This window comes from Actinoplanes regularis, from assembly GCF_900188005.1.
GTDB lineage: Bacteria > Actinomycetota > Actinomycetes > Mycobacteriales > Micromonosporaceae > Actinoplanes > Actinoplanes regularis.
This window is the reverse complement of sequence record NZ_FZNR01000036.1, coordinates 1-54,018: the sequence shown is the minus strand read 5'-3', so window position 1 is coordinate 54,018 and position 54,018 is coordinate 1. Positions and strand designations below refer to the sequence as shown.

At 70.3% G+C, this 54,018-nt stretch carries 62 protein-coding genes, 5 pseudogenes and 1 riboswitch (1 of these 68 only partly in view); of the genes and pseudogenes, 29 read left to right on the top strand and 38 right to left on the bottom strand.

Annotation, left to right across the window (positions count from 1 at the left end; all coding sequences use genetic code 11):
- Positions 1–741, top strand: the 3' portion of a protein-coding gene (locus tag CHC09_RS42950; protein WP_089299032.1) for a zinc-dependent alcohol dehydrogenase family protein. Its footprint begins 294 nt before the window's first position; the window shows 741 of its 1,035 coding nt (coding positions 295–1,035); its start codon lies beyond the left edge, outside the window; the stop codon is at positions 739–741.
- A gap of 56 nt (positions 742–797) precedes the next feature.
- Positions 798–1,604 (top strand): class I SAM-dependent methyltransferase, encoded by an 807-nt coding sequence (locus CHC09_RS42945; protein ID WP_089299031.1) that lies wholly within the window; start codon positions 798–800, stop codon positions 1,602–1,604.
- Here CHC09_RS42945 and CHC09_RS42940 read toward each other — a convergent pair.
- The gene (locus CHC09_RS42940) at positions 1,583–3,277 is read right to left on the bottom strand and encodes an SDR family NAD(P)-dependent oxidoreductase (RefSeq protein ID WP_089299030.1); all 1,695 of its coding nucleotides are present in this window, start codon (positions 3,275–3,277) and stop codon (positions 1,583–1,585) included. The genes CHC09_RS42945 and CHC09_RS42940 overlap by 22 nt on opposite strands.
- Before the next feature lie 122 nt (positions 3,278–3,399).
- Between CHC09_RS42940 and CHC09_RS42935 the strand changes: the two genes are divergently transcribed.
- Positions 3,400–4,386: a hypothetical protein gene (locus CHC09_RS42935; protein WP_143232912.1), complete on the top strand. Its 987-nt coding sequence runs from the start codon at positions 3,400–3,402 to the stop codon at positions 4,384–4,386.
- 4 nt (positions 4,387–4,390) lie between these two features.
- Here the strand turns inward: CHC09_RS42935 and CHC09_RS42930 are convergent, their stop codons facing one another.
- Positions 4,391–5,149, bottom strand: a complete 759-nt coding sequence (locus CHC09_RS42930; protein WP_179277539.1) for an HAD family hydrolase — start codon at positions 5,147–5,149, stop codon at positions 4,391–4,393.
- A gap of 681 nt (positions 5,150–5,830) precedes the next feature.
- Between CHC09_RS42930 and CHC09_RS42925 the strand changes: the two genes are divergently transcribed.
- Positions 5,831–6,436, top strand: coding sequence for a hypothetical protein (locus CHC09_RS42925; RefSeq protein ID WP_143232911.1), 606 nt, complete (start codon positions 5,831–5,833; stop codon positions 6,434–6,436).
- Positions 6,437–6,532: 96 nt separating this feature from the next.
- Here the strand turns inward: CHC09_RS42925 and CHC09_RS42920 are convergent.
- Positions 6,533–7,216, bottom strand: a pseudogene (locus CHC09_RS42920) (IS5 family transposase); the annotation flags it as partial.
- Between the two features lie 71 nt (positions 7,217–7,287).
- Complete coding sequence (locus tag CHC09_RS42915) at positions 7,288–7,698, bottom strand: hypothetical protein (RefSeq protein ID WP_089299025.1); 411 nt, start codon at positions 7,696–7,698, stop codon at positions 7,288–7,290.
- A gap of 289 nt (positions 7,699–7,987) precedes the next feature.
- Here CHC09_RS42915 and CHC09_RS42910 point away from each other — a divergent pair, with 289 nt between their 5' ends.
- The gene (locus CHC09_RS42910) at positions 7,988–8,662 is read left to right on the top strand and encodes a hypothetical protein (RefSeq protein ID WP_089299024.1); all 675 of its coding nucleotides are present in this window, start codon (positions 7,988–7,990) and stop codon (positions 8,660–8,662) included.
- Positions 8,663–8,887: 225 nt separating this feature from the next.
- Here CHC09_RS42910 and CHC09_RS45935 read toward each other — a convergent pair whose 3' ends face one another.
- The 3 genes from CHC09_RS45935 to CHC09_RS46995 form a co-directional block, all read right to left on the bottom strand.
- The gene (locus CHC09_RS45935) at positions 8,888–9,148 is read right to left on the bottom strand and encodes a hypothetical protein (protein WP_143232910.1); all 261 of its coding nucleotides are present in this window, start codon (positions 9,146–9,148) and stop codon (positions 8,888–8,890) included.
- A 785-nt stretch (positions 9,149–9,933) separates the two neighbouring features.
- Positions 9,934–10,068, bottom strand: coding sequence for a hypothetical protein (locus CHC09_RS48650; RefSeq protein WP_275407980.1), 135 nt, complete (start codon positions 10,066–10,068; stop codon positions 9,934–9,936).
- Complete coding sequence (locus CHC09_RS46995) at positions 10,068–10,208, bottom strand: hypothetical protein (RefSeq protein WP_179277538.1); 141 nt, start codon at positions 10,206–10,208, stop codon at positions 10,068–10,070. The genes CHC09_RS48650 and CHC09_RS46995 overlap by 1 nt, the downstream gene beginning before the upstream one ends.
- A gap of 171 nt (positions 10,209–10,379) precedes the next feature.
- Here CHC09_RS46995 and CHC09_RS42905 point away from each other — a divergent pair, with 171 nt between their 5' ends.
- Positions 10,380–10,607 (top strand): hypothetical protein, encoded by a 228-nt coding sequence (locus CHC09_RS42905; RefSeq protein ID WP_089299023.1) that lies wholly within the window; start codon positions 10,380–10,382, stop codon positions 10,605–10,607.
- Positions 10,608–10,621: 14 nt separating this feature from the next.
- Here the strand turns inward: CHC09_RS42905 and CHC09_RS42900 are convergent, their stop codons facing one another.
- The 4 genes from CHC09_RS42900 to CHC09_RS42885 all read right to left on the bottom strand — a co-directional run bounded on the left by CHC09_RS42900 (position 10,622) and on the right by CHC09_RS42885 (position 14,320).
- Positions 10,622–11,728 (bottom strand): acyltransferase family protein, encoded by a 1,107-nt coding sequence (locus CHC09_RS42900; protein WP_089299022.1) that lies wholly within the window; start codon positions 11,726–11,728, stop codon positions 10,622–10,624.
- 92 nt (positions 11,729–11,820) lie between these two features.
- A complete protein-coding gene (locus CHC09_RS42895; RefSeq protein WP_089299021.1) occupies positions 11,821–13,125 on the bottom strand; it encodes a sialidase family protein in 1,305 nt (434 codons plus the stop codon).
- Positions 13,118–13,639 (bottom strand): sigma-70 family RNA polymerase sigma factor, encoded by a 522-nt coding sequence (locus tag CHC09_RS42890; RefSeq protein ID WP_089299020.1) that lies wholly within the window; start codon positions 13,637–13,639, stop codon positions 13,118–13,120. The genes CHC09_RS42895 and CHC09_RS42890 overlap by 8 nt, the downstream gene beginning before the upstream one ends.
- Positions 13,640–13,738: 99 nt before the next feature.
- Positions 13,739–14,320 carry a TetR/AcrR family transcriptional regulator gene (locus tag CHC09_RS42885; protein WP_089299019.1) on the bottom strand — a complete coding sequence of 194 codons (582 nt, stop codon included), beginning with the start codon at positions 14,318–14,320 and terminating at the stop codon, positions 13,739–13,741.
- Positions 14,321–14,411: 91 nt separating this feature from the next.
- On the opposite strand from CHC09_RS42885, the gene CHC09_RS42880 reads away from it, so the two are divergent.
- Positions 14,412–14,858, top strand: a complete 447-nt coding sequence (locus CHC09_RS42880; protein WP_089299018.1) for an anthrone oxygenase family protein — start codon at positions 14,412–14,414, stop codon at positions 14,856–14,858.
- A 71-nt stretch (positions 14,859–14,929) separates the two neighbouring features.
- On the opposite strand, the gene lepB is transcribed toward CHC09_RS42880, so the two are convergent.
- A complete protein-coding gene (gene lepB / locus CHC09_RS42875; protein WP_089299017.1) occupies positions 14,930–15,637 on the bottom strand; it encodes a signal peptidase I in 708 nt (235 codons plus the stop codon).
- The gene (locus CHC09_RS42870) at positions 15,634–15,954 is read right to left on the bottom strand and encodes a PadR family transcriptional regulator (RefSeq protein WP_089299016.1); all 321 of its coding nucleotides are present in this window, start codon (positions 15,952–15,954) and stop codon (positions 15,634–15,636) included. Before CHC09_RS42870 ends, lepB begins: the two co-directional genes overlap by 4 nt.
- A gap of 64 nt (positions 15,955–16,018) precedes the next feature.
- Between CHC09_RS42870 and CHC09_RS42865 the strand changes: the two genes are divergently transcribed.
- Complete coding sequence (locus tag CHC09_RS42865) at positions 16,019–16,573, top strand: GNAT family N-acetyltransferase (protein WP_089299015.1); 555 nt, start codon at positions 16,019–16,021, stop codon at positions 16,571–16,573.
- A gap of 9 nt (positions 16,574–16,582) precedes the next feature.
- Here CHC09_RS42865 and CHC09_RS42860 read toward each other — a convergent pair whose 3' ends face one another.
- Positions 16,583–17,911 (bottom strand): serine hydrolase domain-containing protein, encoded by a 1,329-nt coding sequence (locus CHC09_RS42860; protein ID WP_089299014.1) that lies wholly within the window; start codon positions 17,909–17,911, stop codon positions 16,583–16,585.
- 53 nt (positions 17,912–17,964) lie between these two features.
- Here CHC09_RS42860 and CHC09_RS42855 point away from each other — a divergent pair, with 53 nt between their 5' ends.
- The 4 genes from CHC09_RS42855 (at position 17,965) to rox (ending at position 22,304) form a co-directional block, all read left to right on the top strand.
- Positions 17,965–18,381 carry a hypothetical protein gene (locus CHC09_RS42855; protein WP_089299013.1) on the top strand — a complete coding sequence of 139 codons (417 nt, stop codon included), beginning with the start codon at positions 17,965–17,967 and terminating at the stop codon, positions 18,379–18,381.
- A 66-nt stretch (positions 18,382–18,447) separates the two neighbouring features.
- On the top strand, positions 18,448–19,068 hold the full coding sequence (locus tag CHC09_RS42850) for a TetR/AcrR family transcriptional regulator (protein ID WP_089299012.1): 621 nt from the start codon (positions 18,448–18,450) through the stop codon (positions 19,066–19,068).
- 99 nt (positions 19,069–19,167) lie between these two features.
- Positions 19,168–20,685: an FAD-dependent monooxygenase gene (locus CHC09_RS42845; RefSeq protein WP_089299011.1), complete on the top strand. Its 1,518-nt coding sequence runs from the start codon at positions 19,168–19,170 to the stop codon at positions 20,683–20,685.
- Between the two features lie 197 nt (positions 20,686–20,882).
- Positions 20,883–22,304 carry a rifampin monooxygenase gene (gene rox / locus CHC09_RS42840; RefSeq protein ID WP_089299010.1) on the top strand — a complete coding sequence of 474 codons (1,422 nt, stop codon included), beginning with the start codon at positions 20,883–20,885 and terminating at the stop codon, positions 22,302–22,304.
- A gap of 194 nt (positions 22,305–22,498) precedes the next feature.
- Here rox and CHC09_RS42835 read toward each other — a convergent pair whose 3' ends face one another.
- Both CHC09_RS42835 and CHC09_RS42830 read right to left on the bottom strand, forming a co-directional pair.
- On the bottom strand, positions 22,499–22,798 hold the full coding sequence (locus tag CHC09_RS42835) for a hypothetical protein (protein ID WP_143232909.1): 300 nt from the start codon (positions 22,796–22,798) through the stop codon (positions 22,499–22,501).
- Positions 22,799–22,992: 194 nt separating this feature from the next.
- Positions 22,993–24,191: pseudogene (locus CHC09_RS42830) on the bottom strand (helix-turn-helix domain-containing protein).
- 409 nt (positions 24,192–24,600) lie between these two features.
- On the opposite strand from CHC09_RS42830, the gene uppS reads away from it, so the two are divergent.
- The 6 genes from uppS to CHC09_RS42800 all read left to right on the top strand — a co-directional run bounded on the left by uppS (position 24,601) and on the right by CHC09_RS42800 (position 29,231).
- Positions 24,601–25,383: a polyprenyl diphosphate synthase gene (gene uppS, locus CHC09_RS42825; RefSeq protein WP_089299008.1), complete on the top strand. Its 783-nt coding sequence runs from the start codon at positions 24,601–24,603 to the stop codon at positions 25,381–25,383.
- 122 nt (positions 25,384–25,505) lie between these two features.
- A complete protein-coding gene (locus CHC09_RS42820) occupies positions 25,506–26,192 on the top strand; it encodes a DUF998 domain-containing protein (protein WP_089299007.1) in 687 nt (228 codons plus the stop codon).
- Positions 26,193–26,199: 7 nt separating this feature from the next.
- Positions 26,200–27,381: a sensor histidine kinase gene (locus CHC09_RS42815; protein WP_239138900.1), complete on the top strand. Its 1,182-nt coding sequence runs from the start codon at positions 26,200–26,202 to the stop codon at positions 27,379–27,381.
- Positions 27,382–27,383: 2 nt separating this feature from the next.
- A complete protein-coding gene (locus CHC09_RS42810; protein WP_089299037.1) occupies positions 27,384–28,058 on the top strand; it encodes a response regulator in 675 nt (224 codons plus the stop codon).
- A gap of 49 nt (positions 28,059–28,107) precedes the next feature.
- Positions 28,108–28,665, top strand: a complete 558-nt coding sequence (locus CHC09_RS42805) for a dihydrofolate reductase family protein (protein WP_089299005.1) — start codon at positions 28,108–28,110, stop codon at positions 28,663–28,665.
- Positions 28,666–28,760: 95 nt separating this feature from the next.
- Positions 28,761–29,231 carry a hypothetical protein gene (locus CHC09_RS42800; RefSeq protein WP_089299004.1) on the top strand — a complete coding sequence of 157 codons (471 nt, stop codon included), beginning with the start codon at positions 28,761–28,763 and terminating at the stop codon, positions 29,229–29,231.
- A 7-nt stretch (positions 29,232–29,238) separates the two neighbouring features.
- Here the strand turns inward: CHC09_RS42800 and CHC09_RS42795 are convergent, their stop codons facing one another.
- Positions 29,239–30,252: an aldo/keto reductase gene (locus tag CHC09_RS42795; protein WP_089299003.1), complete on the bottom strand. Its 1,014-nt coding sequence runs from the start codon at positions 30,250–30,252 to the stop codon at positions 29,239–29,241.
- A 90-nt stretch (positions 30,253–30,342) separates the two neighbouring features.
- On the opposite strand from CHC09_RS42795, the gene CHC09_RS42790 reads away from it, so the two are divergent.
- The 3 genes from CHC09_RS42790 (at position 30,343) to CHC09_RS42780 (ending at position 32,700) form a co-directional block, all read left to right on the top strand.
- Complete coding sequence (locus tag CHC09_RS42790) at positions 30,343–30,927, top strand: TetR/AcrR family transcriptional regulator (protein WP_089299002.1); 585 nt, start codon at positions 30,343–30,345, stop codon at positions 30,925–30,927.
- 119 nt (positions 30,928–31,046) lie between these two features.
- On the top strand, positions 31,047–31,403 hold the full coding sequence (locus CHC09_RS42785) for a DoxX family protein (protein WP_089299001.1): 357 nt from the start codon (positions 31,047–31,049) through the stop codon (positions 31,401–31,403).
- Between the two features lie 13 nt (positions 31,404–31,416).
- The gene (locus CHC09_RS42780) at positions 31,417–32,700 is read left to right on the top strand and encodes an MFS transporter (protein ID WP_203833442.1); all 1,284 of its coding nucleotides are present in this window, start codon (positions 31,417–31,419) and stop codon (positions 32,698–32,700) included.
- Between the two features lie 44 nt (positions 32,701–32,744).
- On the opposite strand, the gene CHC09_RS42775 is transcribed toward CHC09_RS42780, so the two are convergent.
- From CHC09_RS42775 to CHC09_RS47305, 3 genes and pseudogenes are all read right to left on the bottom strand, one after another.
- Positions 32,745–33,278, bottom strand: coding sequence for a hypothetical protein (locus CHC09_RS42775; protein ID WP_089298999.1), 534 nt, complete (start codon positions 33,276–33,278; stop codon positions 32,745–32,747).
- A gap of 305 nt (positions 33,279–33,583) precedes the next feature.
- Positions 33,584–34,618, bottom strand: coding sequence for an anthranilate phosphoribosyltransferase (trpD, locus tag CHC09_RS42770; protein ID WP_089298998.1), 1,035 nt, complete (start codon positions 34,616–34,618; stop codon positions 33,584–33,586).
- Between the two features lie 276 nt (positions 34,619–34,894).
- Positions 34,895–35,092: pseudogene (locus CHC09_RS47305) on the bottom strand (ATP-binding protein); the annotation flags it as partial.
- 145 nt (positions 35,093–35,237) lie between these two features.
- Between CHC09_RS47305 and CHC09_RS42760 the strand changes: the two are divergent.
- Positions 35,238–35,867, top strand: a complete 630-nt coding sequence (locus CHC09_RS42760) for a class I SAM-dependent DNA methyltransferase (RefSeq protein ID WP_089298997.1) — start codon at positions 35,238–35,240, stop codon at positions 35,865–35,867.
- A 352-nt stretch (positions 35,868–36,219) separates the two neighbouring features.
- Here CHC09_RS42760 and CHC09_RS42755 read toward each other — a convergent pair whose 3' ends face one another.
- The 9 genes from CHC09_RS42755 to pnuC all read right to left on the bottom strand — a co-directional run bounded on the left by CHC09_RS42755 (position 36,220) and on the right by pnuC (position 43,613).
- Positions 36,220–36,996: a sulfite exporter TauE/SafE family protein gene (locus CHC09_RS42755; RefSeq protein ID WP_089298996.1), complete on the bottom strand. Its 777-nt coding sequence runs from the start codon at positions 36,994–36,996 to the stop codon at positions 36,220–36,222.
- Positions 36,993–37,208 (bottom strand): hypothetical protein, encoded by a 216-nt coding sequence (locus tag CHC09_RS45930; protein ID WP_143232908.1) that lies wholly within the window; start codon positions 37,206–37,208, stop codon positions 36,993–36,995. The genes CHC09_RS42755 and CHC09_RS45930 overlap by 4 nt, the downstream gene beginning before the upstream one ends.
- Positions 37,209–37,212: 4 nt before the next feature.
- Entirely contained in the window at positions 37,213–37,788 is a 576-nt protein-coding gene (locus CHC09_RS42750) for a rhodanese-like domain-containing protein (RefSeq protein WP_089298995.1), read from the bottom strand.
- Between the two features lie 19 nt (positions 37,789–37,807).
- Positions 37,808–39,202: an MBL fold metallo-hydrolase gene (locus tag CHC09_RS42745; protein ID WP_089298994.1), complete on the bottom strand. Its 1,395-nt coding sequence runs from the start codon at positions 39,200–39,202 to the stop codon at positions 37,808–37,810.
- 90 nt (positions 39,203–39,292) lie between these two features.
- Positions 39,293–39,556 (bottom strand): metal-sensitive transcriptional regulator, encoded by a 264-nt coding sequence (locus tag CHC09_RS42740; protein ID WP_373872026.1) that lies wholly within the window; start codon positions 39,554–39,556, stop codon positions 39,293–39,295.
- Positions 39,557–39,616: 60 nt separating this feature from the next.
- A complete protein-coding gene (locus CHC09_RS42735) occupies positions 39,617–41,146 on the bottom strand; it encodes a cation:proton antiporter (RefSeq protein WP_089298992.1) in 1,530 nt (509 codons plus the stop codon).
- Between the two features lie 79 nt (positions 41,147–41,225).
- Complete coding sequence (locus tag CHC09_RS42730) at positions 41,226–41,795, bottom strand: TIGR03086 family metal-binding protein (protein WP_089298991.1); 570 nt, start codon at positions 41,793–41,795, stop codon at positions 41,226–41,228.
- A gap of 91 nt (positions 41,796–41,886) precedes the next feature.
- Entirely contained in the window at positions 41,887–42,981 is a 1,095-nt protein-coding gene (locus CHC09_RS42725) for an AAA family ATPase (RefSeq protein WP_089299036.1), read from the bottom strand.
- The gene (gene pnuC / locus CHC09_RS42720) at positions 42,978–43,613 is read right to left on the bottom strand and encodes a nicotinamide riboside transporter PnuC (protein WP_089298990.1); all 636 of its coding nucleotides are present in this window, start codon (positions 43,611–43,613) and stop codon (positions 42,978–42,980) included. Before pnuC ends, CHC09_RS42725 begins: the two co-directional genes overlap by 4 nt.
- Positions 43,614–43,757: 144 nt before the next feature.
- Here pnuC and CHC09_RS42715 point away from each other — a divergent pair, with 144 nt between their 5' ends.
- The 3 genes from CHC09_RS42715 to CHC09_RS42705 are packed head-to-tail and all read left to right on the top strand — an operon-like array spanning position 43,758 to position 45,858.
- Complete coding sequence (locus CHC09_RS42715; protein ID WP_089298989.1) at positions 43,758–44,153, top strand: hypothetical protein; 396 nt, start codon at positions 43,758–43,760, stop codon at positions 44,151–44,153.
- Entirely contained in the window at positions 44,150–45,289 is a 1,140-nt protein-coding gene (locus CHC09_RS42710; protein ID WP_089298988.1) for a PEP/pyruvate-binding domain-containing protein, read from the top strand. The genes CHC09_RS42715 and CHC09_RS42710 overlap by 4 nt, the downstream gene beginning before the upstream one ends.
- Positions 45,286–45,858, top strand: coding sequence for a hypothetical protein (locus CHC09_RS42705; RefSeq protein ID WP_089298987.1), 573 nt, complete (start codon positions 45,286–45,288; stop codon positions 45,856–45,858). Before CHC09_RS42710 ends, CHC09_RS42705 begins: the two co-directional genes overlap by 4 nt.
- 15 nt (positions 45,859–45,873) lie before the next feature.
- Here CHC09_RS42705 and CHC09_RS42700 read toward each other — a convergent pair whose 3' ends face one another.
- Positions 45,874–46,839 (bottom strand): S8 family serine peptidase, encoded by a 966-nt coding sequence (locus CHC09_RS42700; RefSeq protein WP_179277537.1) that lies wholly within the window; start codon positions 46,837–46,839, stop codon positions 45,874–45,876.
- A 73-nt stretch (positions 46,840–46,912) separates the two neighbouring features.
- Positions 46,913–47,052, top strand: a riboswitch (cobalamin riboswitch).
- A gap of 35 nt (positions 47,053–47,087) precedes the next feature.
- Here CHC09_RS42700 and CHC09_RS42695 point away from each other — a divergent pair.
- Together CHC09_RS42695 and CHC09_RS42690 are read left to right on the top strand one after the other, a co-directional pair.
- On the top strand, positions 47,088–47,291 hold the full coding sequence (locus tag CHC09_RS42695) for a CbtB domain-containing protein (protein ID WP_089298985.1): 204 nt from the start codon (positions 47,088–47,090) through the stop codon (positions 47,289–47,291).
- Positions 47,282–48,028, top strand: a complete 747-nt coding sequence (locus tag CHC09_RS42690) for a CbtA family protein (RefSeq protein ID WP_089298984.1) — start codon at positions 47,282–47,284, stop codon at positions 48,026–48,028. The genes CHC09_RS42695 and CHC09_RS42690 overlap by 10 nt, the downstream gene beginning before the upstream one ends.
- A 50-nt stretch (positions 48,029–48,078) precedes the next feature.
- On the opposite strand, the gene CHC09_RS42685 is transcribed toward CHC09_RS42690, so the two are convergent.
- Genes CHC09_RS42685 through CHC09_RS42675 form a run of 3 tightly spaced genes read right to left on the bottom strand, consistent with a single transcriptional unit; the run spans position 48,079 to position 49,086 of the window.
- Positions 48,079–48,405, bottom strand: coding sequence for a DUF1048 domain-containing protein (locus CHC09_RS42685; RefSeq protein WP_089298983.1), 327 nt, complete (start codon positions 48,403–48,405; stop codon positions 48,079–48,081).
- A gap of 1 nt (position 48,406) precedes the next feature.
- Positions 48,407–48,763 carry a DUF1048 domain-containing protein gene (locus CHC09_RS42680; protein ID WP_089298982.1) on the bottom strand — a complete coding sequence of 119 codons (357 nt, stop codon included), beginning with the start codon at positions 48,761–48,763 and terminating at the stop codon, positions 48,407–48,409.
- Positions 48,760–49,086: a PadR family transcriptional regulator gene (locus CHC09_RS42675; RefSeq protein ID WP_089298981.1), complete on the bottom strand. Its 327-nt coding sequence runs from the start codon at positions 49,084–49,086 to the stop codon at positions 48,760–48,762. Before CHC09_RS42675 ends, CHC09_RS42680 begins: the two co-directional genes overlap by 4 nt.
- A 297-nt stretch (positions 49,087–49,383) precedes the next feature.
- Between CHC09_RS42675 and CHC09_RS42670 the strand changes: the two genes are divergently transcribed.
- Entirely contained in the window at positions 49,384–49,962 is a 579-nt protein-coding gene (locus CHC09_RS42670) for a suppressor of fused domain protein (RefSeq protein WP_089298980.1), read from the top strand.
- A 3-nt stretch (positions 49,963–49,965) separates the two neighbouring features.
- Here the strand turns inward: CHC09_RS42670 and CHC09_RS48645 are convergent, their stop codons facing one another.
- From CHC09_RS48645 to CHC09_RS48220, 3 genes and pseudogenes are all read right to left on the bottom strand, one after another.
- A complete protein-coding gene (locus tag CHC09_RS48645) occupies positions 49,966–50,178 on the bottom strand; it encodes an ATP-binding protein (protein WP_307833959.1) in 213 nt (70 codons plus the stop codon).
- 79 nt (positions 50,179–50,257) lie between these two features.
- Positions 50,258–50,755, bottom strand: a pseudogene (locus tag CHC09_RS48640) (ATP-binding protein); the annotation flags it as partial.
- A gap of 10 nt (positions 50,756–50,765) precedes the next feature.
- Positions 50,766–51,434 carry a Mu transposase domain-containing protein gene (locus CHC09_RS48220; protein ID WP_373872025.1) on the bottom strand — a complete coding sequence of 223 codons (669 nt, stop codon included), beginning with the start codon at positions 51,432–51,434 and terminating at the stop codon, positions 50,766–50,768.
- 206 nt (positions 51,435–51,640) lie between these two features.
- On the opposite strand from CHC09_RS48220, the gene CHC09_RS42655 reads away from it, so the two are divergent.
- The gene (locus tag CHC09_RS42655) at positions 51,641–52,249 is read left to right on the top strand and encodes a DUF6000 family protein (protein ID WP_089298979.1); all 609 of its coding nucleotides are present in this window, start codon (positions 51,641–51,643) and stop codon (positions 52,247–52,249) included.
- Positions 52,250–52,313: 64 nt separating this feature from the next.
- Here CHC09_RS42655 and CHC09_RS42650 read toward each other — a convergent pair whose 3' ends face one another.
- Both CHC09_RS42650 and CHC09_RS42645 read right to left on the bottom strand, forming a co-directional pair.
- Positions 52,314–52,757, bottom strand: a complete 444-nt coding sequence (locus tag CHC09_RS42650; RefSeq protein WP_203833438.1) for a hypothetical protein — start codon at positions 52,755–52,757, stop codon at positions 52,314–52,316.
- A 20-nt stretch (positions 52,758–52,777) separates the two neighbouring features.
- Positions 52,778–53,815: pseudogene (locus tag CHC09_RS42645) on the bottom strand (transposase); the annotation flags it as partial.
- Between the last annotated feature and the right edge of the window lie 203 nt (positions 53,816–54,018).

Genomic DNA, 54,018 nt, shown 5'->3' with positions numbered 1-54,018 from the left:
CTGCAGACCTCCTGCCGCAACGGCGGCTTCTGGAACGCCCCCGGCGTCGGCGGCGGCCAAGCCGAAGCGGTCCGCGTCCCACTCGCCGACGGCACACTGGTCAAGCTCCCCGTCGCCGCCGACTCCGCACTGCTGCCATCCCTGCTGACCCTCTCCGACGTGTACGGCACCGGCCACCACTGCGCCGTCCGAGCCGGAGTCGACACCCGCACCACCGTCACGGTCATCGGCGACGGCGCGGTCGGACTCCTCGCGGTGATGGCCGCCAAACGCCTCGGCGCCGAACAGATCATCCTGATGGGCCGGCACAAGGACCGCACCGACCTCGGCCGCGAATTCGGCGCCACCGACATCGTCGCCGAACGCGGCACCGAAGGCATCGAAAAGGTCCGCGACCTGACCCACGGCGACGGCACCCACACCGTACTCGAGTGCGTCGGTCACATGCCCGCCTACCAACAGGCACTCGGCGTCATCCGAGCAGGCGGCACGATCAGCCGGGTCGGAGTACCCCAGTACACCGACGCCGACATCGGCTGGAACCTCTTCGGCCGCAACCTCACCCTCACCGGCGGACCGGCGCCCGTCCGCAACTACATCGACGAACTCATGCCCGACATCCTCGACGGCAAACTCGAACCCGGCCGGGTCTTCGACCGCACCGTCGGCCTCGACGAGGTCCCCGACGCCTACCGGGCCATGGACCAGCGAGAAGCCCTGAAGGTCCTCGTCCGCCCGTAAACCACAAAAGAATCGACACACACCGACCTTGCCGAGTTGGTGGTTGAATCGTGCACATGTCCGATGAGGTTGCCCGGATCGCGGCCATGTTCGACGCCCTCGCCCCGACGTACGACACAACGGGTGTGATCTTCTTCGGCCCGATCGCAGACGGCCTGATCGAAATCCTGCGACCCGGACCGGGCCAACGCATCCTTGATCTCGGATGCGGCCGCGGCGCCGTCCTCGCACGGCTCGCCCCGACCGTCGACACCGCCGTCGGGATCGACATATCGCCCGAGATGGTCGCACGCAGCCGAGCCGCCTTCGCACCCTGGCCGAACATCCGCGTCGAGGTGGGCGACGCCCGCGATCCCGACCCGCAACTCGGCCTGTTCAACGCGGTCACCGCATCCCTCGTACTGTTCTTCCTGCCCGACCCCGTCGCCGCACTGCGACGCTGGCGCGACCGCCTGACCACCGGCGGCCGATGCGTGATCTCCATCTTCGGAGCACCCGGAGCCGCCTGGCAGGCCGTCGACGAGGTCTTCCTGCCCTACCTGCCAGCACAACTACGCGACGCGCGAACCGCCGGTCCGCTCAGCCCGTCCAGCCCGGACAGCACCGTCGAACAACTGTTCACCGCCGCCGGCTACACCGACGTCCACACCGTCGCACGGCCACTGGACACCAGATTCGCCGGCATCGAACAGTGGGAACAGTTCTCCTGGTCGACCGGCCAGCGCGCGATGTGGCTCGCCGTACCCGAACCGGAACGACCCGCCGTACGCGCGACCGTCACCGACATCCTGCGCTCCTCGCCCCACCCCGACGGCGGCTACGTACTCAGCCAAACCGTCCGCTACATCAGCGGCGTCGCATAGCCGCGAGCGAACCGCCGGACCGCCTCACCACCGCCGAGCTCCACGACCGCACCGGCGCTACCGCGCCGGACCAGATCAAGCACGGCGGTCACCACCGCCGCCTGATCCCTGACCGGCTGCTCGGTCGTCAAACACATCAGCCGTACGCCATCGCGCGCACCCGCCGCCTCCGCCGCGAACCGCATCAAACCCGGCGCCTCGGCCGACACCGCCGCGACCACGTTCACCACAGCCCCACCACCACGCTGCCGCATCGGCTCCCGGACCAGATCACCCAGACACACCTCGGCACTACGCCCCGGCCGGAAACTCGGCCAACCGCCGGCACCCGCGGTCACCAGCACACCCGTACGCCCCCACTCCTCGGCCAGCGCGACGATCCGCTCCAGATACAACGGGTCCCGCAGATCAGCCCGGATCGCCTGAGCCGGCACCCCGAACCCACGCGCCCGAACCGCACACGCCGCGGCACTGTCACCGTCGACGTCCACCGCAAGAATCCCGTACCCAGCCTCAGCCAACCCGAACGCGATGGCCCGGCCCACCCCGGCACCGGCCCCCACGACGATCGCGATCTCACCACTCACCCGATCGCCGGCCTCGACCACCGCTCGACCCGGATCGGCGATCGAAGCCCGCGCCACCACCCGCTGCCCATAGGCCACCGACGGGACCACCTCCGCCGTACCGACCACACGCCGACCCGAAGCAGCCCCCGCCGATCCCACCGCCACCCGCCGCCGCTGCCCAACCTGCGCCCCGAACCCCGCCTCGCCCCGCCCAGACACGCTCTCCGCGCCTTTCCGCCCCGCCCGCATCCGCCGCACGAACAGAACCGCGATCACAATCAGCACCAGAACCAGCAGCAGGCCCGGCCGCTCCAACAGAAAGCCCACCAGATCCGCCGGCTGCTCCTGCGCGTCGTCGACCGTCCGGGTCACCCCATCCAAACTCAGGTTCCCGGCACTGAACCCCAGCATCATCCCAGCCACGATGAGCGCTCCTCCCGCGACAATCCCGGTGAAAACGATGTGGAGAATCAACTGCCGCGCCGGCGGGGCATCCGCCCTTTGCAGCAACGCCATCAGACTCATCCCCGCGGCGAACACCACCGCCAGCGACACCGCCCCACCCACAGCGACCCGCCCGGCGGCCAGGACCAGCAACCCAACCTCGACCGCGATCACCAGCCCGACCCCGGCAACCGCCCCGACCAGCGACAACTGCCAGACCCGACGCACCCACCGGACCAGCCGCTCGACCCCGGGCCGCGCCACCGGCCGCCGCCCGGCCCGAACCGCCCCGATCAGCACCACCACCTGCAGAATCGCCAACAGCCCGAGGAAGACCGCGCGGTAGTCCCCACCAGGCACGAGCCGCGGAAACATCCACAGCCCGACGGCGACCAGAAACGCCAGCCCCGCCACGGTCGCCGCGAACCCCACCGCGAACCACACCCCAGCCGGCCCCTCCGGCCGCCCGAGGCCCACCAGCCGCGCCCGGGCCCTGCCGACCATCCCGGCGTTACCCGGCTCGACAGCCCACCGCAACCCCAGCAGGTACGCCACCACGAACACCGCCCACCCCGCCCCGAACCGGTAGGACACCGCGAACGCGGCAAGCTGCAGCAGCACGACGACGGCAAGCCCCCGCCGCCTCCCGATCTTCCCCATGTCGGCCTCCCCTGTGACCGGCCGCCGCTCCCACAGCCCGGCTCGGTATCAGGGGTTCGTCCCCACCCGGCCCCCGGATGGGTCCAGCCCGCAACCTTGACCCGATTTTCTACTGTGCCCGAATGCATAGACGTACGTTCCTGGGCGCATTGGCCGGCTCCGCCCTCACCGTGCCCCTACTCGGCGAAACCCCGGCCGAGGCGGCGACCCACACCGTCATCACCACCGAGCAGGCGATCGGACGCATCCTGCGCTTCAACCCCAGCGCGTGGAACGGCGGCTCAGTGCTGTGGAAAGCCCCCAGCCGCACCGGCACCTGGACCAACCTCTCCGACGTCAAACGACGCGGCACGGCCAAATGGGGCAACGTCATGCTGGTCACCGCCTCCGGCGCCGGCGACTACCTCGGCAAGGCCGCCATGATCGACGAGAGCGCGATCAGCTCCGGACGCACCGGCGGCATCGTCTGGCAGGCGAACGTCGACGGCAACCCGCACTCCATCGAACGCATCGAGGGCTACGGGGCGATCGTCGTCGCCACCTCCAAGGGCGCGACCGGATCGGCCGGCGGCGGCGGGCTGAGCCTCTTCGTCCCCACCACCAACGGCGGCCGGCCGTCCACGACCCGGGTCAAGTTCTACGGCTTCCCCGGCGCGCACGGGGTGCTCTGGACCCGCACCGGCCATCTGCTCGCGGTGGGCAACGGACAGATCCGGGCATACACGGTGACCGGCAGCGGGTCCAGCACCCGGCTCAAGTTCGCCTTCAGCGGCTCCTTCAGCGACGGATCCGGACGCGCGAAGACCGGCCACGACATCCTGCCCGACTACACAGCCGCCGACACCTACTTCTTCACCTCGTCCTACTACGTACGCCGGGTGAAGCTCGTCGCCGGCCCGACCGGCTGGCACTTCGACTCGATGACCAAGGTCAGCACCGCGGCACACGTCAAGGCATACACCCGGATGCCCAACGGCGTACGCACCTGGATCGTGCCCGGCGGCGGCGAGGGCGACTGGAGCAAGACCGTCCACTTCAGCTCCGGCAACCACAGCAAAAGCGGCGCGCGCTTCTACCGGGTCCGCTACAACGCCACGACCTACCGCTGAACGATCAAACCCCGGATTCCGTCGTACGCGGTGAATGATCGTGGGGCTGCCGGTGTTCTCGGCTCGCCGTCGCCGAAACGAGCGCGGCGTCCACCGCGGCCCGCAGGGACGAGACCACCGGCACCCCGAGATCCGCGAAGTGCCCGCGGGCATGCAGCGCGTCCTCGCCGGCGTGATAGATGACGCACCGCACCCCACATTCCCGGGCCGCCCGGGCGTCATCGACGCTGTCCCCCACCAGCAGCACCTGCCGCGCCTCCAGGCCCAGATACCGCAGATGGCGTGCCAGGTGAGGCGCCTTGTGCGCCAGCTCGGTCCCCATGCTGCCGTCGATGCGCGCGAAGTACGACGCCAGGCCGGCGGCGGACACCAGCGGGACCAGCTCCGCATGCGGATACATCGACAGAAGCGACTGCGTGGCGCCTGTGGCCGCCCACCGCCGCAAGGTCACCGACGCGTCGGCCGTCAGGTTCACCTTCCGGCGATGCCGGGCGTACGCCGCACGGAAGCACTCGTCGAGGCGCTGCTGCTCCCGGGCGTCGAGAGCGCGGCCGACGAGCCGCTCGTAGAACAACGGGATCGGCTGGCAGTGATGCCGCTGATAGTCGGCCCGGGTGATGGACGGAAACCCACAGGCCGCCAGCGCGTCGACGGTCGCCGCGATGAGAGCGCCGCTGTCGCCCAGAATCGTACCGTTCCAGTCCCACACGATGTGCCGGACACGTGGGCCGGCGGCGATGAAGTCGGTCAGGTCCGTTGCCATCTGCACAACCCCCACAGTGCGTGTCATCCGTTGGGGGAACAGTCGCCCTCCCAGCGGGAGGCGCCCTTGGGACCGCAGAACGGGCCGAGCGTGGCGGATGGTCATCCGTCGCAGCGCCTCTCGACCTGCCTCGGCACGCTAACAAGACCGGTCAACGCTCGGGCCACGAACTGATTCTTATGTGTTCGGTCGGCGAAGCCGTCCTTTGGTTTTTGGGGTGCGGCTTGCCGCACTGCCCGTAGGTCGTCCTAGGATACTAGCTCACCGCATTCCGGCGGCCACTCAGGACGGTTGATCGCCACTGGTCGATCAACGTGGAGAATGTCCCGGTGATCGGCTCCGTGCCTTCCGGGCCGGTGCCGAGTTGGACCTGGTCGGCTCGGCAGGCCGAGCCGACCAGTTGAGCGCGCTGCTGCTCAGTTCTGTAGCTAGCGCCAGTATTGTCCTGCTGAGATCCGTCTCTGCCGTTCGTATCACCGTCACAGTGACGCCGAACCGAACGCCGTAAAGCCGGAAGGTAACCGCGCCGATAGCGCCAGGCGGGACGTGCCGCCTGCATGCCTGTCGACCGCAAGCCTCTATGACGGTTCGGGTCACCCCGTCTGCTTGATCATGGACGCGGATCTGCCGAAATCGAGTACGACGTTTGGTTAGTCTCCCGGCATGAACTTGATCGCGGACGTGTTCGCCGAGGTCGGCAGGAGGCTGGCCGACCTCGGCGTGCGGCCGGGACAGGGAGATTCGCTCACCGTTCCCGGCGAACGCGGCGACGCGATCTTCATCGACCCGCTGCCGCTGCCGTCCGGAGTTCCCGGTCAGGCTGATTTCATGGTGAACATCACCCATCATCTGGTGCCGTGGACGGCCTTTGTTCGTGACGAGTCACCGAACGAGGCCCTGACGCAGAAACCGGACCGTTGGCAGGCCGTCTTCTACGACCGCCTGGACTCACCGTTCAGCAGCTACCTGCCTGAACATTGGGAAGTCACGCTCGACACCCGGATTCAGGTTGCCGACGGGCTCACCAAAGGGCTGCGCGAGGCGCTCGCCGAGACCTGGCTGCCCCTCCTTCCCCGGGCCGAGCTACGGGCACTCATTCGAGACCCGCAACGCAAAGGTCCAAGCTTCCTGAGCAACCCGCAATTTATCGACCTGATGTGCCGGATCGAGGACATGGACCGGGCAGACCTGCGCGACCTGGTCCGCTACTTCCACACCCGAGAGGCGGATGACCCAGATCTGGGCCGCCTCGCCAGGTGGATCGAACGGTACTTCCTGACCGCGTAATGACGCCCGACACTTCGCCGTCCGCCAATGACTCGCTGCCTCCCCTGCTGTTCAGGCGGCGACGAGCTGGGGTCTCGCGGCCCGCCGGCTATCCTCGCGGGCGATTCGGCGGGTCATGAGGGTGATGTTGGCCCAGGTGATGTGGGCTTCGGAGTGCTCGGGTAGGCGTTCGTAGTCGCGGGCGTTGCGGCGGGCGCGCATCAGCCAGGACAGCGAGCGTTCGACGATCCACCGGCGGGGCAGCACCTTGAAGCCGACCTGGTTCGGCGGCTTCTTCACGACCTTGAAGGTGAGGTCGAGGTCGTTGCGGGCCCAGTCGGTCAGGCCGGTGTAGGCGTTGTCGGCCCACATCAGGGTCAGCTCCGGGTGGCGTTTGCGCAGCTCGGGCAGCATTTCGCGGGCGGCATCGCGGTCGGTGACGTCCGCCGGGGTCACCTTCACTGTCATCAACAGGCCCTTCGTGTCGACGATCAGGTGCCGCTTCCGGCCCTTGATCAGCTTCGCGCCGTCGAATCCTCGGGTGTCTCGGCTGACGGTCTCGGCGGCTTTCACGCTCTGGGAGTCCATGATGGCGGTGACGGGGCGGGGGCACCGGCCGGCGTCGACGCGGATGCGGCGGCGCAGCTGGTCGCGGAGGTGCTCGAGCACACCCGCTTTGGCCCAGCGGGCGAAGAACCCGTAAACGGTCTTGAAAGGCGGAAAGTCCGAGGGCAGGGCTCGCCACTTGCAGCCGTTGTCGACCAGGTAGCGGATCGCGTCCACGATCTCGCGGCGCGCGCCGCGCTTCGCACCGATCATCCCGCGAGCGTAGAACTGCCTCTAACTTGATCTTGGAGTAGCGGGACAGGCACTCAGGGCCTCGCTGCGAGGAGGAAGGCGAGTGGCGCCGCGGCGATCACCACGCCGGTCAGGATCAGCGGCCACGGATGCCTGGCCATGGGGCGAGACCTGGCGGCGAGTGCCAGCGGCAGCACTGCCGGATATAGAAGGAAAAAGCCGGCGATGGCCAGCCAGCACCCGACTATCAGGATCAGCACGGCCACCGCCCAGCAGGCCACATCGAATCCGTCCGGTCCGGCGGCGAGGGCCGGGAGCGCCAGGATGACGGCGGCGATCGCGAAGACGGCCAGCATGAAGAGATCGAAGGCGCCGAAGCTCCAGGCCAGCACGCCGGCGTAGACGCTATAGACGGCCGCCAGCCCGGCCATCGCCCGGCGGGGAACACCCACGTCGACCTGCGCATACCAATTCCGTTCGGACATGGGCGGGATCGTAAATGATCTTGCCTGCCATTCCGAACCCGCAGGTGAAGGTTTTGTGAGCTACTGACATTTACTGTCGCGACGCGCTGACATTCGCCTGTCGTTCAACAGGTGCTGAGCACGACGGTGCTGAGCACGACCAGGGCGTCAATGTTCAGGTCGGCGGGGTGCAGGTCGAGGCGGGCGGCGAGTTCGATCAAGGCGCTGACGGGTTGGGCGACAGGTTGATATCAGCTGGTCGATACACGATCGAGTGAGGCCGTGGCGAGGGCTCCCGATACTTCAAGTCATGGATGCTGCCGCGTGGGTTGGACTGGTCGCTGCCGCCGTCGCCACCGTGGCTGCGGTGTTCGCCGCCCAGCAGGCCAAGTGCGCGCGCCGGCAGGCGATTGCCGCCGAGCAAGAGGTTGCCGACAACCGGGCCGAACGCGAACGGTCCTCCCTGGCACAGGGTCGTCTCGCGGCCGTCGAGTACCACCATGCCGTCACTCTCTACGTGCAGGCGCTGCATGCTGCCGCCGAGTCCGGCGAAATGCGCGACGCGGTCCAGGAGCGCGAACAGGCCGCACACTCGTCTCTGCTTCGCGCCGTCAACGGTGCCGCCGACCCAGAGCTCGTCAGAGAGATCATCGACCTGTGGCAGCAGGTGCGCCTGGTCGAGCTCATCCATCACCGCCTCAACGGAGACCTCGACCCGGCCCTACTAAAGGACCTACGGGAAGCTGTCATCTTGACACGCGTCGTAGCGATCAGCCTCACCTCGAAGCTGGGTAATCCCGTCTGGACCGACCCACCGCTCGTCCTCAGTCGCGACCTCCCGCCGCACGACCACATCAACAGCCCCTGCATGAGCCACTGTTTCTCGGACGGGAGCCATCATGAAGCCTCCAGTAGAGAGCTACGGCCGTTGACCGGCGTTGCAGTGGCTACGGCGGTGCGAAACGGCCCCATCAAGCCGCCGTAGCCATGGCAGCTCAGTGACCGCCGGCATCGTCCTGGTCTCCGATCTCCTCGGGCACGCCTCGCTCAACTACACCCGGATCTACATCCCTGCCTTCCAGGCCCTTTAAGAGCCTGAAAGGCAGGCAGGTGCCCGACCTCAGGGCATATCCGATGAGGCATGCGGACGGCACGCCGATCAGACGGGACCGGGACGTGGAGCTGGGGGTGAGGCCACTGGAACCACGTGCTATGAGTGCACTTCGGTGGCATACCGAACCAGGGCAAGGGCGAGGAGGATCGTGCTGCCACAAGCCCCTCCACCGGCGAGAACCGCGAGCGGGATCACGATGCCACCGGCGGCTGACAGCAGACCGGCGGCCATGCCCACGAGCACGCCCGCGATGAGCGCAAAGCCCATCCAGACGGCACGCGGAACGCCTTGAATCACCGCATGTGTAACAGGCGTGGGCTTCTCGTTGTTGGGGCTGGCGGGTCTTGTTACGGTCATGGAGATGCCTTCCCTTCGGGCTCTGGCGGGTCCATGCAGGCAAGGTGGTCGGAAACGGCATCCGTGGCAAGACGGGTGCCGTTTCGTCTGTGTAGGCCCCGACCGGATGACGTCGCCGGGATGCCTACGTCCATAACCGTACGTAGAGGACCACTCACGGAACAGGGTGGTGTACCGGAAACAAAGAGAAAGCATTGTGGATGAATGCCATATTCACGGACAACGTCTTCTTGCTGATGGTGCACTCCGGCGCTCACCTGCGGCCCTAGGCTGGCGCCGGGCTCGGGAGTAGTCCGCTCGACCGCCAGGGCCCGCGGGGCCTCGGGGGTCCCCAAACGGCGGATCCGCAGCTCGACGGCACGACGTTCAGCGGCAGTCGACCGCATCGACGGCCGAGCCAGGACTAGCCGGGCGAGCTGGGCCGCCTCCCCTCAACTGACAACAACCTGTCGGCACACTGCGGCGCTCCGGAGCGACACCGGCTCACCGCTGGCACCGTGCAGCTCGGCTGGCGGGCGTGCTCATGCCCGCCCGCCGTGCACGCAGGACGACGACTGACGGGTAAGCGGGGGTCGGATGGCACGGTGATCGTGGCGGTCTGGTCGTCGACGTGCAGGGTGTAGCCGCCGATAGTGACGGTGCCGGTGACACCGAGGTCGGTAGGGGCGACCGCTGCGGCGAGCCGGGCAGGTCGGCGGAGCGGCAGCGCAACGGCGGGATAGATGCTCTGCGGCCGGGTCATGGGGTTACCACCATGGTCACGGCGATCGCGAGGTAGGTAACGGCTAGACCGGCGGCCAGATAATAAAACCAGCCTGGCAGGTCAGCGAGCTGAAAGCACGGCCGGAGACCTGCCGCCCGATGCCGATAATCCCGAACCCGATCATCGCCACAAGAGCGGACGCGAGCACGCCCCACATCAGCCATCCGTCGAGCGGCCCCCACCGGCGAAGTGGTCAACTACCGTCACGGCCACGAAGGCTGCGGCGAATCCGGCGAGGATCGGTTTGCCCGGCACGGTCCCGCGCACAAGGTGATCAACTCCTTCTTCGTCGTGCACGATCACCCTCCTCGGCACTACTAACTCGGATATCTCGAGAAGGCTATCGATCCCCTCCAAAGCGGATCTTGGAGTGGAGAGACAGGCATTCAGTGGCGACCGCGGTGTCCGGATCACCGGCCGCCTGGACCTGACCGGCGGCCGGGTCGGGCGCTGCTGTGGCTGCTCACCGTGATCGCCGCGAGCACCGCCTGGTTCGGGCCGCTGCAGCCGGTCAAGCTGGGCGAGGCGCCCACCTGGGATCGGTTCCTGTACAGCCTCGACTTGCTGGTGCCGCTGGTCAGTATCGGTCACGACCAGGCGTGGGATCCGGTCGGCGCGGACAAGGCGGTGACCGTCGCGGTGATGGCGGCGGGCTGGATTTTGGCGGCCACGGTGATCGCCGGCGTGAGCCGCTGACCGGGAAGGGCTCTCTAGCCGTACCGCTGGAATGGGGTTTCGAAGGCGGCTGCGAAAAGCCGGGCCGTCGCCAGGCACACGGGGATCGCCAGGGCCGCGGTCATCGCGAAGGCGGCCGGGCGTGAGCCCGCGTGGGGAGCCACGATCAGGGTGCTGATCAGGGCGACGATCGGCATGTGGACCAGGTAGAGGCTGTAGGAGAACCCGCCGAGAGCCCGTAACGGCCCGCCGTTCAGCAGCCGTACGAGTCGGATCGGCCGGCAGGTCGCCAGAGCCACGAGGAACAGGGCGATCGCCGGGCCGACCGCCAGGTCCAGCCAGTAGTAGTGGGCAACCGTCCACGCCGGGCCCCGGAGGGCGATCAGCGTCGACACCGGAACGGCCGCCAGCGTGGCCAGGCCGAGCCAGGGCAGCCGCTGGATCCGGTGGCCGGCGGAGACGATCCCGGCGGCCACCACACCGAGGGTGAACAAGGGGGCCAGTTCCAGGGTGTAGCCCGTCGCCCTCGCCGCGGTGGACAGCCCCGGGTGGAGCAGGCCCGCCGCGACGACCGGCACGGTGACCACGGCGAGCACCGTCATCGCGCCGGCCCTCCGGCGGATGAGCAGCAGCAGCGGAAACGTCAGGTACAGGCCGGCTTCCGCCGCGATCGACCAGAACGCTCCGTTGGGTGCCGGCGCGGCGAGGGTGTCCTGCAGCAGCAGGCCGTAGACGACCATCGACCGGAGGGTCGGTGGCTCGCTGAGCGGCAGGGACGGCACCGCGGCCGCGATCAGGGCGCTGGCGGCGAGGGCCGCCCAGTAGGCCGGCAGGATCCGCCGGGCACGGCGCCGGACGTACCGCAGCGTGCCGCCGAGCCGCCACGCGTCGCGGGCCGGTGAGATGGCCAGGGAGAAGCCGGACAGGACGATGAACACGACGACCGCGAGCCGGCCGTGGATCAGCCAGCCGAGCCAGGCCGGGCCGGTGTTGGCGGGATAGCCGGGGAAGGACAGCAGCCAGCAGTGGTGCACCGCGACGTACAGGGCGGTCAGGCCGCGGAGCCCGTCGAGGCCGGGAATCCGGTGGTCGGCGCGCGGCGGCCGGACGGTGGTGTAAGGCGGTACGGGGACGGCGGTCAAGGTCTGCTCCTGCTTTTGGGCGCACGCCGGTCACAGGCGTGGCCTGCGGCCAGCCCGTCGGGGGGTGAGGTCGGTGAGGAGCCCTGGTCGCGCTAGGGCAGGCGGACCCGCCGCCAGGTTCGGCCGTCCTCGGAGAGGTACGGGCCGTTGTCCGAGTTCACCAGGTACGGCACGGTGGTCTGCCCTGAGGCGACCTGAATCCGCGCGGGATCCACCGGAAGCCCAGCGGTGTCCACCGGATACCCGGGCAGGGTGATCGGCGTGTATCGGCCGGTCCCGCGGCCGGCGGCGAGTCCGGTGTCCGTCGTGACGATGTGCGCACCGTCGGCGGTGACGAACCCGGCCGAGAGCTCGAGGTTGCGAATCGTGTCCCCATCCCGCCAGGTCGATCCGCCGTCGGGGGTGTAGTGCGCGTCGAGTACGCCGTCCGCGCGGTAGGTCAGGACATACGCCGCTTTGCCGGAGCCGGCGGCCACCTTCGGCAGGTTGTACAGACCGACCGGGCCACCATGACCGAGCACGGCCGCTACGGCGCCGGTGAAGACATGGGTGTGCCAGGTTCGGCCCGCGTCGGAGCTGGTCGCCACCGCGGGCTTGTTCGTGGCCGGATCCAGCCCCGGGACCCACAGGTGCCCGTCGAGCGGCACGTTGACCACATCGGTCCACCCTTCCTGGACGGTGATGCCGGTGGGCTGGGCGGCCAGCGGGGCGAACCGGCCGGTGACCGGGTCGATCACGCCGATGTCGCAGGTCGAAACATCCAACATGGCGCAGTCGACCGGCCTCACGCCTTCCGGGACCGCGGCTACCGGTTGGGTGTCGATGGCGATCTGCTGCCAGGTCTCGCCACCGTCGCGCGTGATCCACGGCTGATGCGCCGTGATCTCGTCGGCTGACGGATCTCCCGAGACCAGCGCCTGGACCTCGGCAACGGTGAGGGTGCGCTCGTCGCGCCAGACGACGAGCTCAGGGGCCAGGGCCAGCAGATTCGCCGTGCGTGGGCCGGTCGCGTCGCTCGGTGCCGGGGGCGTGGGGCGGTGCTGCCAGGATTCGCCGCCGTTCGACGACACGTCCAGTTCCGCGTCGCATTCCCGGCAGCGCTGGAAGACGCGGTACAGGTTTGCTCCGGCGTTCGTGACCAGGGTCGATGGGAACCAGACACTTCCCGGGCTCTCGGTGGGCGCCGGTACCGAATCGGCCAGGACGCCGTCGCCCGGGGCGGTCTGTACGACGTACCCGAGGCCGGTCACACAGAGCACGGTGGCGAGGAACGCCGCCGAGGTGATGGCGCGGCGTCGGCGGACCCGGCCGGCCCTGCTGCGTACGGTGCTGAAATCGGGCTGGCGCACCGCGTCGCCGACCTCGGACCGCAGCCTGTCGAACTGTGACTCAAGCATGGCGGACCTCCTCGGTCACCAGGACGGGTTCATCGTCGGAGAGGAACCGGGCGAGTGCGGCCCGGCCCCGGGACAGCCGGGCCTTGACCGTGCCCACGGGTAGGTCGAGGGTGGCGGCGACCTCCGTCACGGGCAGGTCGGCCAGGTGGTGCAGCACCACCACTTCCCTGGTCGGCGGCGCCAGCCGGCGCAACGCGGCGAGCAGCGCCACCCGGTCCCCGGACACTCCGGGGACCGCGGCCGGAGTTATCTCGACCCGGCCCGAACGGACCAGCCGATCGAACAGCCACCGCCGCCGGTAACGGGTCCGGGCCACGTTGAGGGCCGCGACCCGCAGCCACCGCTCGGCGTCGTCGGCGTGCAGAAAGGATTTGGGTGACCCCAGCACTCGGGCGAACACCTCGTGCACGGCGTCCTCCGCCTCGGCCAGGTCACCGACGAGCCCGGCGATCTGCGTCACCAACCGCTGGTAGTACGCCTCGTACGCCTGCCGCACCGAGTCCTCGGCATCCAAATCGCCCTCCCGTCATCAACGCTTGTCTCAGAGAGGACAAACAAGTCGCCCGGCCGGTTGCATCGATCTTCACTTTTTTGTCGCGGGGAAGGCCGGAGGCTACGGGAGTACGGCGAGCCGGTCCACCAGTAGCTCCACCCTGCGCCCGGTCTCCGGCGGCGGCAGCCGTCCCGCCCTGGTCAGGGTGGCCAGCCCGTGCAGGGACGCCCAGAACAGCTCGGTGAACAGTCCCGTGTCGACGCCGTCGCCGGCGACCTCGCCGAGGCTCTCCAGCAGCGCGGCGAAGGCGTCCTTCAGCGGTGCCGGGGTGTCCTCGTGCGCGAAGGCCAGGCCGCCGTCGAGCTGGAAGATGGCGTCGTAGACCGCCGGATTGCGCTCGGCGAAGTCGAGGTACGCGCGGGCGAGGGCGGTGACCCGGGCGCGCGGGCCGTCCGCGGCGGAGGTCGCGGCCCGCAGCGCCACGGCCAACTCGGCGGCACCCTCGAGGGCGACGGCGCCGATGATCTCGCGTTTGCCGCGGAAGTGGCTGTAGAGGACGGGCTGGCTGTATTCGATGCGTTCGGCGAGCCGGCGGGTGGTGACCGCGTCCCAGCCCTGCTGCTCGGCGAGTTCACGGGCGGTCGCCACGATGAGGCGTTCGCGCTCCGCCCGTTCGCGTTGTTTGCGTTCCTGTACCGACATCCACCGATTCTAGCATCGCTAGACATTCAAGCGGCGGCAGTACTAGTGTTGACCCGTCATCTAGCAGCGCTAGATTTTGGGAGGGATCATCATGCTCAACGCACTCGAGGTCTTCACCGTCGTGATCGTCGGCCTGATGGTGGGGGTCGAGTTCGCCGTCGCCTTCGTCATGAACCCGATCTTCAGCGGGCTTCCCGAGGACAGTGACCAGCTAGCCCGTGCCCACGGGGGCCGGATGCTCGGCGCGGTCATGCCGTTCTGGTACATCGGCTCACTGATTCTGAGCGTGGTCTGGGCCATCGCCGGATGGCATCAGGACGGAACCGGTCTCGTCGTCACCGCCGGCGCGCTGTTGATCCTGAGCGTGATCATGTCGCTCGTGCTGCTCGTTCCGATCAACAACCGGGGTAAGACGTGGACCCCCGAGAACCGCCCCGCCGACTGGAAGCAGCAGATGAACCGCTGGGACCGCTATCACTACGTCCGCGTCGCCGTCATCATCGCCGCCTTCGCCCTGCTGGTCACCGCGCTCGCCTGAGCGTGCGGGCCGATGCCGGCTCCCGCACTCCCCGACCGGCACCACCCGGCGCGGTCGGGGAGTTCCGCCAGCTAGAGGCCGAGAAGGACCCGGCCGTGCAGGTCGCCTTCGCCCACCGTGCCGTACTCGCGGGAGTCCGTGGAGACGACGCGGTGGTCGCCGAGCACATAGAGCTGATGCGGCGGTACGGTCGTGGCCGAGCAGTCCGTACGCGACGACTCGAGATCGACCGGAAGGTACGGCTCGTCGAGCGGGCTGCCGTTGCGCCAGACCCGGCCGTCGCGGCACTCGACAGTGTCGCCGGGCAGGCCGATGACACGCTTGATGACCAGCCGGTCGGTGCCCGGCATCGGGAACTCGACGATGTCTCCCCGCTGGACGCCGGTGAGCCGGAAGGCGGCGAGATCGACGACGTAGCGGTCGCTGATGTCATAGGTCGGCTGCATGCTGCCGCTGGGCTGGTACCCGACGGACAGGACGAATCGGTTGACGGCCAGCCCGCCGACCACGCCGATCAACGCGATGAGTACGGCACGGCGCCGGATCCGGACGAGCCTGGGCAGCTCACGCCGGCGGGCCCGGCGCTCGTACCGCACCGCGCGGAGACCGCCGATGGCCCAGCGGACAGCCGCCCAGTCCCCCGTCGTCTCGGGGAACTCGGCCAGGACGGCCTCACCCCAGTCGCCGCCACGCTCGCGGCGGCCACGGACGGCCGCGGCCAGGACGGCGTAGGCGATCCGTCGTACGGCGCTCTCTTGTACTGCCTGATCGACGATCATGCGGTACGCGCCTGGATCGCGCCGCCGATGGTCCGGGGTTTGGCCACCTTGGCGGCCAGGCGCTGTTCGGCGAGCGCGGCGCCGTCGGCGGTCAGCCGGTACATGTGGCGCGGCGGGCGGCCCGGCTCGTCCGACGGCTCCCATCTGGTCTCGAGAAGCTTCTGCTCGGTGAGCCGCATGAGGATCGGATAGAGCGTGCCCGAGGCGAGCGAGGTCTCCTTGCTCAGGTCGTAGCCGTAACGCCAGCGCTGGGGCTCGTCCAGCAACGCGCTGAACAGCGATAACGTCTGCGGCGACGTGTGCGGTTTCCGTGGCATGCGCGAAACTCTACATAACTCGACTTACGGCGTGCAAGGACGTTCGCGGCTAGCATCGAGCGCTATGACAGACGGGGCGGAGGTCCGGCTGCGGCCGGTCCTGGAGTCGGACCTGGCGATGATCCGGCGGTTCCTGACCGAGCCGTTCCTCATCGGGCTGGACTGGTCCGGGTTCGGCGACGCGCAGCAACCGGCCCGCCGGTTCGCCAAGGACGGTTACCTCGGCGAGGAGGACGGGCGGCTCATCCCCGAGGTGCGGGGACAGGCGTGCGGGCTGATGAGCTACCGGCAGGGGCTCTACAGCGGACGGGCCAAGTACTGGGAAATCGGCATCGGGCTGCTACCGGAGTGGCGCGGCAAGGGCATCGGCTGGCGCGCCCAGGCGCTGCTGACCGAGTACCTGTTCAGCCACAGCCCGGCGCAGCGCGTCCAGGCCGGCACCCACCCCGAGAACACCGCCGAGCAGAAGTCGCTGGTCAAGGCCGGCTTCCAGCTCGAGGGCGTGATACGGGCGTGCGAGTTCCGTGCCGGAGCCTGGCGTGACGGCTACCTGTACAGCCGGCTGCGCGACGACCCGGCCCCCGAAGTCACTCCCCTACCCGAGCATCCAACGTCCTGACCTGCCGTTCTAGATACGAGGGATGGCCCGGCCGTTGTAGAGGTACTGGCCGTTGCGCAGGAACGCGACCACGGTGTGAGCGCCGCCGGCCGGCTCGACGGAGACGAAACGGTCGCCGCCGAGCGGGACGAAGCGGGCGCTGGCCGGCTGCTCGCCGAACCTGATCGCGGCGCCGCGTGGGATCGTGGTGATGGTCAGGCCGCCGTCGATCCCGGTCACCTCGTACCGTTCGACCGGGCTCTCGAAGGTGCCGGTGACCGCCGGGGCGTCGATCGGCTCCACGGGCGGGACCGCTCCCGGCGGCATCCGGAGACCGGTCGTCTCGGCCAGTACCGCCGGGAACACGTCGTCGAACAGCGCGTCCGCCGCGCCGCCGTTCACGCTCAGCGCGATCACCACGTCCCGGCCGGGCACGATCCGCCAGTACGTGGTCTGGCCGGGAGTGCCGCCGTCGTGGCCGACCACGTCGGTGCCGTCCCAGGTGAACAGCATGAAGCCGAGACCCCAGTGGTGGTTCGAACGGCCGGACAGGACGGGCGTGGCGACCTGCGGTTCGCGCATGGCGGCGAACGTGCCGCTGGGCAGGACACGGGTGCCGTCCTCGGCCAGGCCGTCGGCGAGGAACATCCGGCCCAGGCGCACCAGCTCGCGCGGCGCCGCGGCCGGCGTCGACCCGGCCGGCGCGTTGGCGCGGGGCAGTTGTGAGAGCGGGGCGACCTTCCACCCGTCGCCCAGGTGGCCGACGGCGGCGCGGAACATCGCCGTCTCCTCGCCGTACAGCGCCATCTGGGTGACGCCGAGCGGCTCGATCATCCGCTCGCGCAGCACCGACTCCCAGGTGCCGCCGCGCAGCCGTGCGATCATCGCACCCAGCACGCAGTAGCCGGCGTTGCAGTACGAATGCAGCTCACCGGGCGGGTGCACCTGGCGGGCATTGGTGCGCATCCACGCCACCAGCTTGCCGACGGCGTCGTCGCCGCGCCCGGTGTCCTCGAACAGGTCCCCGTCGAAGCCGCCGGTGTGCGACAGCAGCTGACGAACCGTCACGGTCTCGCTCGCCGCGCGGTCGATGACGCCGAACTCCGGCAGGTAGCGCCGCACCGGGACGTCCAGCTCCACCCGGCCCTCGGCCACGAGTTGCAGGACCAGCGACGCGGTCCAGGTCTTGGTGACCGAACCGATCTGGAACACGCTGTCCGGAGTCGCCTCGACGCCGGTGTTGCGGTTGACCACCCCGGTCGCCGCTTCGAAGAGCTCACCGCCGGCACTGACCGCGATGACCGCTCCCGGGACGCCGTGTCGCCTCGCCGCCTCGTCCAGCCGCGCTTGCAGATCCATATCGACGACCGTACCGGCACTCACTAATCTGGACGATGATCTAGGGGAGAGCTATGAGCGTACGGGTACTGCCGCGCACCGCCGCGGGTTGGACGATCGCGGTGTTCGGGGCGATGGCCGCGCTGTTCGGGGCGGCCGGACTGATCTGGCCCGGCCTCGTGCTGGGCAGCCTCGGGTTCGAGGCCCTCGACGCGCAGCAGCGGGCGTCGGGTGACTACACCCGGGTCTTCCTGGCGGCGTCCTCGATGGCCTCGCTCAACATGGGCGTCTACTACCTGGTCGCGGCGGCCACCGAGTGGCGGCCGTTCTTCCGGTTCACGGTGCCGTTCCGGCTGCTCACCCTGACGGTGTTCAGCCTGCTCGTGGTGCTCGACGTGGCGCCGGCCCGGTTCCTCGGCGTGGCCCTGTGGGAGGGCGTGGGCGCGGTGGCCACCGGCCTCGCCCTGCTCTACGACGCCCGGCGCAGGTAGCAGAGCGGCAAATTTTTGCGGGGCACGCATCTTTGCGGGGCACGCAACTAGTGCTAGCGTGGTGGTATGACAGGGCTGCGGGAGCGCAAGAAGGCCGAGACGCGGGCGGCGCTCGGCTGGGCGGCGATCCACCTCACCGCCGAGCGCGGCTACGACAACGTCCGCGTCGAGGACATCGCCGAGGCGGCCGGCGTCTCCCCTCGTACCTTCAACAATTATTTCTCCAGCAAGGCCGAGGCGATCGCCTCCCGCCATCTCGACCGCAGCCTGCGCACCGCCGCCGCGCTGCGCGAACGCCCCGCCGACGAGCCGCTCTGGGCGGCGCTCACCTCCGCCGCGCTGGAGCAGTTCACGCGCGGACCCGAGGTCGAGGCGATGCCCTCCCCCGCGCACGCACAGTGGGTGACCGGCGTCCGCACCATGCTCGCCGAGCCCGCACTGCAGGGCGAGCGGCTGCGCGCCGTCGCCACCGCCGAGGCCGAGCTGGCCGCCGCGGTCGCCGAGCGCACCGGCACCGACCTCGCCACCGACATGTATCCGAGGCTCGTCGCGGCCGCCGCCAGTGCCGCCGTCGCCGTCGCCATGCAGCACTATCTCGACAGCGCGGACCCGCCGCCCCCGATCGAGCGCCTCATCACCGACGCCTTCACCCAGGTCGCCGCCGGCCTCCCGGTGCCACCCCGGTAAAGCCTCACCCACGTCTCCAGCCGCGGCACACCCCGCGGCGGGCCGGCCGCGCGCCGCGCCCGTCGTGGCGATGCCGCACGCCCCGAAAGGATCACGACCATGATCGATGTCCTCATCGCCGGAGCCGGCCCCAACGGCCTCATGCTCGCCTGCGAACTCGCGCTCGCCGGCGTCCGGCCCGTCGTCCTCGAACGCCACGCCGCGCCCACCGGCGAGCCCCGCGCCAACGGCCTCGTCGGCCAGGTCGTCCGCCTGCTCGACCGGCGCGGCCTCTACGCGCGGCTCAGCGGCGAGAGCACCCCGCCGTCCCCCCAGCCGGCCTTCACCTTCGGCGCGTTCCCGCTGGATCTCACGATGCTCGCGGAGAACCCGCACTACGTGCTCGGCGTGCCGCAGGCCCAGCTCGAGGCCACCCTCGCCGCCCGGGCCGCCGAGCTCGGGGTCGACCTGCGCCGCGGCCACGAGGTCGTCGACCTCCGCCAGGACCCCGACGGGGTCGAGGTCGTTCTTGCCGACGGTACGCGGCTCAACGCCCGTTTCCTCGTCGGCGCCGACGGCGGCCGCAGCGCCGTACGCCGCCTCGCCGGCATCGCCTTCTCCGGCGTCACCGACGACCGGTCGATCTCCCGCACCGCCACCGTGACCGTCCCCGAGTCCTGCCTGGACCCCGGGACCGGCGGCCTGCGCGTCCCCGGCTACGGCGTCATTCCGCCGTTCCAGCACACCCGCACCCCACGCGGCCTCATCACCTGGGCCCCGTTCCCCGGCCGCCCGGCGATCCTGAGCACGAAGGAGTGGCCCGACGCTCCGGTCGGCGACGAGACCCCGATGACCCTGGCGGAGCTCCGCGCCAGTGCCGCCCGGGTGCTCGGCGCCGACCTTCCCGTCGAGGTGTCCGACGGCCCCGGCCTGCTGCGGCGGCTGACCAGCGGCAACACCCGCATCGCCGACCGCTACCGGGCCGGCCGGGTGCTGCTGGTCGGCGACGCCGCGCACGTGCATCCCGCGATCGGCGGACCCGGCCTCAACCTGGGCCTGCAGGACGCCGTCAACCTGGGCTGGAAGCTCGCCGCCACGGTGCGCGGGTGGGCACCGCAGGGCCTGCTCGACACGTACGAAACCGAGCGCCGCCCGGTCGCCGAACGGGTCGTGATGTCCACCCAGGCCCAGTCGGCGCTCATCGGCCCCGGCGACGAGGTCACCGGCCTGCGGGAACTCTTCGCCGAGCTACTGCGCAAGCCGGAGGTGACCGGGCACATCGCGGCGCTGATGTCGGGCGCGGACGTCCACTACCCCGCCGACCCCACCGACCCGCTGGCCGGCCACTGCGCCCCCGACGTGGTCGTGCACGGTGAGTACGGCCCGGTCCGCCTCGCCGAGCTGACCCGCACCGCCCGGCCACTGCTGCTGGACTCCACCGGCGCCTTCGCCGAGGCCGTCGCGCCCTGGCGGGACCGGGTCGACGTGGTCACCGGCCCGCTGCGGGGCACGACCGCGACCGCGTTGCTCGTCCGCCCCGACTGCTTCGTCGCCTGGTCCGCCGGGGAAGCCGGCACGCTGCGCGCCGCGCTCACCCACCACTTCGGCCTGCCCGCACCGGCCCACTCGTGGTCGTGATCACGTGGCGCGGAAAGGACTGGACGGGATGCTGCCCGGGCTTGTAGCTTGCATTCGCCCGTGACCTGCCCGAGGAGGTGAGACCCATGAACGTTGTATCGAAGTGGGTGCTCCCCCTTGCCGTCACGGTCGGGCGATTGACATAGGTGTCGCCGGGAGCGCCCCGCCAACAAAGGCACTCCCGAAAGGCAACACCCATGTTTGACGTGATCATCGCCGGCTGCGGCCCGACCGGCGCGATGCTGGCCGCCGAGCTACGGCTGCACGGTGTACGGGTCCTCGTCCTCGAGAAGGAGACCGAGCCCGTTTCGTACGTCCGCATCGTCGGTCTGCACATTCGCAGTATCGAGCTGATGGCGATGCGCGGCCTGCTCGAGCGCGTCCTCGAGCACGGAAGGAAGCGGCCGGCCGGCGCCTACTACGCCGCCATCGACAAGCCCGCGCCCCCGGGCCTGGACTCCGCACACGCCTACCTGCTGGGCATCCCGCAGCCGGTCATCGTGCAGTTGCTCGAAGAGCATGCGATCGCCCAGGGTGCGCAGATCCGGCGCGGTTGCACGGTGACCGGTCTCGAGCAGGACGACGACGGGGTGACCGTCGAACTGGCCGACGGGGAACGGCTGCGTACGCGCTACCTCGTCGGCTGTGACGGCGGGCGTAGCACCGTGCGCAAGCTGCTCGGCGTCGGCTTCCCCGGCGAGCCCGCACGCACCGAGACGCTGATGGGCGAGATGGAGGCGGGCGCGCCGCAGCAGGAGATCGCCGCCAGGGTCGCCGAGATCAGTAAGGCTGACAGGCGATTCGTTTTCGGGCCGGCGGGCGCCGGGGTCTATCGCGTCGTGATCCCCGCCGCGGGAGTCAGCGATCGTGCGGAACCGCCCACCCTCGACGACTTCAGGCAACAGCTGCGCGCCATCGCCGGAACCGACTTCGGCGTGCACTCCCCGCGCTGGTTGTCCCGTTTCGGCGACGCCACCCGGCTGGCCGAACGCTATCGGGTCGGGCGGGTGCTGCTGGCCGGCGACGCGGCGCACATCCATCCGCCCATCGGCGGGCAGGGCCTCAACCTGGGTGTTCAGGACGCGTTCAACCTCGGCTGGAAGCTGGCGGCGCAGGTTCGCGGCTGGGCGCCGGAGACCCTGCTCGACACGTACCAGGCCGAACGTCATCCGGTCGCCGAGGACGTGCTGGACAACACCCGCGCCCAGATGGAGCTGAACTCCACCGAACCGGGCCCACGGGCCGTACGCCGGCTGCTGACCGAACTGATGGACATCGACGAGGTGAACCGCCGCCTGCTCGAGAAGATCACCGCGATCGGCATCCGGTACGACTTCGGCGCCGGCCCCGACCTGCTCGGCCGTCGCCTGCCCGACCTCGATGTGAAGCAGGGCCGCCTCTACGGCCTGCTGCAGCACGGCCGTGGCCTGCTGCTGGACCGCACCGAACGCCTGACCCCCGGCGGCTGGTCGGACCGGGTCGACCACCTCGGCGATCCGACCGCGGCGCTGGACGCTCCGTGCGTCCTGCTGCGCCCCGACGGGCACGTCGCCTGGATCGGCGACGACCAGCGGGACCTGGACGTTCAGCTCTCCCGCTGGTTCGGCGAGCCCAGGTAAGGACGATAGGTTCAAACCCCATTTCCCTCTGGTACGACCGATGGGGTCCCGTGGATAGGCCTCGCGGCCTCGTGGCCGTGCGGGTCTCGCGCGCGGCCCGCGCCCTCGGCGGGCCGCGGCCGCGCGCCGCGGTCTGCTGGGTTGGCCTGCCAGGCCAAGTGGCCGGTGGGTTGAGGAACCTTCGTCACGCTGCTTCATCGCTCGGCCCTCCAGTGCTCGACGACGCGCGGCCCCCTCGTCCACGCCTCCACCGCGTCGAGCGGCCGCACAATGGTGATCAGGCGCAGGTCGAGAGGATCCGCCGTCGGCACCAGGAGCGCCACCTGTTCGAACAGGTGGCAGAGATACGCGGCGAGCCGCCAGCCCGTGCCATGCTTGCGCACCAGTTCGGCGACCGCTAGCTCGCATGGCCACACGGTCGCTTCCTCATGGTCGGCGCAGAGACCGAGCGGCCAGACCGGCTGATGAACCGGTGTACGAGAGAGTGTCAGCACGCCTATCGCCTCCGCCAAGCCGAATCGGGGTTCAGCGGTGGCGGGCAGGCAATCTCCGCATGATCGACTTCCGCCCACCACCGTTGGGCGACGGCGGGTAGAACAGAGGTCTGCATCCCGGCCACCCGCCGTCGCTGCGATCAGAAGCTAAGGGCGAGCAGGCAAGGGCAGGGGTACAGATTGTGCCCCTTTGCCTATGCGGCCAGCAGGCCGATTTTCACAGCGAGCTCAGACGCGCGCCGACGTCGGGCAGGGGCCTTGGACTCGGCCTCTTCGAGGACGATCCGCTTGGCGAAGCCGTTGTATTTGATCGTCTCGGGCGCGGCCTCGTGCGCCTTCTCCAGTGTCGCCAGGGCAACGTCCGGCTGCCCGTCGAGCTGATACCCGCGCGCCTCCTCGATGCGGTGCCGGGCGCGTCGCGGGCGAGACGGGATGATCACCGCCTCGGCCGCGGCCGACTGCCGAACCGACTCGCCGCCCTGGCGCAGCTCCACGGCCACCGTTACCGCATGCGCCCCCATGATCGCTCGCGAGTACGGTCAGCCATGGCCCTGGCGGTGTCCCAGTGCCGCCACGCGGCGCCGGTCATCCCACGCCGGGCGGCGGTGTATCCGGCCTCGAAGGTAAGTGCGCCGGCTATCGCAACGACGTCAGGCGGCGCGTCTTCGAGCTGAGGTTCGAGATATCTGAGCGTCTCCAGGTTCACCGTGTCAGCGGCGTCGAAGTGCGCCGGTCCCGCGTCGCGGTGCGCCTGGGTGGTCAGCCACGCGGCCACGCCGATAGCGTGCGGGTCCTCGAATTCCTGGGCCGCGATCAAGCCGCGCTCGGCCACCCGCCACAGCAGGGCGGCATCCGGCTGGTAGGCCACGAAGAACTGCGCCAGCGAGTAGACCTCGGCGAGCACGGCCTGCGCGGCCCTGCGTGCCGGGCCGGTGTCGGCCTGCCGGGCGGCGATCTGCGCGTCGCGGATCAGTTCCGGCAGCAACGCCCCGATCACCTCACGATGGTTGGAGGCCGAGTGCCGTACCGACCATGCCCGCGCCAGTCGAGCCCGAATGTGGGCGGTCGATGGAGGCTCCTGCGCGGTAGCAACCGGGAAGGCATCAACGGCCGCCTTGACGGCCGCGAGGCGCGGATGGCCGGGGCCGACGAACAGATCAACATGGAGCGACTGGTCGCCGGTGAGGTCGGACAGATCGCGCACCCGTAGTACCTCGGCGAGGGCGAGGGTGATTTCCAGCTTCGGTGTCTTCAGGCGGCCGGTCTCCACTCCCTTGACCCATGATCCGGACCGCCCGACCAGACCGCCGAGCTGGTCACGGGTGATGCCTTTGCGTGTGCGGAGAATTTGCAGCCGCTGGCCGAATACCAGCGGATCGGTGTAAGGATCCATCACTGCTCCCTGGTAGAGGACAGGGTGCGGCGGCCGGCCTCTACTCCGGCCACCACCATCAACGTAGCGCGCCCGGATCACTCCTCGGCGTCGCGCCGGGCCTTGTACTCCGGTTCAGCGTCCGGCGGCTACCTACGAGAAGTTTGCTGCAGCTCACTCCCAGAACTCATTAAGCCTGCCCACAGGGCTCCAACGTCGTACCAGGGAATATAGATCTTGAATGCCTTTTGCCGGTCGCTCCAAAGTGACGGCCGGACCCGGGCCGATGTTGATCGTTGCTGATTGACTGGCCGGCACGACGCCGAGCAGTGGCTCGGCCGGCGTTGAGGTTGTGACCATCTCGTGCAGGTTCTGTGGCGGTGTCGGGTGGTAGCGCGCTCAGGCCGCTGACCGGTGGTTGGATCCCGGCATGCTGAAGCCCTTCAAAGCGGCCGTTTACGCGTTCTACGCACGGCGCCTGCGCGCGCGGCTCGCCGGTGCGAACCTGCCCCGGCATGTCGCGATGGTCATGGACGGCAACCGCCGGTGGGCCCGGGAGATGGGCTTCGAGGACGCGAAGATCGGTCATCGGTACGGGGCGGAGCACCTCGACGAGGTCCTCGGCTGGTGCGCCGAGATCGGCATCGACCACGTCACCGTCTACGTGGCTTCCGTGGACAACATGCGGAAGCGGGACTCCGACGAGGTCGACAACCTCATGCGCATGATCGAGGAGGTCGTCGCCGAGCGTCTCTCGCGGCCGGCGAGCCCGTGGCGGTTGCACCTGGCCGGTCGGCTGGACGTCCTGCCGGACTCGACACGGCACGCGCTGAAGCTGGCCGAGGAGGCGACCAGGGACGACGGGGCGCGCCTGCACCTCACCATCGCCATCGGCTACGACGGGCGCGACGAGATCGTCAACGCGATCCGGTCCATGCTGGAGGAGGAGGCGCGCGCCGGTCACAGCGTCGAGGACATCGCCGCGCGGCTGACCGCCGACCGCATCGCCGGGCACCTCTACACCAGCGGCCAGCCGGATCCGGACCTCGTCATCCGTACCAGCGGGGAACGTCGCATGTCCGGGTTCCTGCTCTGGCAGGCGGCCTACTCCGAACTGCACTTCTGCGATGTCCACTGGCCCGGATTCCGCAAGATCGACTTCCTGCGCGCGCTGCGCTCCTACGCCGCCCGGCACCGGCGCTTCGGCGCCTAGAACCAATACACCATTTGATGTACGGGGTACTCGTTCGGCGTCGATCAAGGTGACTTCCGAGGGACGACGCGGTACGGCCGGGCCATTCATAACGTCGAAGCATCCCGAAACGAGGAGGCTTCATGATCAGCATTTCACCGGCGCCCCGTGAATCACGGTCGATCGAGCCGGCGACGGTGCCGGGCAGCATTGTCGGCGGGTTGATCCTGCCGCCGGCCGGCTTCGCCGTAGCCGACTGGATCAACCCGGGCTGGAGCCCGGCCGAGACGATGATCAGCTACTACGTGCACGCGCCGCGCGGTGGCTGGCTGATTCCACTCGGCGTGCTGGTCCTGGCGGCCGCCTCGGGGACGCTGACGTGGCTGGCCGCCGCGTACACCCGAGGTGGCCGCGCCGGTCTGGCGCTGCTCGGTGTCTGGACGGCCGCCCTGGTGGTCGGCGGTGTGTTCCCGGCCGACCCGCCCGGCCGCTGGGACCAGCCGCCGTCCACGGCCGGCGCGCTGCACGGCGTCGCCGCGCTGCTCGCCTTCGCGGTCCTGCCCGCGGCCGCGGTCGTGCTTAGCCGGGTGTGGCGCCGGGACCCCCGGTGGCGTCCGATCGCCGGTGGACTGTCCGTCCTGGCGGCGCTGACGGTGGTCGCGTTCGTACTATTCATGATCACGTTCTTCGACGTGCAGGGCGGCCCGTCCCTGGGGGCCGGACCGTGGGCGACCGTCACCGGTCTCGCCGAGCGGCTCATGGTGTGGACCTACGTCGGCTGGCTCGCCCTCGCGGCGTGCGGGCTGCGCCGGATCGACCGGGAAGGATAATCCAGTGATGACACAGGCGGCTGCATTGATGGATCGCTCCCCCGCCGCGCTGCCGAGCTGGGCCGTCACCGCGATCCTGGCCCTGCTGACCCTGGTCGGCGTGCCGATGGGCATCGCGCTCACCGGCGGCGGCGTGACTGTCGACGGGGCACTCCCGCTGGCCTGGACCCTCGCCCTTCTGGTGCTGCTGCGCCGGCGGTGGCCGGTCGCCACCCTGCTCGCCGCGGTGGCGGCGGTGACGGCGATGCGGGGCGCCGATCTGGTCGAGGTGGGCTGGATCTGGCCGGCCACCGTCCTGTTCGCCCACGCCGTCGTGATCGGGCGGATCGGCTGGGCCGTCGGCACCGGCGCGGTCGTTCTGGCCTACGCCGCCAGCTGGGAATGGGCGGTGCTCGGCAACAGCGCGGATCTGGTCTCCGGCCGGGTCGGCGGCGAAGTGTTCTGGCTGGCGCTCGTGGTGGCGATCGGTGTCGCGTACCGCAATCGGCGCGGCTGGCAGGAGGAGCTGGCCGCCCGGGTGACGCAATCCGCGTACGAACGCGAACTCGACGCCCGGCGAAGGCGGGCGGAGGAGCGGGTCCGCATCGCGCACGAGCTGCACGACCTGGTCTCGCACACCCTCGCCGTGGTCGGGGTGCACCTCAACGTTGCCCTGGACACGCTGGACTCCGCGCCCGCGGAGGCCCGGGACGCGCTCGAACTCGCCCAGGACGTACGCGGCAAGGCGATGACGGACCTGCGGGCCCTGGTCGACGTGCTGCGCGACGGATCCGCGTCGACGATCGAGTCGCCGGCCGCCCAGCTGGACGGGCTGGCGGGCCTGATCGAGCAGGTGCGGGCCGCCGGGATCGAAGTGGAGCTGCGGGAGACCGGCGACCGGTCGGCCGTGCCCGCCCCGGTGGCGCTGGCCAGCTACCGGATCGTGCAGGAGGCACTGACCAACACCGTCCGCCATGCCGGGGCGACCCGGGCCCTGGTGGAACTCTCCTACGAACCGGCTCGGGTCACCGTCACCGTGACGGACGACGGCACGCATGCCGAGCCCGGCGCCTCCGGGGACACGGACTCCACCGGCCACGGCATCGCCGGGATGCGTGAACGCGTCGACGCGCTCGGCGGCTTCCTGCGCGTCGGTCCGGCCGCCGGATCCGGGTTCATGGTCCAGGCGTCGATCCCGGTGGCCGGGTGACCGTGGCGATCACCGTACTGCTCGCGGACGACCAGCACCTGGTTCGTGCCGGGTTCCGCAGCCTGCTCAAGCGGGACCGCGACATCACCGTCCTCGGTGAGGCGTCGACCGGGGACGAGGCGGTCCGAACCGCCCGGGCGCTGCGGCCCGACGTGGTGCTGATGGACATCCGGATGCCGGGCACGGACGGGATCGCCGCCACCCGGCAGATCGTCGCGGACCCGCGACTGCGCGACTGCCGGGTGATCATCCTGACCACCTTCGAGACCGACGAGTACGTCTTCACCGCGCTGGCGGCCGGGGCGAGCGGGTTCCTCACCAAGGACGTCGACCCGGAGGGCCTGCGCCAGGCCGTCCGGGTCGTCGCGGCCGGCGAGGCCCTGCTCTCACCGAGCGTCACCCGCCGGGTGGTCGGGCAACTCGCGCACCGACCGGCGGCCGGCACCGGCGGGGCGCGGCTCGCCGCGCTCACGGAGCGCGAACGGGAGATCGTCCGGCTGGTGGCGAGCGGCCTGTCCAACGACGCCATCGCCGGGCACCTGGTGATCAGCCCGTTGACGGTGAAGACCCACATCACGCGGGCGATCGCCAAGCTCGACGTCCGGGACCGGGTCCAGCTGGTCATCCTGGCGTACGAGACCGGCCTGGTCCGCCCGGGCGAGACCGGCACGCCCTGATCCGCCGCTGCGGCAGGTATACGCCGTAGCGGCGTTAGACTCGCCGGGCATGGGACTGCTCACCTTCAGCCTCAACCTCACCCTGGACGGTTGCGTCGACCACCAGGAGGGGATCGCCGACGACGAGACGCACGCCCTCTTCACCCGTCTCATGGACGAGAGCGGGGCGATGCTGTGGGGTCGCGTCACCTACGAGATGATGGAAAGCTACTGGCCGGCCGTCGCCCGCGGCGACGAGGAAGCGCCGCCGGCCATGCGCGAGTGGGCGATCAAGCTGGAGGCCAAACCCAAATACGTGGTGTCGTCGGCGCGCACGGACTTCGCCTGGACCAACAGCCACCACGTCGTCGGCGATCTGCGCGCGGGCGTGCAGAAGCTCAAGGACGCGACCCCGGCCGGAGTCCTCCTCGGAAGCGGCAAACTCGCAACCGAGCTCGACCGGCTGGACCTGATCGACGAGTACAGACTGCTCGTCCATCCCAGGATCGCCGGCCATGGCCCGACGCTGTACCAGGGCGGGCTGCCGGGCACGCGCCGGCTCGAGCTGATCTCGGCGGACCCGCTCCGCAACGGCGTGGTGGCCATGCACTACCGCCGGGCGCGCTGAATCACCTCCGTAGGCTGAGCGGCGTGGCGGCCACCGAATGGACATAGACATTCGGCAATGTTGACCGGCTGACCGAGGTCGATCAACATTGCCGGATGCTCGACATGCCGGCGACTGAGCCGCTCTCCGTCACGCCGTCCGGGGCGGAGGTCGTCGCCTTCCGATCCGAAGGCGACGCGGCGCTGCAATGGCGGGAGCGGCTGCGGCGAACGTACCCGGCGAGCGGACTCTGGCCGCTTCTGATGGAGACCGACGCCCCCGAATACCTCGCCGACCCGTACACCCATGCCACGGCGGCCGAGCCGCTCGCCGCGGCGTACACGCTCGACGGTGCCGTGATTCTGGCCGAGGACGGTGAGCGGGACCTGCACCGCTGTCCGCCGGACTACGCGGCGGAGATCCGTTCCGAGCTGGCCGGAGGCACTGGCCCTGGCCTGGGAATACCGCCTCTACAACGACGGCGAGTACGACCTCTACCGAGCCGATTCCCTCACCGACCAGGCAGCCGGCCTCCTCGGCGCACCGGTCTGGCGGATGTGGTGGGACTGATCCTGCGGCCGCGGTGAATCCCGGTCAGGCCGCACGATGCTGGCCGTTGACCGCGGGGGCCACGGTGCCTTGGCTGACGACGTTCAAGCGGGCCGCCACAGACTCCGGAAGGCTGCCCGCCAGACCGGCGAGGGCGGCGGTCAGTTGATCGGCCGAGCGGGGGCCGACGATCACCGAGGTGATCTCGGGCCGGCCGCTGAGCCAGGCCAGCGCGACGGCCGGCGCGGTCGTCCCCAGTTCGGCGGCGACGGCGGCGACCTCGTCGGCGATGTCGAAGTGCCGTTCGGCGAGCAGGCCGTTCACGAACGAGCGTGCCATCGGGCTGGGCATCGCGGCCCACTGGGCGAGCCGCGATCCCTCGGCCGGTGCGGCACCGCGCTGGTATCGCCCGGCGAGCAGGCCGCTGCCGAGTGGGCTGTAGGCGAGGATCCCGAGGCCGTTCTGCCGGCAGGTGGGGACGATCTCGGCCTCGATGGCGCGCATGATCAGCGAGTAGTTGGCCTGCAGGCTGATCAGGGGCGTGCCGCCGGTGCGCTGCGCCGCCCACTGGGCGGTGACGATCCCCGCGGCGGTGAAGTTGGAGCAGCCGAGGTAGCGGACCTTGCCGGAGCGGACGAAATCGTCGAGGACCGCCATGGTCTCCTCGGCCGGGGTGTCCGGGTCGGGGAGATGGCACTGGTACAGGTCGAGGTAGTCGGTTCCCAGCCGGCGCAGGCTCGCCTCCAGGGCGCGCGTCAGGTGCAGGCGCGACAGGCCGCGGCTGTTGGGTCCCCCGCCCTGCGGCGCCGCGCCTTTGGTGGCCAGGACGACCTCGGCACGGCGGTGGGCGATGGCCCGGCCCAGGACTTCTTCGCTGGTGCCGCCTCGGTAGGTGTCGGCGGTGTCGATGAGGTTGTGTCCGGCGTCGAGGAACGCGTCGACGATTCGCCGGGCTTCGGGCTCCGGGGTCGGGGCTTGCGGGTCGGTGCCGAAGTTCATCGTGCCCAGGCACGCCCGGGACACGCGCAGGCCGGATCGGCCCAGTGTCGGGTACTGCATGGCGCCCCCTAGAATCGGAATCGTGATTCCGCTTGAAGATATGGAACCTGGATTCCGCTTGTCAATGCCGTCGGACCGCGAGGAGCCGGCATGATGCGCTCCGACGCGGCACGCAATCGCGCGAAGGTGCTCGCGGCGGCCGAGGTGGTACTCGACGAGCAGGGGCCGGCGGCCCGCATGGACGAGATCGCCCGGCGAGCCGGAGTCGGCGTCGGCACCGTCTACCGGCACTTCGCCACCAAGGAGGCGCTGTACGCGGCGATCGTGGCGGCCCGGGTCGACCTGCTGCTGCGGGAGGCGGACCGACTGCGTACGGCCGCCGAGCCGCAGGCCGCGTTCTTCACCTTCTTCACGCGGATCGTCGCGGACGCGGCGACCAAGAAGGCCCTGACCGACGCGCTGCGGGACGCCGGCGTCGACGTCAAGGCAGAACAGACGGATCAGCGGGTACGGATGCGTGCGGCGCTCGCGGAGTTCCTGCGCGGCGCTCAACGCTCAGGCGCCGTCCGCCCCGACGTCGACCTGCCCGCCATACTGGCCCTGCTGCGCGGGGCCAGTATGGCGGCGGAGACCGGCGAATACTCCGGCCCGGTCCTCGACCGTGCGCTCGCCGTCCTGTTCGACGGCTTGCGGCCACCGGCGTACCCACCAGGAAGTCATCGATCCGGGCAGTGAGGGATGCGACGGTCTTGCCGGGTCATGAGTGCCGGCGCGAAGCCCGGCTCGCGGGCCGGCGGTCACATTCGAGCGGGCCACCTCGTCGAGAACGAGCGAACCGTCATCGAGGAGGACCCGTGTCCATCGTTCACATCACGCTCACCGTCGTCGCCGCGTTCCTCGCCGCCAGCGGCGCCGTCACCTACCTCATCGGACACGAGTACCCGAAGGCGCAGCTGAGGATGAAGCGCCTGCCGATGTGGTGGATGCCGATGCTGGGCTCGATCCTGGCCGCCGGGGCGCTGGGCCTGCTCGCCGGCTTCGCCGTACCGCTGATCGGCACCCTGGCCGCCGCCGGTCTCGTCCTCTATTTCATCGGCGCGCTGATCGCGCACCTGCGTGTCGGCTCCCGCGACCTGGTCGGCTGGGCGATCTTCTTCGTCACGATGCTCGCGACTCTCGTCGTCGACCTGAGCCGGGCCCACAACGGGTGATCCGGATGGCACAATTCGCGGCATAGACGACAACGGACGCTCATCGATCTGGCGCAATCGTAGGTTCCTGCTGCTGTGGGGCAGCCAGACGATCAGCGAGATGGGATCTCAGATCACCATCCTCGCGCTGCCGCTGGTCGCCGTCGTTCTGCTGGACGCCTCCGCGTTGCAGGTCGGGCTCCTGGCGGCGGCCGAGACGAGCGCATACCTGCTGGTGGCCCTGCCCGCCGGAGCCATCGTGGACCGGGTCGCCCGGCGCCGCCTGATGATCGGGTGCGACCTCGCGCAGGTCCTGGTGATCGGCTCGATACCGGTGGCCCACGCCCTCGGGGTGCTGACGCTGGCCCAGCTGTACGCCGTCGCACTGGTCTCCAGCGTCCTGTCCGTCTTCTTCCAGGTGGCCTACCAGGCGTACGTGCCGGTCATGCTGGCGCACGGTCAGCTGATCGACGGCAACGGCAAGCTGGCCGCCTCCCGGTCGGTCGCGCAGATCGCCGGGCCCAGCACCGGCGCGGCGCTGGTGACGCTCATCGGCGCGGCCGGCGCGATGACCGCCGACGCGATCTCGTTCGTGGCGTCGGCGGGCCTGCTCACGGCGATCCGCGGCCCGGAACCGCGCCGCTCCGGAGCCGGCCGCCGGCCCCGGATGACGGCGCAGATCCGCGAGGGCCTCGCCTACGTGCTGCGCGACCCGATCCTGCGCAACGCGGTCGCCTTCAACGGCACCGCCAACTTCTTCGTCATCATGGTCGAGAGCCTCGGCACCGTCTTCCTCATCCGTAACCTCCAGCTACGTCCGGGCCTGGTCGGACTGCTGCTGGCGCTGGGCGCCGTCGGCGGGCTCGCGGGCGGCGTCGCGGCCCGCCACCTGGCCCGCCGGATCGGCTCGGCGCGGATCAGCTGGATCGCCATGACCCTGCTCTCCCTGCCCGGACTGCTGATCCCGCTGGCCGGGCGAGGCTGGACGGTGCTGCTGTTCGCCTGCGGCTGGATCTCCTGGACGTTCTCCTCCACCGTCGCCGGGGTCGCGCTGACCACTTACCGGCAGGCCGCCTGCCCGCCGGACATGCTCGGCCGGGTCAGCGCCGCCGCCCGCTGGATCACCTGGGGCACCCTGCCCCTGGGCGGCCTGGCCGGCGGGGCGCTCGCCAGCGTTCTCGGCATCCGGACCACCCTGTGGATCGCGGTCGCCGGTGGCTGCTGCGCGGGGCTGTGGCTGTTCTTCTCCCCCTTGCGCCGGATGCGCGACATCCCGCTCGCACAACCCGGCCCGGTGCCCGCGGCCGCCACGCCGTAGCACCATACGTCTCGGATCCGCTGAAGGACGAAACCCGGCGAGGATCAGCCCGGCTGCTCGGTCGGGAAGTCATCGGCGAAGGCCGCCTCGGCGACTTCCGCCGGCATGCAGTCGTGCCGATGAGCCCAGGTGCCTACCGAGTGCAGCACGGGATCTGGTCCGTCGTCGGTGATGAAGGTGAAGTCGACGCGTTGCGGGAGGGTACGCAGCCCGCACTGTCCAGCGATCGGCCTGAGCCGCTCCCACGGGCAGCCTGCCGCGGCCAGGGCGCCGACCACCTGGGCCAGGGTCAGCCGTACGGGCAGAGCGATGACCTCTCCGGGCTGTGCCTGGCTTGGCAGATCAACCGTCCCTCGCCCGGTCTGGACCAGCACCGAGGTGATGATCCGGCAGCGGCACACGACCAACTCGACATCACCATACGAGTACAGGTGCGGCCACCTGTGGCGGTTGTCGATCCGCCCGATATCCCACGGCATGCCGTGGACAGCGCAGACGTCCCGTAGCTGGGCACCGGGATGGAGAAGACCGACATGGCCGGTCGCGCCGAACGACGCCAGGACCGCGAGCGCTTCCATGTCTCCAGCCTCTCCTGCGAACAGCGGGCCATCCCCCGTGCTGACACAGATCATGTCAAGCCTGTCATCGTCGAAGGCCGGCCCACGCCCAGCTCCTGCCGGTCAGTGCATCCAACAGATCCATATCCGGGTACGACCTGTCGGGCGCCGTGGCCAGGCTCAAGCCAAGTCCCGTGGCATTCCCGCGCGAGGCCCGCGCCACCCCGGGCCGCTGCCGCGCGTCGCGGCCCGATTCCGCCGGTCAGCACCGCATGGTCACCCTCTACTTCACCGTCAGGGTTCCGCAGGTAGCGCCGTCGACGGTTTCAGCAGTCAACGGCCCGGCAACCCTCCCGGGCGCTGACCTCGATCCATCGTTTCAGGGTGGCTCGGGCCGCACCACTGTCGACCGCCCGCGCACACGTCCCGATCGCGTCCGGAAACGATCGGCCGTCGACGGCGACCAGCATCGCGGCGGCGTTGAACAGAACCACGTCGCGGACCGGCCCGCGCCGCCCGGCGAGCACGGCCTGGAACACCAGCGCGTTCCCGGCCGCGGACCCGCCGCGCAGGTCGGAGGGTGCGGCCCGGTCGAACCCGAGCTCCAGCGGGTCCAGGGTCGAGGCGGTCACCGCGCCGGCCCGAACCGTCCACACCCGCGACGTCGTCGTCGTGGTCAGCTTGTCCAGGCCGTCGTCGCCGCGCACGACCAGGGCCTGGCCGCCGCGCGCGGCGAGAACGTCCGCGATCAGCGGCGCCATCCGCGCGTCGGCCACGCCGACGACCTGGTACTGCGGAGCCGCCGGGTTGATCAACGGTCCGAGGATGTTGAACACCGTCGGAACCCGCAGATCGCGGCGGACGGCGGCGGCGTGCCGCAGGCCCGGGTTGTAGCGCGGCCCGAACAGGAACGTGAGCCCGGCGCGGGCGGCCACCCGGGCCGCCCGCGCCGGGCTCAGATCCAGCCTCACGCCGAGGTGTTCGACCAGATCAGCGGCGCCACACGTGGCCGACGACGCGGCCCGGCCGCCGTGTTTGACGACGGTGACCCCGGTGGCGGCGGCGACCACGGCGGCCATCGTGGAGATGTTGACGGCGCCGGTGCCGTCGCCGCCGGTTCCGGCGATGTCGACGACCGGTCCGGGAATGGTCACCGGCACGGCGCTGGCCCGCAACGCGTCGACCAGGCCGCGGATCTCGTCGGCGGTCTCGCCCTTGGTGCGTAACGCGGCCGCGAACCCGGCCACCTGGGCCGCGGTCAGTTCCCCGTTCACGATCCGGGTCATCGCCCAGGCAGCTTCGGCGCTGGTCAGGTCCCGGCGCTGCAGCAGGGCCGGCAGAATCGTCTTCGACAGGGGCATCTCTGGTGTCCTCCGGGTGCATGGACCGCCGCCGAGGACACGAAAAAGGCCGCCTCGACGAGGCGGCCGGTGGAATGGCTCGAGCAGGTGGGCCGCCTGTCAGGCGCGCCACCAGAACATCGAACACGTAGTCACGGCAGGAACCTTAACACCCATCGCCGGTGCTCGGCCTCGGGTGACGATGGCGCGCGGCCGCCATCGCCCTCCACAAACCTATGAAACACAATTCCTCGGTTCGGGCGGCAGCCGCCTGCCCCGGATTGCCGTCGCCGGTGGTCAAACGGCAGCCAGCTCAGGCTCGGGTGTCCCGGTGGACGGCCACGGGCGATCGCGGTGCCCGGTGCCGGGTTCGGCGGGCAGGGTGAAGGTGAAACGGGTGCCGCCGCCGGGGTTTTCGGTCGCGGTGATGGTGCCGCCGTGCCGCTCCACCGTGCGCTTGCAGATGGCCAGACCGAGGCCGGTGCCGGCGTAACCTCGTCCGGGCCGTCCCAGGCGGCCCGAGGGCCGAACCGGACACCGCGGCGCTGTTCCCTGCAGCCGCCGCACCTCCAGCGCGATCATCCGGACTACTCTCTTCGCCGCACCGTCATCCGTCAGAAGCACCGACAGGGGAACGTTCGTGACCTGGCTGGCCGACACCCGTACGTCCTACGACACCGTTGCCGGCGGCTACGCCGACCTGGTGCGTGACTCACTTTCCGGGCAGCCGTACCTGCGCGCCGCTCTCGCCCTCTTCGCCGACCTGGTCCACGCCGCCGGCGGCGGCCCGGTCGCCGATGTCGGCTGCGGGCCCGGGCACGTCACCGCGCACCTGCAGGCCCTGGGCGTAGACGCGTTCGGCATCGACCTCTCCCCCGCGATGATCGACATCGCCCGGCGGGACCACCCCGGCCTGCGCTTCGAGGTCGGCTCGATGACCGACCTGCCGCTGCCGGACACGTCGGTCGCCGCCCTCCTCGCCTTCTGGTCCCTGATCCACGTCCCGGACGAGGCGATCCCGACGGTTCTCGGCCACTTCCACCGGGTGCTGCACCCCGGCGGTCCACTTCTGATCGGCTTCCACGTCGGCGACCGGACCCAGTTGAAGACCGAGGGCTACGGTGGCCACCCGATGCACGTCCACGTGCACCGGCGCCGGCCCGAACAGCTCGCCGACCGGCTGCGCGACGCCGGCTTCGTCGTCACCGGCCAACTGCTGCTCGACCTGGACCAGCCCTCGCCCGGCGCGGTCCTGATCGCACATCGCTGAGGCACGAGCAACAACCGCCCCGGCCGGGAGTCGATCATGCCGTGGCAGGCTGAGGACCGCTCGGACACCTCATGAGCGAGCAACCGGCACCCGCAGGAGCAGACCGTGGCAGGCTGAGGACCGCTCGGACACCTCATGAGCGAGCAACCGGCACCCGCAGGAGCAGACCGTGGCAGGCTGAGGACCGCTCGGACACCTCATGAGCGAGCAACCGGCACCCGCAGGAGCAGACCGTGGCAGGCTGAGGACCGCTCGGACACCTCATGAGCGAGCAACCGGCACCCGCAGGAGCAGACCGTGGCAGGCTGACGATCGTTTCGACACCCGACGAGCGGGGACCGGCACCCGCGGGTCAAACCGGGGCGGGGTTGAGGACCGTCTGGACGCCTACGAAGACGGCGACGGCGAGGACGAGCCACGCGAAGGCGCGCCGCAGCCGCTCGGTGGGCAGCCGGGCCGCGATCCGCGCGGCCGCCAGGGAGCCGAGGATCGCGGCGAGGGTGAACGCCGCGGCGACGCGGTGGTCGACGGCCGCGTCGCCGACGTGCGCGACGAGCCCGGCGGCGGAGTTCGCCACGATGATGACCAGTGACGTGGCGACGGCGGCGGGCATGGTCAGGCCGAGCAGCAGGACCAGGGCCGGGATGATGAGGAATCCACCGCCGACCCCGAACAGACCGGTGAGGAAGCCGACCGCGAGCCCGGCCGCGATGGCTTTGGGCAGGCAGCCGCGCCAGTTGACCCCGCCGCCGGGCAGGGCGCAGTCGCCACCGCATTCGCCGGCGTCGCGCAGCATCCGCAGACCGGCGACCATCATGAGGACGGCGAACCCGGCCAGGACCAGGCGCGGATCGAGGAGCCGGTTGACGGCCGCGCCGGCGAACGCCGCGGCGGCGCCGGTGCCACCGACGATCCCGGCGATCCGCCACCGCACCAGCCCGGCCCGCAGCCGCGGGAGCAGGGCGGTCGCCGCGGAGACGCCGACCACGAGCAGGGCGGTGGGTACGGCGGCGGCCAGGCTCAGACCGGCGCCGTAAACCAGGGCGGGGACTGCGAGGATCGAGCCGCCGCCGCCGAACAGGCCGAGCAGGATCCCGATGAGGAGCCCGAACCCGATCGCGGCGATCACGACCGCCCCCGGCCCGGCGGCACGCCGGGCGGTGCGGCCCGGCAGGCCGAACGCGGCCAGGGCGGCGCGGGACGGTCGCGGCGGGCCGGCCAGAGCGCTGCGGGACGGTCACGGCGGGCCGGCCACGGCGGTGCGGGCACGTCGCGGCCGGGCGGCCAGGGCGGTGCGGGCTCGTCGCGGCCGGGCGGCCAGGGCGGCAGGTGATCCGACATGTGACTACCGCCGGTCCGCGCCCAGAGCGGTGACGACCCGGGCGAGATCGGTACGCGGGCCACGGTTGTAGGGCAGCCTGGCGAGCACCATGCCCATCGCGCAGGTGTCGGTCAGCGCGGCGACGGCGAGACCGGCGCCGATGAACGCGGCCACCCACTTCACCGGCTCGGCCACCGTGCTGGCGAGCACGGCGGCCAGGACGATGCCGCCGGCGACGAGGCGGACCTGTCGTTCCAGCTCCCAGCGGGGTCTGCCGGTGGTGACCGGGCCGTGCTCGGCCCGCCAGCCGGTGATGCCGCCGGCGAGCACGCGCAGGTCCGGCAGGCCGGCTCCGGCGAGGATCCGTTCGGCCTGGCCGGCACGCTGCCCGGAGCGGCAGACGAGCACGACCGGCCCGTCGAGGTGCTCGCGCAGTTCGTCGCGGTGTTCGCGCAGCAGGTCCAGGGGCACGTTGCGGGAACCGGGGATGTGCGCGGTCTCGAACTCGGCGGGGGTGCGCACGTCGATCAGCCGGGGCACCTGGCCGCCGGCGATCAGATGTCGCAGCGTGGGGACGTCGAGGGCGGGCGATGTGGTCATGTGGTGCGCGGGCTCCTGGTCAGTTTCCGGGGACGATGGGCAGGCCGGCGCCGGCGGCGTCCGCGTAGGCGTCGTCGAGGTGCACGACCTGACGGCCGGCCCGGGCCAGCAGGCTGGTGGCGGCCGCGGCGCGGTAGCCGGAGCCGCAGTGCACCCACACCGTGCCGGCGGGCACATCGGCGAGCCGGTGCGGCAGGTCGGGCAGCGGGATGTGGACCGCGCCGTCGATGTGGCCGGTGCGCCACTCCTTGCTCATACGCACGTCGAGCAGCACGTCGAGGGCGGGCAGGCCGGGTGGCGGGGTGCCGGCGCGGGCGGCGGCCAGGTCGGTGAAGGTCGCCGTGGTCAGCTGGGCGAGGCGGGTGTCGTCGCCGGCGGCCCACTGGTCGGGGTCGCCGGTGGCCGTGGCGGCGGGCCGGTCGACGCCGATCCGGGCCAGTTCCCGCTGCGCGTCGGCGACCTGCTGTTCGCTGTCGCCGAGCAGGGTGATCGGCGCACCCCACGGCGCCAGCCAGGCCAGCCACGTCGACATCGGCCCGTCCAGGCCGAAGCTCAGCGTGCCGGTCAGGTGCCGGTGCGCGAACGCCTTGCGCGAACGCAGGTCGACCACCCACTCGCCGTCCGCGATCCGCCGGGCCAGCTCGGCCGGGTCGGCGGCGGCGACCGGGGTCAGGTCGATCAGGTCGGCGCCGGCGGCGTTGCGGGCACCCATGTGCGCGTAGTACGCCGGGTACGCGTCCAGGCCGGCGAGGGTCTGCGCGACGAAGTCGTCGGTCCGCAGGCGCAGCGCCGGATTGGCGGTGCGTTCCCGGCCGATGGTCGACTCCGGGGCGTCGGCCTGCGTCGCGGAGCAGAAGCTGCCGAAGCCGTGCGTGGGCCACACCCGCGCGCCGTCGGGCAGCAGGTCCGCCAGCCGGCGCACCGAGGCGTGCTGGTGTTCGGCGAGGGTGTGGGCGTGCTGCTCGCCGAGCAGATCGGTGCGGCCGGTGGTGCCGAACAGCAGCGACCCGCCGGTGAACACCCCGACCGGGCCGTCGGCGCCGTCGAGGACGTACGACAGATGGTGGAAGGTGTGTCCGGGTGTGGCGACGACCCGCAGGCGCATCAGCGCCGAGACGGTGATCTCGTCGCCGTCGGCCACCGGCCGGCGGTCGAAGTGGACCTCGTCGGCGGCGGCGACCAGGTAGGTGGCACCGGTCAGCTTCGCCAGCGCCAGCCCGCCGGAGACGTAGTCGTTGTGCAGGTGTGTCTCGGCGACGTGGGTGATCCGCACGCCGAGCCGGCCGGCCAGCGCCAGAATCCGGTCGATGTCGCGCTGCGGGTCCACCACGATCGCGAACCGCCCGTCGTGGGCGAGATAGCTGCGGTCACCCAGTGACGAGGTCTGCACGACCTCCACAGGAAGCTCAGTCACTACTCAACTCCAATCAGTGCATACCCCCGGGGGTATGCCGAGCATACAGTGCGATCAGGGTTCCGCCGACCGGCGACGACCTCGGGTGGATCAGGAGAGGGACAGGAACAGCTTCTCGAGCTCCTCGTCGCTCATCGGCGGCTCCTCGCCACGCTCCCGGGCGGCCTGGCACTCCCGCATACCCGTGGCGATGATTTTGAAGCCCGCCCGGTCCACGGCGCTGGACACCGCGGCCAGCTGGGTGAGGACCCGCTTGCAGTCCTCACCGTTCTCGATCATCGCGATCACCGCGCCGAGCTGCCCCTGCGCCCGCTTCAACCGGGTCAGCGCGTCCCTGAGCAGGACCGGACTCATCTCCACCCGCACCCACCTCCACCCCCAAGATACCCCAGGGGGTACCCGCCCGCCGCCGGCTCAGGCCCGGGCCGGGGGCAGGGTGTGCCGGGCCGCCTGGCGCAGATCGATCTCGTCGATCATCGCCCGGGCGATCTCCTCGGTCAGCCGCCGCTCCATCACCGCCCTGCCCAGCGCGAGCCGCTGCGCCTCGAAGCCGGCGTCCGGGTCCCCGGCCGGCTCGTGGCCCACCTCCTCCACGATCCGCTGCCCGCGCCCGCGCATCTCCCGCTCCTGGGCGCGTTCGGCGGACAGGTCGAATCTCAGCCGCCGGGTCAGCCAGCCGATCGTGGTGCCCTGCAGCAGCAGGGTGCCGAGCGTGACGAACAGCGCGATCGCCAGGATCGCGTCGCGCCCCGGCACTCGCGGCGGAATCGAACCGGCCGCGGCCAGCGTGAGAATGCCGCGCATCCCGATCCAGCCGACCAGCAGCGCCTCCCGCTGCGTCGGCACGGTCGAGGGCGCCCCGCCACGCCGGCCGCGCCGCTCGTACTCCGCCCGGAAGGAGGCGTCCCGCGCGACCCGCCGCTGGATCATCCACTCCCGCAGCGTCCATCGGCCGAACAGCAGATACACCGCCGCCAGCCGGAACACGATCGCCACCAGCAGCAGCACGCCGGCCGCCACCAGGGTCCGGATCAACCCCGGATCCGCCGAACCCGCCAGGTCCGCGAGCACGAACCTCAACTGCAGGCCGATGTACGCGAACACGAACGTCTCCAGCACGAAGTCGAGCACCGGCCAGAACGCCGCCTCCTGCAACCGGGTGCGGTAGGCGCCCGGATACTGGTGCCGCGGGTCGAGGGTCAGATTGACGCTGATCAGGAACGCGGCCGCGACCACCGCGAGGATTCCCGAGGCGTGCACGTGCTCGGCGACCAGGAACGCGGTGAACGGCACCAGCAGCACCAGCGCCGTCTCCAGCGTCGGATTGCCCAGCCGCTTGCGGACCCAGAGCGTCGCGACCGCGAACACGGCCCCGATGACGATCCCCACCACCGCGTTGCGCAGCAGTTGCAGCCCGCCGTGCCCCCACGACGCCTGCTCACCACCGACCACCCCGACCGCGATGCTGAACAGGGTCAGCGCGGTCGCGTCGTTGACCAGGCTCTCCCCGGTGAGGATCGAGGTGACCCGCTTCGGCAGCCCGATCTCGTCCCCGTGCGACACGGTGGTGATCGTGTCCGGCGGCGCGAGCACCGACCCGAGCACGAACGCGGCGGCCCCGAGCGACGGCAGCAGCCAGGCGGCGACCAGACCGAGCACCCCCGCCGTGAGCAGCACGAGCAGCACCCCGAGCGTCACGATCGCCCGCAGGTTGGCGCCGAACGCCGCCAGCGACGCCCCGCGGGTCGCCGAGTAGAGCAGCGGCGGCACCACGACCGCCAGGATGAACTCGCTGTCGAGCTCGAGCCGCGGCACTCCCGGAAGGAACGACGCCGCCGCGGCCAGCACCACAATGATCATGCCCGGCTCGAGGTCCCGCTTGCGGGCGACCGCCGACACGGCGATGCCCGCACCGATGATGAGCAGAAGCTGCACGCTGTCCACGAAGCTCAGGCTATGGGCTACCGGCTGGACAAACGTCCCGCCCGCTCATCGGTCACGAGCCGGAGGACCGATCCGGCGCTCAGGCCCGCGTCCACGCCGGGTCACGCCCGGTGACCGCGAGCAGCTCGGCGAACTCACCGGCGTCCGGCGGGCAGTCGACCGGGTCACCGAACGCGCCCATCTTGCGCCCGGTCTCGACCATCCCGTCGAGGAACTCCCGCAGCGCCGGCACCAGGCTCGGGTCCACCCGGTACTCCTGGCCGGTGCCACGGGCCAGGTCCCAGCCGTGCACCACGAGATCGCCGAGGACCATCTGACCGACGGTCCGCTGCGGCAACCCCATCCCGGGCGAGACGCCCTCCAGGGCGGCCGGGTCGGCCCAGGCCTCGACCAGCCGGTCCGCCTCGGCGGCGAACGCGGTCCGCCAGTCCCCGGTGAGCCGGTCCGGGCCGGGACTCCAGTCGACGTCCTCGCGACGGGCCAGCGCCTGGAAGTTGTGAACGACCTGGATCAGATGGTTGAGCAGATCCCGCACCCGGAACTCGGCGCAGGGCGTGGCCTGGTCGAGCTGATCGTCGCGGACTGCGGCGACCAGACCGGCGACGGCGGCCGCGGCGGTGGCGAGCTTGTCGCTCATCTCGGTAGACACCCCGACAGGGTACGAATCCCCGCCCCGCCCTTCAATCACATCGATCGTTTTGTCATCACCGCGGAGGACAGGCTCCGCGGATCCGGCGGGGTCAGATCGAGCTTCCAGCGCGCGGCGTGATCGGCTCGGCCCACGACCAGCCCCGCGCCAGCAGTGCGTCGCAGGCGGCGACCGCCGTGCGCAGCCGCTGCCCGTAGCCGCCGGTCAGCATCACCCACGGCACGTCCGCCGCCGCGAGTTCCTCCCGGAAACGGCCGGTCATCCAGGACCGGATCGCCTCGCCGTCGCGGAGCCCGTCGTCGACGAACGGCACCCGCTCGTCGTCGGTGAGCAGGTACAGGTCGGGCCTGCGCACCGCGGCCCGCACCGCCGGCGACGTGCTGCCGAGGTAGCGCTCCTCCCACACGGTGGTGGCCAGCGCGTCGGTGTCGCCGAACAGCACCGGCGAGCCGCCGCGGGCCGCCGCGTCCTCGGTCGCGTTCTGCTCGGCCGCGACGGTGACGAAGTCCGCGCGATTCCACACCACCTCGTCGACCGTGGCGCCCGGGCGGGCACGGCGCAGGCCGGCGAGCTTGCGTTCGGTCAGCTCCCGGCCGAACTCGGGAACCCAGCGGGTCCGCGACCACACCCCGCCGCGCAGCCGGTAGTGCCGGGCCAGCGCCCGCGCGGTGGTGGTGGTCCCGGTCGACTCGGCGCCCACCACGATGACGCGGCGGGTCAGCCAGGCGCGTACGCCCGGGGCGAGGTGGTCCCAGTGGGCCACCGGGTCGGCGCGGACCGCCGTGCCGGAGACGGGTAGTGCGGCCCGGTCCAGGTCGACGCAGACGTGCGTCGCCCCGAACCGGCGGGCCAGTTCGTCGCCGTACGCCTCGGAGGAGAAGACCGCGTCCACCCGATCGGTGCCGGCCGCCGCGGCGAACACGGCACAGTGCAGATCCCACGCGGCCGGATCAGCGTAGTCGACCGGGTGGTCGTCGTGGGTGCCGGCGAACCGGACGTGCGGGGTGGTCGCGTGTGCTTCGCGCAGCCAGGACAGCCGCAGTGCCAGCGGCACCGATTCCCGCGACGACGGTGCCACCACCACGGTGACCCGGTCGCAGTCCCGGGCGGCCGCCGCGATCAGCGCGTGATGCCCGGCGTGCGGTGGGTAGAACTTGCCGACGACCAGTCCGTGCCCGTACCTCATCGGACCGTCACCGCTTCCCGCCGGGCCGACCGCCACACGTACAGGCCGAGGACACACAGGGCGAGGAAGGCGACGTAGAGCAGGGCGGTCAGCCACAAGTCCTTGTACGCGTACAGCGGGATGTAGATGAGGTCGGCGGCGATCCAGAGCCACCAGCTCTGGATCAGCTTGCGGGTCTGGCCGTACGTGGCGACGAGCGAGAGCGCGGTGGTGATCGCGTCGGCGAGCGGCACGGTGGAGCCGGTCAGCCGGTCGAGGAACAGCCACAGCGCGCAGGTGAGCACCCCGCCCGCGAGGGCCAGCCCGGCCCATTCACGCCGGGTGGTGTCCCGTACCACCAACTCGGCGCCGGGCCCGTCGCCGTACTTCCACAGCCACCAGCCGTAGCCGCCGAGAACCACGTAGACGAGCTGGAGGCCGGCGTCGGCGTACAGGCCGTACTGCCAGAACACCACCATCAGCAGCAGCACGTTGAGAATGCCGACCGGCCAGTTGAGGATGTGCCGGCGCACGAGCAGGAACACGTTCACGAACCCGGTGGCGAAGCCGAGCAGCTCCGCCCAGGTGGTCGGCGTGCCGAACGCCTCGAACGCCGGCGCGGTCAGCCAGCCGATCACACTCTCCCAGATCATCGGCAGATGATCACACGCCCCGGATCAGGGCGACCCGAGGGCCCGGGCTGTCAGCCGTTGAAGGAGGCCCGGTTCCCTCAGCACGGCACGCGGCGGGTTCAACAAGATGTTGACAAACAAGTTGTTGAAAGACACGCTGGGCGCATGGACGACGGATCCGGTGACCAGGCCGCGGGCGCTCTCGAACAGTGGGCGCGGGAGCGGCTGACCGCCCACGGCGGCCGAGACCTGCCCGCGCTGCCCTGGCTCGCCGCCGGCCAGCCGCACGACGCCGGCACGCTGATCCGCCAGGTGCTGTGGCGAGCCGGCACCGACCGCGGCGCGCTGGACCTGCCCGACGACCTGCTCGCCGCCATCACGCTGCTGGCCGCCGCCCGCGCCGAGCTCGACCAGCTCGAGGCCGGACTGCTGTTCACCGCCCGCGCCGAGGGACTGACCTGGGCCCAGATCGCCCGGCCCCTGGGCCTGCGCACCGCCCAGGCGGCACAACAGCGGCACGAACGCGTCCTGGCCCGCCTCGACGACGACACCGACTCATGAGCGTCATCCCGCTCACCCACGCGGACCACACCTGCGGCAACAAGGCCGGCACGCTCGCCATCCTGCTCCGCGCCGGCCTGCCCGTCCCGGACGGATTCGTCGTCACCGATCCCGCCCTCGACCCCGCGCCGATCGCCGAACACCTGCACCGGCTGCGCGGCCGGGCGGTCGCCGTCCGGTCCTCCGGACTGACCGAGGACTCCGCGACAGCCTCGCACGCCGGGCAACTGAGCACCGTCCTCGGCGCCCGCGGCCTCGACGAGGTCCTGGCCGCCCTCCGGCACTGCGCCACGTCACCGGACACCGACCGGGCACGCGGCTATCGGACCCACTTGAACCTCGACGACGAGACCACCGCCCCGGTCCTCGTCCAGGAACTCATCGAGGCGGACCACGCGGGCGTGCTGTTCACCCGGGATCCCCGCACCGGCACCGACAGCACGGTCATCAACGCGTCCTGGGGACTCGGCGAATCCGTCGTCTCCGGCGCCGTCGTCCCCGACGAGTTCGTCGTGAGCGCGGAAACCGGCGCGGTCCACGTCACCGTGGGCACCAAACAGACCCGGCTCGATCTTCAAGAACAAGGCTTGAGACGTACGCCGGTGGCCGAACCCGACCGCAACCGCCGCTGCGTCACACCCGACCAGGTCCGCCGGCTCGTCACGCTCGGCCGGCGCTGCGCCGATCTGCTCGGCGGACCCCAGGACCTCGAATGGGCGATCCGCGACGACCGGATCTGGCTGCTGCAGGCACGCCCGATCACCACGCCCGGCACCTCCGCGGCGACAACCGGCCCGGCCGACGCTCCCCCGCTGATCACCGGCGTCCCCAGCAGCCCCGGCCGAGCCTCGGGCCCGGCACGCCTGCTGCACTCGGTCGACGACTTCGCCCGCCTCCAGCGCGGCGACATCCTGGTCTGCCGGACCACCGACCCCGCCTGGACCCCGCTGTTCCGCCTCGCCGCCGCCGTCGTCACCGAGACCGGCGGCATCCTGAGCCACGCGTCGATCGTCGCCCGGGAATTCGGCATCCCCGCCATCGTCGGCGCCGGCACCGCGATGACCCGCCTGAGCGACGACACACCCATCACCGTCGACGGCACCGTCGGCACCGTCACCCGAGGACCCCGCCGATGACCGAACTGCTCGTGCTCCACGCCGTCCGGCTCAAAGGCTTCGCCGGCACCGCCGACGTCGCCGCCCGGTTCAACCTCGACACCGAGCAGACCCGCGAGGACCTCCTCGACGCCCAGGCCTACGGCTGGGTCAGCAGATCCTCGTTCGCCGACCTGACCGGGTGGACCCTGACCCAGACCGGATACCGGCGCAACGAGACCCAACTGCGCGACGAACTCGACCGCACCGGCGCCCAACCGGCCGTCACCGCCGTCCACGAGCGATTCCTGCCCCTCAACGCCCAGGCCACCCGGCTCTTCACCGCCTGGCAGCTCAACCGCGCCGACACCGCCGACACGTTCCACCAGCTCGCCGAACTCGCCGGGATCGCCGCCGAACTGCACGATCTCGAACAGGCGCTGACCGCACACCTGACCCGGTTCACCGGCTACCACGACCGGTTCACCCGCGCACTGATCGAGGCCGGGGACGACCCGGCATGGATCACCGGCATCGAGGTCGACTCGTGCCACCGCATCTGGTTCGAACTCCACGAGGACCTGATCGCCACCCTCGGCATCACCCGGTAACCGCCCGCCACGACCTCAGCCGGGCGGGCGCCAGCCCCGGCGCCGGCCACGACTGTGCGCCGCGACGGCCGAGGCACCGGACACGAGCAGGATCAGGGCCACCCCGGCGAACCAGGACGCGCGCCGCCACGCACGGGCGCCGTCACCGTCGTACCGCGGAGAAATCGGCGGCGTGGCAGCGGCCGCGACCGGCGGCCGCGACACCGCCCCGGCCTCGGTCAGCGCCCGATAGGGATTCAATCGGCGCGACACGTCGGCCGTCACCGACAACCGCTCGGCGATCCACGCCGCCGACGCGTCCGGGAACCGCTGGCGCAGCAGCGCCGCCGCGCCCGACACGAACGCCGCGGAGAAACTCGTCCCGCCGTCACCGACCGCCACCAGATCGACCTCCGGACCCACCGGGGAGAACGACGCCGTCGCACCCGACGACAGAACCGCACCCACCCCGATCACCCCGGGATACGCCGCCGGATACCCCACCGGCCGGCGCGGATCATTACCGGCGGCCGCGACCACGATCACGCCCCCGTGCACCGCCTGCGCGACCGCTGCCCGCACCCTGCGGTCGTCGACCCCGATCACCAGCGAGACGTTGATCACCTGGGCCCGGCCCGGCCCCGCCGCCCAGCGAATGCCCTCCGCGACCCGGCCGATCCCCGCGGCGTCACCCGGATCCCCGTCCGAGACCCGCACCGCGACGATCCGCACACCCGGCGCGATCCCGGCGATCGACGCGGCCACCGCCGTACCGTGCCCACCACAACCCGGCCGCCCCGGCAACAGGTCACGGCCCCCGGCCAGCTGCGGCAGAGCACCGTCCACCCCGGAGTCGACCACCGCGACCCGCACCCCGGCACCGGTCGCCAGCGGCGCCAGGGCCGCCACCGGATAGGGCACCACCACCGGCGCGACCACGCACGCCGTCGGAGCCGGGACCGAGACCGGGCCCAGCAACACGATCACCCACAACCGCCACACCGTCCACACCCCGCAAGATAACGACGAGCGTAAATATTAGCGGCGGCACGCCCGCCCCGGTTGTGCCGCCACCACGACGCCGGTTAGGTTGTGGAGGCCATCTGCGGCGTCGTGAGGGAAACCGGTGAGACTCCGGTGCGGTCGCGCCACTGTGAACCAGCCCCACCCACGGGGCCGGTGAGTCAGGACGCTCACACGACCGCAGCCTGTTCATCGGGACGCGTCATCCCGTAGGAGGTTGATTTCCCATGCCCAAGGCCCAGTCCGTGCGGCCCCTCGCCATCCCGGCCATCTCCACCCGCCTGCTGCTCACCGCAGCCGGCGTCGTCATCGTGCTGCTCGCCCTGGCCTACCTGGTCGCCTTCGACCAGGGCGCCCTCTCCCGCAGCGGCATGTACATGCACGAGCTCATGCACGACGGCCGCCACCTGCTGGGCGTTCCGTGCCACTGACGCCCAGCTTCGGGCGCATCCTGCTCGCGGGCCTGCTGGCCGGCGTCCTCGCGGGGCTTCTCGCCGGCACCTTCGCCTACTTCGCCGGTGAGCCCCGCATCGACGCCGCCATCGCCATCGAGCAGCAGAACGCGCTCGCCCACGGCGAGGCCGGCGCCGACGACGAGCTCGTCAGCCGCGACACCCAGAAACACGTCGGCCTGCTCCTGGCCACCAGCCTGTACGGCCTGGCCATGGGCGGGATCCTCGCCACCGCGTACACCCTGCTGCGCCGCCGCCTGCGCACCGGCAGCGACAGCCGCGCCGCCATCGGCCTAGCCGGTGCCGCCCTCACCGGCGTCATCCTCGTGCCGTTCCTCAAATACCCGCCGAACCCACCCGCGGTCGGCGACCCCGCCACCATCGACCAGCGCACGATCAGCTACCTCGCGGTCCTCATCCTGGGCCTGGTCGCGATCTGGGCCGGCGTCCTCGCCGCACGCACCCAGACCCAGGAATGGCGCCGCGCCACCGCCGGCCTCGCCGGCTTCCTGATCGTGGTCGCCATCGCCTACGTCCTGCTGCCCACGATCAACGAAGTCCCCGACAACTTCCCCGCCGTTCTGTTGTGGAAGTTCCGGATCGCGTCGCTCGGCACCCAGACGATCCTCTGGACCGTCCTCGGCCTCGCCTTCGCCGGCCTGCTCAACCGCCAGGCCGTCAGCGACACCGCCCAGCGGATCGCCGCGAAGAGCTGAACGACCACGACGCCGGGCGAGCCGCACGGCTCGCCCGGCGTCGTGCGGGCTCACTGACCGGCCGCTCGGCGCTTCGCGCTGATGGCCTCCTGATAGGCGTCCGCGTAGGTGGGCGAGTCCTTGATCAGGCCATCGCAGAAGGCGGCGACGTCGGGGCCGATCAACTCCAGAACCCCCTTGCCGGACGCCACCCCCTCCTCGAAGAAGTCGACGATCCCGGGAAGCAACTTCCCCTCGGAGAGCTCGATCGGCCCGACCTTGAACAGGTACTTCTGCATCTCCTCGTAGACGATCCGGTAGTCCGGCGGCAGCGCCTTGACCCGCGCCACGTGCGCCCGCCAGTACTTCTTGCCCTCGATGATGTCCCGGATGCCCACGTCAGCCTCCCAGCCGGCCCAGTTTTCGCGCCACGTTGTTGTTCAACTGCTCACGCCACCGGTCGCGATAGGTCCCGGCGCCCGCTCCACCGGCCAGCGCCGTGCAGAAGCCCGGGATGTCGTCGCCGAACACCTCCTGGATGCTCTGCCCGTCCGCCGACGCCTGCTCCAGCAGCCCCAGCGCGGAGTCGAAGATCGGCATCAGGCTGCGACCGGTGAAGTCACCGTGCAGGAAGAGCTGGCCCTTCATCTGCTCCCACGCCGCCCGGTATTCGGCGGGCAGCACCTGCGCCCGGGCCTCGAATTCCTTCCACTCCCTGGTGAGGTCGCTGCCCGTGATGGTCTCCCAGAAGCTCATCTCCCGCCCTCCTTGAGACTGTCGATGCGTGACGAGACGTACTGCCACTTCGCCCAGAACGTCGCGAGTTCCTGACGCCCGGCGTCGTTGAGTGCGTAGAACTTGCGTGGCGGGCCCACCTCGGACGGTCGTTTCGTGACCTGGACGAGCCCGTTCTTCTCCAGTCGCAGCAGGATGGTGTACACCGTCCCCTCGACGACGTCGGTGAAGCCGAGCTCGTTCAGCCGGCGCGTGATCGCGTAGCCGTAGGTCTCCTCGCCGTTGATGATCTCGAGCACGCAGCCCTCGAGGGTGCCCTTCAGCATCTCGGTCAGATCTTCCACCGCGGCTCCCTTCCCCGCCTTCCGGTACTCCGTAGCACCGGGTACCGCTATACGGTAGCACCGAGTACCGCTATGCGCCACCACCGAGTAGTGGGGTGAGCAGCGCTCCTCCAGCCAGGACCATTACGGCCCGGAAGCAGCGCCGATCCGCTTCAAGCCGCCGGCCGCGGTTCACCTGCGGGGCTGCTCGTAGTTTCCAGCGAAAAACCAACGCCAAGGACAGCCCGGCTGGCCGAAGTTGCGCAACGCTCAGGGGTGGTGCAGTTCGTCGCAGTTCGGCCGGGGGATGATCGGCGGGTGGCTGATCTGATCGAGCATCTGGAGTCGTTTCTTGGGCATATGTCTAGCGGCAGCCGAGGTGATGAAACGACGCCAGAAGGGGTGCAGGTGGCGTGGTTCCCTGACTCGCCGTTCGCCGGGGTGACGACGCTGGTCACCGTCGGCCTGTCACGGCGCCATCTTGCTATGCCGAATGGTGGGGCTTTGCACCAAGAGTTGATGATGCATGTTCCGAAGAGCGACTATCCGGCCAGAGCTGCGGGGCTGTTGTTCCAGGTGGCCGGTGAGATGGTGCGCCGGGGATCCGCATTGCAGCATGCTCAGGTCATCGGCCCGCGTGGTCCCCTGTTTCCGGGCAGTCGGATGACGGCCATGGTCGCGATCAGCCCGTTGTATCTGCCCGACGCCTTTGCCGTTGTCCGTGTCGAGGATTCGGTGCCAGTGGTCTTGACGTGGTTGGTGCCGATCACCGCTGGCGAGGCCGAAGTGGTCCGCAGGGACGGGTGGGAAGCGCTGGAGCAGATTTTCGTGGCCCAGGATCCGGATCTATCTGACCCTGGTCGGCCGGAGGTGGCGCTCTGCGAACCAGAGTCGTAGAGGTCAGTTCGCGGGACTGGTCTGCTGGCTGCGGGTCTGGGCGAGGCGGTAGGAGTCTGTGCCGGTTTCGATGATGGTGCCGTTGAAGGTGAGTCGGTCGACGATCGCGGCGCAGAGCCTCGGGTCGGTGAAGGTCTTGGTCCAGCCGGAGAAGGACTCGTTGGAGGCGATCGCGACACTGTTCTTCTCCTCGCGTTCGGTGAGGACCTGGAACAGCAGTTCGGCGCCGTGTTTGTCTCAGTTCCGTGTAGCCCAGCTCGTCGATGCAGAGGAGATCCACACGGCCGTAACGGGCGATGGTCTTGGTGAGCTGTTTGTCGTCGGCGGCTTCGACCAGCTTGTTGACGAGTTTGGCGGCCAGTACGTAGCGGACCCGGAAACCGGCCATGGCGGCCTCGGTGCCCAGCGCGATGAGCAGGTGGGACTTGCCGGTGCCGGAGTCCCCGATCAAGCAGACCGGGTGCCCGCGGCGGACCCAGTCGCTGGTGGCCAACGTGTTCACGGTCGCGGCTTCGACGTGCTGGTTGGCGTCGAAGTCGAAGTCCTTGAGCCACTTGCTGCGCGGGAAGCCGGCCGCCTTGATGCGTCGCTCGGAACGGCGCCGGTCACGGTCCTCGCATTCGGCAATGAGTAGCTCGGCGAGGAAGCCGCGGTAGGTGAGTTGTTCCCGCTCGGCAGCGTCGGCGATGGCCGGGAACTGGCCGCAGATGGTGGACAGCCGTAACAGCCGGCAGGCGGTGTCGACGGCGGCGGTAGCGGCCTGCTCGGTCAGGCCGCGTTGACGCACGGTCATGGCGATCTCCTCACTGGGCTGGTGGTGCGGCGGGGCGATGGCGTAGTAGCTGGTCGTAGGCGGCGACCGACGGGATCGGGCGGGTGTCCGGCGGCAGGTTCGCCAGCCGTCGCAGGATCAGCGATGTGACCGGTGTGGGCGCCGGTCGCGGGGCATCCGGGACAGGCTCGGTCTGGGAGGCTTTCCGGGCCTCGATCGCGACGGCTTCAGCGGTCAGGGCTCCGGCGGACAACGCGGCGTGGATCCCGGCGACGATGTGGTCGTGGGCCATGCTGCGGTGCAGCAACAGCACCTCGATCAGAGCCCGGGTGCCGGCCGCGTCGCCGTGAGCCTGGCGGACCGCAGACCACCAGGCGTCGTGCACGGGCGTGAACTTTCCGGCCGCCCGGGCCTGCTCCAACGCGGTCGCTCCAGGCAGTGCACCTGGCTTGCGGATCAGAGCCTCCAGGTAGTGGTCGAGTTCCAGCAGCGTCTCGCCGCGGGTGGCCAGGCGTGGATGCCGGGCGACTTCGGCGCGTCCGTCGTAAACGACCAGGTAGGAGGCATGCAGCACGACCCGGACCTGGCGGCCGATCAGCCGGACCGGAACCGAGTAGCGGTTCATGCGGACCGTGATCTGGCTGTAGCGGTCGGCCCGTGGCTGAAACATGCGGCCGGTCCCGAACGGGTCGTCTGGCAGTGCAGCCAGAAGGGGTTGTTCGACGGAGAAGTGGTCGCCGACGGTGCGTGGGCGGGAGCCGATGCGGCGCTGTTCGTCCTCGACGTCCCAGACGTCGATCAGCGCGTTGAGTTCATCCAGCGAGGCGACGGCCGGTACGTTCTCTGAACTACGACGAAGTCATGATGGCGGTCTCTGGAAGGCCACGGGTAAGCGATGATGCCGTGATGAGCGTGCTGCATCCGCAAGAAGTCGGCCAGGGACACGTTGTGGCACGGTATGTCACGGCTGAAGGGCGATATCTGGAACTTCTGGGCGGCAACTTTCTCTGGCTCGAAGAGGCGGAGCGGGATGCCTTCGCTGCCGCGCTGCGAGCCGACGCCGCCCAGGCGAGTTCAGAGGAGATCGATGCACTCCTCGGCTATGAATGGCGGTCCCGGCTGACCGGGGCTTGGCTGGTCGGCGTGGCGCAGCGGGTTGAGTGGCGGAAACGCATTGAAGGTCTACTGCTCGACAGCGAGCTCGTTTATGCAGGCGAGGGCTACGCTTTCGCACTCGCTCGGTTCGGCAGTAGCGAGGACGCGGAAATACTGGTCTCGTACTTGGACCGATATCTTCCGCAGGTGGACGCCCGTTTTGATCAGAAAGTTGTTCTTGGGGCTCTGATGCGACTGGATTGCAAACTCGGCATGGGTCATGCGGATCGATTCCTTACCCCAGGCGGTCTTTGGGACCGGTGGGTTGATGCGCTTCCGCATCTTCGTGGGACCTCGCGCGCGAGGGCGGAGGCGTCGAGGAAGGCGGTCGATATGTGGTGTGACTCTTGGGATACGTAGTGGTCGGATTGCCTGCCGAGATCGAAGTGGACGGCGTGAGTTGCGAGGTGTCGGTTCCTCCGGGTTAAAGATGCTCATGCTTCAGGTTGGGCCGGGCAGCAGATGAAGTAACGGTGTATCCGGCGACTTGAGGGAAGCTGGGCATGCCGAGCTCGATGGCCTTGTGGCGTCGCTGGAGCGTGCCGTCGACTTGAGCGAGCTTCTCCTTGGCTGCAGCGAGGCTGACTCGAAGTCCCTCGGCTTCGCCGTGCCAGCCTTCACGTTCTGCTTCGGCGATGCGGGCGGTAAGGTTGTCGCGGATGTCGATCAGGCGTTGCCGCTGGGCAGGATCGACGCGAAGGAGTGGGTAGCGAACGCAGCTGTGCTCGTGAATACATCCGGTGCCGTATGCACGTCCGCAGTCGCCAAGGGCGAGGCGGCGACGCTCAAAGTGGCCGAGGAACTCGTCCCATTCCGCGTTGCTGGGCTCCCGGTATTCCTCGCTGGGTCGCAGGCCGGAACGTGTCAAGGAATTGAGGCCAACGGGAGTTAGGCAGCCTGTGGTGCTGGTTCCGGTTGCTGGTCGGGCTTGTTGATCCAGACCTGTTCGGGCAGGTCGAGGATCCTGGGCAGGAGTCGGCTGGTGCCGAATCGTTCCGGATGCGCTGCCCGGGCCGCGGTGAGGGTGTCCTCGCGGTTCACGCGGACGCTGTGGTGGCGGCCGTGGTGGACCTCGGAAGGGGTGTGCAGGCCGATCCCTGAGTGCCGGTGGGCGTGGTTGTACCAGGTCACGAAGTCGGTCATGAACGTCCGTGCGTCCGCGAGGGACGCGAACCGGTCCGGGAAGACCGGTGCGTACTTCAACGTCTTGAACCAGGCCTCGCTGTACGGGTTGTCGTTGGACACCCTCGGCCGTGAGTGCGACCGGGTCACGGTCAGGTCTTCGAGCAGGTCAGCGACCGATTTCGAGGTCATCGAGGTGCCCCGGTCGGCGTGTACGACGTGCGGCACGCCGTGAACGTCGAACACCTCGCGCATCATCGACTCCGCGAGAGGACCGGATTCGCGGGAGTGGACCCGTGCTCCGACGATGTACCGGGAGTAGATATCGATCATCACGTAAGCGTCGAAGTAGGAGCCCTTCACCGGCCCTGCGAGCTTGGTGATGTCCCAGGTGTAGACCTGCCCAGGTGCGTCGGCGATCAACTCGGGACGTGCTCGGGCCGGGTGCCGGGCCAGCCGGCGGCGTTCACGCACCTGTCGGTGTTCGCGCAGGATCCGGTACATCGTCGCGATCGAGCCCACGTACACGCCCTGGTCCAGCAGCGCCGCGTAGATCTGCGCCGGAGCGGCGTCGACGAACTACGGGCTGTCCAGCAGCCGTAGAACCTCCTCGCGTTCGGCCGGGGTGAGTGCGTTCGCCGGCACCTGACGTGGCGGGCGTGACGGGCCCGGCCGGCGCCGGTCGCGGTCAGCGCTGGAGCGGGCGATCCCGGTCATCGCCGCTGCGGTCCGGGCCGTGGTGCCCGCGAGTGTCAACGCCTGGTAGGCGTCCATCAGCGCCTGCCGAGCCCGAACACGTCCGGACCCTCCGGCTCGCTCTTGGAGATGTCCTCCAAGAGCTCTCGCGCTTTCCCATGATCTCCAACGCGGTCTCGGTTCGGGCCAGCCGCGACTGCGTGCGTTCCAGCTCGCTGAGCCACCCCCGCTTTCATGGAGCTTCATGATCATGGTCTGATGGCCATGGGGAGGAAGCATCCGTGGCACCACCGAAGAAATACCCTGATGAG

Excerpts from the sequence above, each read along its gene's own strand:
- CHC09_RS42945 (WP_089299031.1), top strand. The coding sequence starts at position 798 with ATGTCCGATGAGGTTGCCCGGATCGCGGCCATGTTCGACGCCCTCGCC.
- CHC09_RS42940 (WP_089299030.1), bottom strand. The coding sequence starts at position 3,277 with ATGGGGAAGATCGGGAGGCGGCGGGGGCTTGCCGTCGTCGTGCTGCTG.
- CHC09_RS42935 (WP_143232912.1), top strand. The coding sequence starts at position 3,400 with ATGCATAGACGTACGTTCCTGGGCGCATTGGCCGGCTCCGCCCTCACC.
- CHC09_RS42930 (WP_179277539.1), bottom strand. The coding sequence starts at position 5,149 with ATGGCAACGGACCTGACCGACTTCATCGCCGCCGGCCCACGTGTCCGG.
- CHC09_RS42915 (WP_089299025.1), bottom strand. The coding sequence starts at position 7,698 with ATGTCCGAACGGAATTGGTATGCGCAGGTCGACGTGGGTGTTCCCCGC.
- CHC09_RS42910 (WP_089299024.1), top strand. The coding sequence starts at position 7,988 with ATGGATGCTGCCGCGTGGGTTGGACTGGTCGCTGCCGCCGTCGCCACC.
- CHC09_RS45935 (WP_143232910.1), bottom strand. The coding sequence starts at position 9,148 with ATGACCGTAACAAGACCCGCCAGCCCCAACAACGAGAAGCCCACGCCT.
- CHC09_RS48650 (WP_275407980.1), bottom strand. The coding sequence starts at position 10,068 with ATGTGGGGCGTGCTCGCGTCCGCTCTTGTGGCGATGATCGGGTTCGGG.
- CHC09_RS42895 (WP_089299021.1), bottom strand. The coding sequence starts at position 13,125 with ATGCTTGAGTCACAGTTCGACAGGCTGCGGTCCGAGGTCGGCGACGCG.
- CHC09_RS42885 (WP_089299019.1), bottom strand. The coding sequence starts at position 14,320 with ATGTCGGTACAGGAACGCAAACAACGCGAACGGGCGGAGCGCGAACGC.
- CHC09_RS42880 (WP_089299018.1), top strand. The coding sequence starts at position 14,412 with ATGCTCAACGCACTCGAGGTCTTCACCGTCGTGATCGTCGGCCTGATG.
- lepB (WP_089299017.1), bottom strand. The coding sequence starts at position 15,637 with ATGATCGTCGATCAGGCAGTACAAGAGAGCGCCGTACGACGGATCGCC.
- CHC09_RS42870 (WP_089299016.1), bottom strand. The coding sequence starts at position 15,954 with ATGCCACGGAAACCGCACACGTCGCCGCAGACGTTATCGCTGTTCAGC.
- CHC09_RS42865 (WP_089299015.1), top strand. The coding sequence starts at position 16,019 with ATGACAGACGGGGCGGAGGTCCGGCTGCGGCCGGTCCTGGAGTCGGAC.
- CHC09_RS42860 (WP_089299014.1), bottom strand. The coding sequence starts at position 17,911 with ATGGATCTGCAAGCGCGGCTGGACGAGGCGGCGAGGCGACACGGCGTC.
- CHC09_RS42855 (WP_089299013.1), top strand. The coding sequence starts at position 17,965 with ATGAGCGTACGGGTACTGCCGCGCACCGCCGCGGGTTGGACGATCGCG.
- CHC09_RS42850 (WP_089299012.1), top strand. The coding sequence starts at position 18,448 with ATGACAGGGCTGCGGGAGCGCAAGAAGGCCGAGACGCGGGCGGCGCTC.
- CHC09_RS42845 (WP_089299011.1), top strand. The coding sequence starts at position 19,168 with ATGATCGATGTCCTCATCGCCGGAGCCGGCCCCAACGGCCTCATGCTC.
- rox (WP_089299010.1), top strand. The coding sequence starts at position 20,883 with ATGTTTGACGTGATCATCGCCGGCTGCGGCCCGACCGGCGCGATGCTG.
- uppS (WP_089299008.1), top strand. The coding sequence starts at position 24,601 with ATGCTGAAGCCCTTCAAAGCGGCCGTTTACGCGTTCTACGCACGGCGC.
- CHC09_RS42820 (WP_089299007.1), top strand. The coding sequence starts at position 25,506 with ATGATCAGCATTTCACCGGCGCCCCGTGAATCACGGTCGATCGAGCCG.
- CHC09_RS42815 (WP_239138900.1), top strand. The coding sequence starts at position 26,200 with ATGACACAGGCGGCTGCATTGATGGATCGCTCCCCCGCCGCGCTGCCG.
- CHC09_RS42805 (WP_089299005.1), top strand. The coding sequence starts at position 28,108 with ATGGGACTGCTCACCTTCAGCCTCAACCTCACCCTGGACGGTTGCGTC.
- CHC09_RS42800 (WP_089299004.1), top strand. The coding sequence starts at position 28,761 with ATGCTCGACATGCCGGCGACTGAGCCGCTCTCCGTCACGCCGTCCGGG.
- CHC09_RS42795 (WP_089299003.1), bottom strand. The coding sequence starts at position 30,252 with ATGCAGTACCCGACACTGGGCCGATCCGGCCTGCGCGTGTCCCGGGCG.
- CHC09_RS42790 (WP_089299002.1), top strand. The coding sequence starts at position 30,343 with ATGATGCGCTCCGACGCGGCACGCAATCGCGCGAAGGTGCTCGCGGCG.
- CHC09_RS42775 (WP_089298999.1), bottom strand. The coding sequence starts at position 33,278 with ATGGAAGCGCTCGCGGTCCTGGCGTCGTTCGGCGCGACCGGCCATGTC.
- trpD (WP_089298998.1), bottom strand. The coding sequence starts at position 34,618 with ATGCCCCTGTCGAAGACGATTCTGCCGGCCCTGCTGCAGCGCCGGGAC.
- CHC09_RS45930 (WP_143232908.1), bottom strand. The coding sequence starts at position 37,208 with ATGTCGGATCACCTGCCGCCCTGGCCGCCCGGCCGCGACGAGCCCGCA.
- CHC09_RS42750 (WP_089298995.1), bottom strand. The coding sequence starts at position 37,788 with ATGACCACATCGCCCGCCCTCGACGTCCCCACGCTGCGACATCTGATC.
- CHC09_RS42740 (WP_373872026.1), bottom strand. The coding sequence starts at position 39,556 with ATGAGTCCGGTCCTGCTCAGGGACGCGCTGACCCGGTTGAAGCGGGCG.
- CHC09_RS42725 (WP_089299036.1), bottom strand. The coding sequence starts at position 42,981 with ATGAGGTACGGGCACGGACTGGTCGTCGGCAAGTTCTACCCACCGCAC.
- pnuC (WP_089298990.1), bottom strand. The coding sequence starts at position 43,613 with ATGATCTGGGAGAGTGTGATCGGCTGGCTGACCGCGCCGGCGTTCGAG.
- CHC09_RS42715 (WP_089298989.1), top strand. The coding sequence starts at position 43,758 with ATGGACGACGGATCCGGTGACCAGGCCGCGGGCGCTCTCGAACAGTGG.
- CHC09_RS42710 (WP_089298988.1), top strand. The coding sequence starts at position 44,150 with ATGAGCGTCATCCCGCTCACCCACGCGGACCACACCTGCGGCAACAAG.
- CHC09_RS42705 (WP_089298987.1), top strand. The coding sequence starts at position 45,286 with ATGACCGAACTGCTCGTGCTCCACGCCGTCCGGCTCAAAGGCTTCGCC.
- CHC09_RS42695 (WP_089298985.1), top strand. The coding sequence starts at position 47,088 with ATGCCCAAGGCCCAGTCCGTGCGGCCCCTCGCCATCCCGGCCATCTCC.
- CHC09_RS42680 (WP_089298982.1), bottom strand. The coding sequence starts at position 48,763 with ATGAGCTTCTGGGAGACCATCACGGGCAGCGACCTCACCAGGGAGTGG.
- CHC09_RS42655 (WP_089298979.1), top strand. The coding sequence starts at position 51,641 with ATGAGCGTGCTGCATCCGCAAGAAGTCGGCCAGGGACACGTTGTGGCA.